The sequence below is a fragment of the Algoriphagus sp. TR-M9 genome, from assembly GCF_027594545.1.
Classification (GTDB): domain Bacteria; phylum Bacteroidota; class Bacteroidia; order Cytophagales; family Cyclobacteriaceae; genus Algoriphagus; species Algoriphagus halophytocola.
In genome coordinates this window covers 3823187-3880857 of record NZ_CP115160.1, presented here as the reverse complement: position 1 = coordinate 3880857, position 57671 = coordinate 3823187, and the positions used below count along the sequence as shown (strand labels likewise).

43 protein-coding genes (1 of these 43 cut by a window edge) are annotated in these 57671 nt (G+C 43.0%); 20 read left to right on the top strand and 23 right to left on the bottom strand.

Annotated elements, in window-relative coordinates; translation table 11 throughout:
• The 8 genes from PBT90_RS16375 to PBT90_RS16340 form a co-directional block, all read left to right on the top strand.
• Window positions 1–2071, top strand: partial view of an ATP-binding protein gene (locus PBT90_RS16375; RefSeq protein ID WP_270130064.1) — the final stretch only. The gene continues 3803 nt to the left of window position 1, outside the view; only the last 2071 of its 5874 coding nucleotides appear in the window; its start codon lies beyond the left edge, outside the window; it ends in the stop codon at window positions 2069–2071.
• 351 nt (window positions 2072–2422) lie between these two features.
• Entirely contained in the window at window positions 2423–2884 is a 462-nt protein-coding gene (locus PBT90_RS16370) for a JAB domain-containing protein (RefSeq protein WP_270130062.1), read from the top strand.
• 1406 nt (window positions 2885–4290) lie between these two features.
• Entirely contained in the window at window positions 4291–5196 is a 906-nt protein-coding gene (locus PBT90_RS16365) for an ArdC family protein (RefSeq protein WP_270130059.1), read from the top strand.
• A gap of 689 nt (window positions 5197–5885) precedes the next feature.
• The gene (locus PBT90_RS16360; protein WP_270130057.1) at window positions 5886–6173 is read left to right on the top strand and encodes a helix-turn-helix domain-containing protein; all 288 of its coding nucleotides are present in this window, start codon (window positions 5886–5888) and stop codon (window positions 6171–6173) included.
• Window positions 6160–10386: a DUF6079 family protein gene (locus PBT90_RS16355; RefSeq protein ID WP_270130055.1), complete on the top strand. Its 4227-nt coding sequence runs from the start codon at window positions 6160–6162 to the stop codon at window positions 10384–10386. Before PBT90_RS16360 ends, PBT90_RS16355 begins: the two co-directional genes overlap by 14 nt.
• Before the next feature lie 4 nt (window positions 10387–10390).
• A complete protein-coding gene (locus PBT90_RS16350) occupies window positions 10391–12829 on the top strand; it encodes a DNA methyltransferase (RefSeq protein ID WP_270130053.1) in 2439 nt (812 codons plus the stop codon).
• A gap of 5 nt (window positions 12830–12834) precedes the next feature.
• Window positions 12835–14274, top strand: coding sequence for a PglZ domain-containing protein (locus PBT90_RS16345; protein ID WP_270130051.1), 1440 nt, complete (start codon window positions 12835–12837; stop codon window positions 14272–14274).
• 53 nt (window positions 14275–14327) lie between these two features.
• Window positions 14328–14978 (top strand): hypothetical protein, encoded by a 651-nt coding sequence (locus PBT90_RS16340; protein WP_270130049.1) that lies wholly within the window; start codon window positions 14328–14330, stop codon window positions 14976–14978.
• 74 nt (window positions 14979–15052) lie between these two features.
• Here PBT90_RS16340 and PBT90_RS16335 read toward each other — a convergent pair whose 3' ends face one another.
• The 3 genes from PBT90_RS16335 to PBT90_RS16325 are packed head-to-tail and all read right to left on the bottom strand — an operon-like array spanning window position 15053 to window position 16877.
• A complete protein-coding gene (locus PBT90_RS16335; protein WP_270130047.1) occupies window positions 15053–15643 on the bottom strand; it encodes a hypothetical protein in 591 nt (196 codons plus the stop codon).
• 7 nt (window positions 15644–15650) lie between these two features.
• Window positions 15651–15980: an STAS-like domain-containing protein gene (locus PBT90_RS16330; RefSeq protein ID WP_270130045.1), complete on the bottom strand. Its 330-nt coding sequence runs from the start codon at window positions 15978–15980 to the stop codon at window positions 15651–15653.
• A 48-nt stretch (window positions 15981–16028) separates the two neighbouring features.
• Window positions 16029–16877 (bottom strand): hypothetical protein, encoded by an 849-nt coding sequence (locus PBT90_RS16325; RefSeq protein ID WP_270130043.1) that lies wholly within the window; start codon window positions 16875–16877, stop codon window positions 16029–16031.
• A gap of 707 nt (window positions 16878–17584) precedes the next feature.
• Here PBT90_RS16325 and PBT90_RS16320 point away from each other — a divergent pair.
• Together PBT90_RS16320 and PBT90_RS16315 are read left to right on the top strand one after the other, a co-directional pair.
• Entirely contained in the window at window positions 17585–18433 is an 849-nt protein-coding gene (locus tag PBT90_RS16320) for a glycoside hydrolase family 16 protein (RefSeq protein WP_264807587.1), read from the top strand.
• Between the two features lie 334 nt (window positions 18434–18767).
• Entirely contained in the window at window positions 18768–20042 is a 1275-nt protein-coding gene (locus PBT90_RS16315; RefSeq protein ID WP_264807586.1) for an alpha/beta hydrolase, read from the top strand.
• Window positions 20043–20098: 56 nt separating this feature from the next.
• On the opposite strand, the gene PBT90_RS16310 is transcribed toward PBT90_RS16315, so the two are convergent.
• Together PBT90_RS16310 and PBT90_RS16305 are read right to left on the bottom strand one after the other, a co-directional pair.
• A complete protein-coding gene (locus tag PBT90_RS16310; RefSeq protein ID WP_264807585.1) occupies window positions 20099–22444 on the bottom strand; it encodes a TonB-dependent receptor in 2346 nt (781 codons plus the stop codon).
• Window positions 22445–22530: 86 nt separating this feature from the next.
• The gene (locus PBT90_RS16305) at window positions 22531–23934 is read right to left on the bottom strand and encodes an alpha/beta hydrolase family protein (RefSeq protein WP_264807584.1); all 1404 of its coding nucleotides are present in this window, start codon (window positions 23932–23934) and stop codon (window positions 22531–22533) included.
• Window positions 23935–24642: 708 nt separating this feature from the next.
• Between PBT90_RS16305 and PBT90_RS16300 the strand changes: the two genes are divergently transcribed.
• On the top strand, window positions 24643–26247 hold the full coding sequence (locus PBT90_RS16300; protein ID WP_264807583.1) for a solute:sodium symporter family transporter: 1605 nt from the start codon (window positions 24643–24645) through the stop codon (window positions 26245–26247).
• A 4-nt stretch (window positions 26248–26251) separates the two neighbouring features.
• The gene (locus PBT90_RS16295) at window positions 26252–27070 is read left to right on the top strand and encodes an inositol oxygenase (RefSeq protein WP_264807582.1); all 819 of its coding nucleotides are present in this window, start codon (window positions 26252–26254) and stop codon (window positions 27068–27070) included.
• A 41-nt stretch (window positions 27071–27111) separates the two neighbouring features.
• On the opposite strand, the gene PBT90_RS16290 is transcribed toward PBT90_RS16295, so the two are convergent.
• Both PBT90_RS16290 and PBT90_RS16285 read right to left on the bottom strand, forming a co-directional pair.
• A complete protein-coding gene (locus PBT90_RS16290) occupies window positions 27112–27375 on the bottom strand; it encodes a hypothetical protein (protein WP_270130038.1) in 264 nt (87 codons plus the stop codon).
• A gap of 257 nt (window positions 27376–27632) precedes the next feature.
• Entirely contained in the window at window positions 27633–29579 is a 1947-nt protein-coding gene (locus tag PBT90_RS16285) for a tetratricopeptide repeat-containing sensor histidine kinase (protein ID WP_264807580.1), read from the bottom strand.
• Window positions 29580–29815: 236 nt separating this feature from the next.
• On the opposite strand from PBT90_RS16285, the gene PBT90_RS16280 reads away from it, so the two are divergent.
• A complete protein-coding gene (locus tag PBT90_RS16280) occupies window positions 29816–30958 on the top strand; it encodes an acyl-CoA dehydrogenase family protein (protein WP_264807579.1) in 1143 nt (380 codons plus the stop codon).
• 115 nt (window positions 30959–31073) lie between these two features.
• On the opposite strand, the gene PBT90_RS16275 is transcribed toward PBT90_RS16280, so the two are convergent.
• The 8 genes from PBT90_RS16275 to PBT90_RS16240 all read right to left on the bottom strand — a co-directional run bounded on the left by PBT90_RS16275 (window position 31074) and on the right by PBT90_RS16240 (window position 39937).
• Window positions 31074–31808, bottom strand: a complete 735-nt coding sequence (locus PBT90_RS16275; RefSeq protein WP_264807577.1) for an MIP/aquaporin family protein — start codon at window positions 31806–31808, stop codon at window positions 31074–31076.
• Window positions 31808–33307 carry a glycerol kinase GlpK gene (gene glpK / locus PBT90_RS16270; protein WP_264807576.1) on the bottom strand — a complete coding sequence of 500 codons (1500 nt, stop codon included), beginning with the start codon at window positions 33305–33307 and terminating at the stop codon, window positions 31808–31810. The genes PBT90_RS16275 and glpK overlap by 1 nt, the downstream gene beginning before the upstream one ends.
• A 6-nt stretch (window positions 33308–33313) precedes the next feature.
• Complete coding sequence (locus PBT90_RS16265) at window positions 33314–34879, bottom strand: glycerol-3-phosphate dehydrogenase/oxidase (protein WP_264807575.1); 1566 nt, start codon at window positions 34877–34879, stop codon at window positions 33314–33316.
• 88 nt (window positions 34880–34967) lie between these two features.
• Window positions 34968–35468 (bottom strand): SixA phosphatase family protein, encoded by a 501-nt coding sequence (locus PBT90_RS16260; protein ID WP_264807574.1) that lies wholly within the window; start codon window positions 35466–35468, stop codon window positions 34968–34970.
• Window positions 35469–35639: 171 nt separating this feature from the next.
• Entirely contained in the window at window positions 35640–36374 is a 735-nt protein-coding gene (locus PBT90_RS16255; RefSeq protein WP_264807573.1) for an RluA family pseudouridine synthase, read from the bottom strand.
• A 54-nt stretch (window positions 36375–36428) separates the two neighbouring features.
• Entirely contained in the window at window positions 36429–37319 is an 891-nt protein-coding gene (locus tag PBT90_RS16250) for an SRPBCC family protein (protein WP_270130032.1), read from the bottom strand.
• A 228-nt stretch (window positions 37320–37547) separates the two neighbouring features.
• Window positions 37548–39566, bottom strand: a complete 2019-nt coding sequence (locus tag PBT90_RS16245) for a M56 family metallopeptidase (protein ID WP_264807571.1) — start codon at window positions 39564–39566, stop codon at window positions 37548–37550.
• A complete protein-coding gene (locus PBT90_RS16240; protein ID WP_264807570.1) occupies window positions 39563–39937 on the bottom strand; it encodes a BlaI/MecI/CopY family transcriptional regulator in 375 nt (124 codons plus the stop codon). The genes PBT90_RS16245 and PBT90_RS16240 overlap by 4 nt, the downstream gene beginning before the upstream one ends.
• Before the next feature lie 315 nt (window positions 39938–40252).
• Between PBT90_RS16240 and PBT90_RS16235 the strand changes: the two genes are divergently transcribed.
• From PBT90_RS16235 to PBT90_RS16225, 3 genes are read left to right on the top strand one after another with little or no spacing between them, the layout of a single operon-like run.
• Entirely contained in the window at window positions 40253–41365 is a 1113-nt protein-coding gene (locus tag PBT90_RS16235; RefSeq protein WP_264807569.1) for an alkene reductase, read from the top strand.
• A 45-nt stretch (window positions 41366–41410) separates the two neighbouring features.
• A complete protein-coding gene (locus PBT90_RS16230) occupies window positions 41411–42181 on the top strand; it encodes an NRDE family protein (protein WP_264807567.1) in 771 nt (256 codons plus the stop codon).
• On the top strand, window positions 42181–43158 hold the full coding sequence (locus PBT90_RS16225; protein WP_264807566.1) for a YpdA family putative bacillithiol disulfide reductase: 978 nt from the start codon (window positions 42181–42183) through the stop codon (window positions 43156–43158). Before PBT90_RS16230 ends, PBT90_RS16225 begins: the two co-directional genes overlap by 1 nt.
• A gap of 11 nt (window positions 43159–43169) precedes the next feature.
• On the opposite strand, the gene PBT90_RS16220 is transcribed toward PBT90_RS16225, so the two are convergent.
• The gene (locus PBT90_RS16220; RefSeq protein WP_264807564.1) at window positions 43170–46136 is read right to left on the bottom strand and encodes a DNA polymerase III subunit alpha; all 2967 of its coding nucleotides are present in this window, start codon (window positions 46134–46136) and stop codon (window positions 43170–43172) included.
• A 1-nt stretch (window position 46137) separates the two neighbouring features.
• Window positions 46138–47286 carry a DNA polymerase IV gene (dinB, locus tag PBT90_RS16215; RefSeq protein WP_264807562.1) on the bottom strand — a complete coding sequence of 383 codons (1149 nt, stop codon included), beginning with the start codon at window positions 47284–47286 and terminating at the stop codon, window positions 46138–46140.
• 69 nt (window positions 47287–47355) lie between these two features.
• On the opposite strand from dinB, the gene PBT90_RS16210 reads away from it, so the two are divergent.
• On the top strand, window positions 47356–48156 hold the full coding sequence (locus PBT90_RS16210) for an XRE family transcriptional regulator (RefSeq protein WP_264807561.1): 801 nt from the start codon (window positions 47356–47358) through the stop codon (window positions 48154–48156).
• 35 nt (window positions 48157–48191) lie between these two features.
• Here the strand turns inward: PBT90_RS16210 and PBT90_RS16205 are convergent, their stop codons facing one another.
• From PBT90_RS16205 to PBT90_RS16190, 4 genes are all read right to left on the bottom strand, one after another.
• Window positions 48192–48755, bottom strand: coding sequence for a PIN domain-containing protein (locus tag PBT90_RS16205; RefSeq protein ID WP_264807560.1), 564 nt, complete (start codon window positions 48753–48755; stop codon window positions 48192–48194).
• Complete coding sequence (locus PBT90_RS16200; RefSeq protein WP_264807559.1) at window positions 48745–49191, bottom strand: helix-turn-helix domain-containing protein; 447 nt, start codon at window positions 49189–49191, stop codon at window positions 48745–48747. The genes PBT90_RS16205 and PBT90_RS16200 overlap by 11 nt, the downstream gene beginning before the upstream one ends.
• A gap of 131 nt (window positions 49192–49322) precedes the next feature.
• Complete coding sequence (locus tag PBT90_RS16195; protein ID WP_264807558.1) at window positions 49323–51050, bottom strand: M14 family metallopeptidase; 1728 nt, start codon at window positions 51048–51050, stop codon at window positions 49323–49325.
• Window positions 51051–51153: 103 nt separating this feature from the next.
• Complete coding sequence (locus tag PBT90_RS16190; RefSeq protein ID WP_264807557.1) at window positions 51154–52749, bottom strand: M14 family metallopeptidase; 1596 nt, start codon at window positions 52747–52749, stop codon at window positions 51154–51156.
• Between the two features lie 211 nt (window positions 52750–52960).
• On the opposite strand from PBT90_RS16190, the gene PBT90_RS16185 reads away from it, so the two are divergent.
• From PBT90_RS16185 to hemH, 3 genes are all read left to right on the top strand, one after another.
• Window positions 52961–53791, top strand: coding sequence for a universal stress protein (locus PBT90_RS16185; RefSeq protein ID WP_264807556.1), 831 nt, complete (start codon window positions 52961–52963; stop codon window positions 53789–53791).
• Window positions 53792–53797: 6 nt separating this feature from the next.
• Window positions 53798–55033, top strand: coding sequence for a cation:proton antiporter (locus tag PBT90_RS16180; RefSeq protein ID WP_264807555.1), 1236 nt, complete (start codon window positions 53798–53800; stop codon window positions 55031–55033).
• A 98-nt stretch (window positions 55034–55131) separates the two neighbouring features.
• Window positions 55132–56157, top strand: a complete 1026-nt coding sequence (gene hemH, locus PBT90_RS16175) for a ferrochelatase (protein ID WP_264807554.1) — start codon at window positions 55132–55134, stop codon at window positions 56155–56157.
• Between the two features lie 122 nt (window positions 56158–56279).
• On the opposite strand, the gene PBT90_RS16170 is transcribed toward hemH, so the two are convergent.
• Together PBT90_RS16170 and PBT90_RS16165 are read right to left on the bottom strand one after the other, a co-directional pair.
• Window positions 56280–57266, bottom strand: coding sequence for a D-alanine--D-alanine ligase (locus PBT90_RS16170; protein ID WP_264807553.1), 987 nt, complete (start codon window positions 57264–57266; stop codon window positions 56280–56282).
• Between the two features lie 150 nt (window positions 57267–57416).
• Window positions 57417–57656: a hypothetical protein gene (locus tag PBT90_RS16165; RefSeq protein WP_264811472.1), complete on the bottom strand. Its 240-nt coding sequence runs from the start codon at window positions 57654–57656 to the stop codon at window positions 57417–57419.
• Window positions 57657–57671: the final 15 nt, after the last annotated feature.

Genomic DNA, 57671 nt, shown 5'->3' with positions numbered 1-57671 from the left:
TCTTGAAAATCACCTGGAAACCTTTCAAAGTGGATCTTCCTTTAGGCAGTATGAAAAGTCAACCTTTATTTTAAAATGGACCAAAGTTTGGCTAAACAAAGTCCATTCAGACAGGGGACTACTTATAAAAGTTCTGAAAGAAATTATTGAACCGGACTTTTTGAAAGCAGAACATGAGTTACTTGATTTCCTTTATCCTTTTGCTTTAACCGTTGATCGCGAATTTGCCTTTAAATGTATCTGCTGGGCACAATCCAATAGCAGTTCCTGGTCCAGTGATTATCTTTCCCGACCTGAAGAAGCCAGAGCCAGATGGAAAAAGGTTTTTGCGGACTTTCCATTTCGACTAATGGAATTCTTTACTATTAGTGTCAATAATTCCGGGTTACGATATAGCAATACAGACCAAAAGAATTATAGTATTTCCGCGTCCAAAACGATTCAGTTTTTTATAGATACCTCTCAAATGCAAAAAGCTGAAGAGATTGCCGGTTATTTTATGGATGTCCTGCCCAGCCTCTTTCCCAATGTGAACCTTCCAGAACCGGAATTCTATAGGATGGATTTGCAAATAGAGTTATTTGATATACTCCTGCTCAGACTGGAGTGGCTAAGCCCTATAGTAAAGGAAAGGGCAGCAAAACAACTTATAAAAATCCTGTCTGAAGATGAATCAGGTGTTTTCCATCAAAAGTTTTTGGAATGGTTAAAGATGCAAACATTGGAATCTAAAGCCTGTGAGGGACTAATGATATTATTGATTTCCGTGCAAACAGAAAATAGTTATTCCAAGAACTACATTACAAGAGAAAACCTGGGAGATTTACTTTGTTTGCGGTGCATGGCAACGGATCTTATAACAGAATCCATTGGAAAAGTTCTTGGTATTACCTTTAAATTTTTTCAACCTTTGTACGCGAGAATGTCCTTTGGAAATGCAACAAGGACTAAGCATGAGTTTGAAAAGCTGGTAGGAACCAATTTGCCACTGGTTTATTTAAATTACATTGAAGAATTGCAGGAGAATAGTCCATATGAAATATGGTCTTGCTGGAATACACTTTTTAATGACTACTGCAATGAGTATGAATTAACATATACCAGAGAGGATGAAAGATACCAGAATGATTTCAATACCGTAATGATTGGGAGAGCAACGATATTTGCTGAAATTCTGCGCTCCAGTTTTTTTAGACTTTTGGACTATTTACAAAATCAGAACATAATTACCATACTCGACCAATTTAGATATACTGTTGATACTTTTACCATTGAGCCTTCAGTCTTGAATTTACATCCTGGCACTAAACCGGAATGGTGGCCACAACTGAAGGACTCCCCAAAACTTAAGCACGATGAAGTTCCCCCTGAATTACATATGGATATAAAAAAAGTGCTTTCTTCGGTTGAGAATAAACAACTTTTGTCTCTAAATACGGTACTGCCAAACACGGAAAATTTTTACCACAGTGATTATTTATATGGCTTGGAAGTATTGCCGTTCGCATTTTCCGGGAGGTGGGAGAGCCAAGTGGAAGCCTCAAAAATATACCATGAGCTATATGAAAACGCAGGGGTTTGGTATCCGGGAGTTAAGGATATGAGAGACTTTGGGGTATTTTCAAACGAACTGAAATTCCATAAACCTGTATGTAAAGTGATGATTAATGAAAGAGAAATAATTCCTCTGGTCGCTCCCTTAAGGTCAAATGGCAATATTTTCCAGTATTATCGTTCCTTTTTTAACTGTAGACTCCTGACACCAATTATTAAAAAGCAGCTGGATCTTAAATTGGACGGCAATCGTTTGAGTTACACTGAGAAAAATCATGACCTTGGGTATTATCAGGATTTTCTGGATGGCTTAAGAGATGCTTCCGATATGTCTGAATTATTGCCTTACAATACATTTTTAATATTGGATAAAAAATACCTTTTGGAGTTTTTAAAAGAAGAAAAACTAAGCCTTGGGTATGCAGTGAAAAAGACCTTGTATACTAAAAATAAGTACGGCCATTCACAGAAATTTGATAAAAGGGAGATGTATTCATTGGTAGAATCGAAATTGTAACGTGATTTAAAAATTCTAGCAAATATCTATTATTAAGTGATTTCCTATTTCTTTAAAGGCTAATTCCCCTCAATCTTTTCCTCATTTGAATCATACTTATGGTTAATCACTTCAATGTAGATTATTAGGCTGATTACTTGTTCTATCACTTAGGCAGGGAAATTCACTATTGTCAAGTTATTATTGATTATGGTGGAAATTTACCTTTTTCACTTCTGAAGCGGCCAATAGACTACCGCATAAACACCATCTGTCCACAACCTTTCATTTATTCAGTTTCCAATTGGCCTTGATCGCTCAAAAGCTGGGAGTAGCACCATAATTAATTTCTAACTCCTAACCGTTATAATTATGGAAACGATCAAAACATCCTCCCAAGTCTCAGAAATCGAGCTAGTTTACAAGCCAAAAATTGATGTCCAGAAAGCCCGAAAAGTGAGTAGCTCCAACTGCGCTTACCAGATTTTCAAGGAAGTTTGGGGAGAGGATAAAATCCAGTTTATCGAATCTTTTAAAATCATTTTGCTAAACAGAGGAAATAGAGTTCTGGGAGTTGTAGAAATCTCGACTGGTGGAACTTCCGGAACCGTAGTGGATCCAAAGTTGGTTTTTGCAGCTGCACTAAAGAGTAACTGCCAGTCTGTAATTCTTGGGCACAATCATCCGAGTGGAAATTTACTGCCAAGTGTCCAGGATGAACGATTGACCAAGCGCTTGGTTGAAGCAGGAAAGTTTTTGGATCTGCCTGTTCTGGACCATATCATCGTAACCAGTGAAGGGTATTTCTCTTTCGCTGATGAAGGGAAGCTTTAGGCTTCCTTTTTATTGCTCCGTAACTTAAAAAAAAAGAGTTGAGCAATTAAAAAAAATACCCGAGATGATGAATCTCGGGATTTAGAAATTGGAGTTGGAACTAAGATAAGCGATGTGTCCTTAGGGTTTGTTGGCAGAAGTGGGTGCAGCTCTTAATTTCCAAATACCGTCGCTACCACACACACTCCCAAAACTATTTTACTGATGTCATTCTTTGTTCTTCTCATAATTACTTTCGTTTTCATTTTTTCAAAATTTTTCTTTTTTCGTACTCTAAAAACTCTTTTTGCCACATTAAATACTGACGTGGCGACTAATGTAAGACTCTGCCACGTGAACGCGCCAGATAATTCAACTATTAGTGAATCAATGAATTCACCACCAACAAATGCCCCTAAACCAAAGATCTTTTGCCTCATTAAGAAGCTACATGGATATAAACGTAACAACGTCGATAGAGTTCAAAAAAACTTGTTTTATAAAAAAAAATCTACATTTCGACAGCCTTGAGATGAGCACCCTTTATTAGGGCAATCTGGATGATCTCGGTTTTCAGGCACAAGTTGGACACATTCTACCTTGGACGTTCTTTAGGCCTTTTTCCTCAGTGTAAACCACTCCATTCATTCCGCTCCACACGCACCATTTTTCAAATGACTGCTTGCTTTGCTCCAGTCTTGGATAGGTTTAAACTCCCCACGGTCACAGTCTCACTTCATTTCCCTATACCCATTCCCGACAGGTCTGGGAATGGGCCGGTCATTCAGCTCGACAGTGACCTGGATCCTTATCCTCACTTTCAGCAATTTTCATTTCGCTCCATCTTTCCGCTGCAGTCAAATAGCTTTCTTCTCCCCACGGCCACACATTCAATCCGCTTTACTTTCCCTGTTCCGTCAAGCCTGGAACAGTGGAAAGTCGCTCCTCGAATAAGTGGCCTCATGCTCCTTTAGGGGGGCAAGCCATTTTTCGCTTTTCTGCTCCTTTCGTCAGGGAGCGTTTTTCTTCCGATTGGGTTGTCTGATCCGTTCCGGTTTTTGACTGGTGTTATACCGTCCAACCAAGCAAAGGTGAAAATCTGGCTCTGGAATCGTCAAAAATCCGCTTCGCCCTTCCGCAAAATGACGGTCTCCTACGGACTACCTCCGACATTTTTCTTCAGGTTTTTGTCTTATCCAGGCTCAGCTTTTCCAAAAAAACGCTTGTCGGTCGGTACCTCAACACCAGTGGATAAAAAAAATGTCACTACTCAGCCAAATATCCCTACTCTCCCAGAAAAACCAGGCTCCTCTGACTCCAGGGAAAAGCTCTGGAGTTGTAGGGTCGATGTTCCTTACATCCTTGGATATGAAGGGAGATTCTTTGGTGCTAGCTGGCTCTTTTTCAACATTTAAAACACAATCAAAATGACAGCTTGGGAAAATTTCAACCAACTAGCGGAAACCGTAACCAATGAAATCATCGAGGGAATTCAAAATGAAAACCTCACTTGGGAGCAAGTGTGGAATCCGAAAAATGCTCCAAAAAACTATGCTACAAATCGGCCTTATTTGGGATTCAATACGCTTTGGTTGGCTTGGGTGACAATCTCTAAGGAATTTAAGCATCCCTACTTTCTGACTTTCAAACAAGCGAAGCAGCTAGGAGGAAATATCAAGAAAGGTCAAAAAGGGACTAAAGTCGTATTCTGGAAGATCTCCAAATTCGTCAAAGGCCAAACCAAAAATGAAGCTGGTGAAGACGAAGATCTCTATGGAAGAAAGTTCACTCCATTTATCTGGACAGTTTTCAACATCGACCAAATTGAAGGAATCGAATTTTCTATAAATGAAACACCCGAGAGGGTATTTACTCCCATTGAATCCTGTGAGCAGATTATTCCCGGATATGCTGATTGTCCCAAAATTGTTCATTCTAGCAATGAAGCTTTTTACAGCCCTTCCTTAGATTACATCAATATGCCAAACAAGGAATCATTCAAAGGGGACGAACAGTACTATTCCGTTCTTTTCCATGAAATGATGCATTCGACTGGCCATGGTAACCGTTTGGGTAGATTTTCGGAAAGACCTGCTTTGGTAGGCTATGGTTCTGTTGAATATTCAAAAGAAGAATTGATTGCAGAAATGGGAGCCAGTTTCTTAAATGCTTATACTGGAATCAAAGATGCCAACTTCAAAAATTCCCTGGCTTACCTAAAAGGATGGATGAAGCCGTTGCAAGATGATCCTAAAATGCTGATCTACGCAGCCCAAAAGGCACACCAAGCAGCTAATTACATTCTAGGAATTGAATCAGAAGGGGATGAGTAATCTTCCCTTTTTTTTGTCAAAAAGGATTTTTGTAGTTTAAACAGTGAATATTAAAAACCGTTTGATCTGAAATGATGGAAACCTTACTAATTGTTACTTTTTTTCTTGGACTCGGGTTCTTGCTTTCCCTGATCCAGGATGCACATTTGAAAAATCCCTTTCTTTCAAGAGCGGGTTTTCGGTTAGTTAGTTTTGCTTCATTCTGCTTTTTCCTACTCGGATCTTTTGCTTCGTTGAAGTTCCTTTTTGGATTTTAGAGCTTATCCAAAATTCCCCGAATTAGTCGCTCTTTGTCAATCTCTTTTTTTCTTTTCGATCGCAAGCTGACAATGTAAATAATCCATATTCCCCATGCCACAGCAAAAAGAGGAAATGGATTTTCTGCTCCCAATGCTCCGATCATGGCAAAAAAGCTAATAAAAACGGTTCCTAAAAATTTTATTACTGACCACATATTCAGTTGGTTTTGTGATTGATTAATATAGTTGTTTACGGCTAAAACACAATGCCGTTGTTGTATTTTAAGTCATAAAGATTCTTTCATATTTTTTTTTATTAAGTCGATTTACAATGTTTTATTCTTCCAGATAATCAAAATTTTCGATGCTTAAAGAATTTAAAAAAGTGGCTATCATTCTCAGTACTTTTCTATATTTGACCTTTTTAGGACAATAATTTGGTTTTTACTAATGCTTGGTGAAAAGCTCAGAGATTTAAGAGAAGAAAAGGGAATGCTTCAACGAGAAGTTGCCGCATCCCTTTCAATCGATACTGCCTATGTCAGTAAGATGGAAAAGAACGAAAAGCCTGTGAGTAAAACTCACCTTAAGCAATTAGCCATAATCTTTGGTGTCAATGAGAAATCTTTGATGCCTTTGTGGCTTGCCGAAAAGATTAAGAGATCAATAAAAGATGAAGGTTATTCGAAACAGGCATTAGAGCTTGTTCTCAACGAAATAAACTATGGACAAGACTAAACACATTGACACCTACCTATCTCTCGCAAACAGCCTACGATTCAAATTGTGGGCTGTTGTAGGTGACAACAGTGCGAAACGGGAAAAAATCATCAATTACTTAGACTCCATTGACTACACCAAGGTAGATGTGGGAGCAGAACTGCAACCAATCTTTGCAGAGCTTGAAGCCAAGGATGAACCCAGTCATGATGTTGGACAACACATCAAAGAATGGTTTTCCAACAAGCCTGACAAACTCATTCTGCTAAACGCCAGCATCCTTTACCATGATGCCTTTACCAAAATCTCTCCGGTAGGTGCATTCAAGTACAACTCACGGAACAAAAGCAGTGTGTTGTTTTTGGAAGATGAGAAGATAATCAGCAACCGAATCTCTTATGGTAAGGTAGGCAGCGATGAGTACTACGATAAAGATGTAAACGACATACTGATTACCAAGATTGAAGATGTTGAAGATAACTATGTAAGCATCGTTTCTGAACCAGAAGGTGAATACAAACCACAGGATAAACTTCCTGATGGAGCAATAGGAAAGCTATTCAACTACACCGAAATCAAGGATGTGGTTGATATTGATACCGACCTGAAGCATGATGACCTGCAAAAGGAGCTTATCTCCAGCTACATCATTTCAGAAGGACTTGAAACCCAAATCAAGGATTTCATTGACAACATCAAGAAACCCAATCACAAGGCTGTTAAAATCATTGGTAACTACGGTAGTGGTAAATCGCACTTGATTGCCTTCTTGGTGAGTATTATCAACAATCCTTCGCTTCGCTCACTCATTAAAAACAATGCTGTTCGCAAAGAAGCCGAAACCATTTCTCGCCAATTCTTTACGGTCCAGTTTGAGCTTCAACCCGTAAACGTTGACCTTGCATACTTCTTCTTTAGAGAACTTGAAAAGCAATTAAAGAGAGAGTACGACATTGAGATTCCAAAATATGAAGATGGCGTAACGCTTGACATCAAGGAGCACCTATCAAATATCATTCAACTGCTTAAAGAGAAAGACCCAACCAAGGGACTTTTGGTAGTTGTGGATGAAGTTTCTGACTTCTTACAAGCCAAGGAAGAATACAAGATCAAGAGAGACTTCCAGTTCTTGCGAGTAGTGGCACAAGTTTGCCAGGATGAAGATATTGTATTGGCCATTTCCATGCAGGAAGACATCTATTCCAGCCCAAGATTAGCCAACATCGCTGCTGATGAAGCTCGAATCAGTCAGCGTTTCCAAAATATCATCATTCGTAGAGAAGCCGTAAAGAAAGTTATCTCTCAAAGGATTGTACCAAAGAGTAAGGAACAGAAACTCAAAATTGAAACGGAACTAAAACCTTTCATCAAGAAGATAGAAACGGTGGCGAATAATCAGGAAGAGTACATTGACCTGTTCCCGTTCACACCTGATTTATTAGACCTTTTCCATGAGCTGCCATATTTCGAAAAAAGGGGTATTATCCAATTTGCGCAAAGTGAATTGAAGCATGTAGTTTCAAAACCTTTCCCCTACTTCTTCACCTTCGACCGCATCTATGACATCCTAGCCAACAACCCGAATAACCGAAACCTTGAAGGAGTCCATGACTTGGTAAAGGTGGTGAACATCGTAAAGGAGAAGATTGTAGCCAACTTGGAACGCAAACTACATGATGATGCCTTCAAAATCATCAAAGGGCTTGCAGTTTACTCTCTTTGGAGTAAAGGTGAAAACGGTGCTACTGCCAAAGAATTAGCACAGAAGCTAATGATTATTCATCCTAACGACACCTTTGAAGCGCACGTTCGAGTAGCTCAAATTGTGAAGAAGGTGCGTGAAGCCACTGATGGCTTTTACTTGAAAGTGGTAAAGGATGACCAAACAGGAAACGATTACTTCAAGTTTGACCCTGCCATTGATGGACAAGACCCGGAAGAGCGTATTGACAATGAAATCAATGCCGTTGGAGGTAATGAAGACAAGCAAGAAGATGTGGTCTTTGATCAACTCAAAGAGATATTAGGCCTTATCAACTACAATAACTTGCCAAACATCTTTGAAGATGAAACCACATGGCAATCGGTTAAGTCATTCCGTAAAGGCTTCATCATATTCAACCGTAAGGGTGAAGAAGTGGAAGAAGTAGATTCGGCTGATTATGTAATTGTGTTCCAATCTCCTTTCAGCAAAAAGAAGATACCAACCTACGCACCCAACCAACTGAACATTGAAATACAGTTTGGAAGCCAGGAGAATATTGAACGCATCAAGCGGATTGTGGCTATTCGCTCTTTAATGAGTAAGAATATCCTAACCAGTGTAATGTCACGAAAGCTGACCGATAGCATCAATGGATACCGAGATCCTAAAGGCATTACCGTATCGGGCGTAAAATACCAACTCACCAAACAGATACAGAATTACGCTACCACCAGTATCAATGGTGATGTAATCAGCATCAGATCAACGCTTGGAAAAGAGTACAATAACCTTTCGGAAGTTATCTCTGAACTCAAGAAGAAGGTATTTGATGAATGCTTCAACAAAGAATATCCTGAGCACCCTAAGTATGCTGAAATTCTATCATCAGGCAACATTACACATTCACTTTCTCTGATAGCCGATGAAACCACCAATGGTAATTTCAGAAGCATTTCGCAAAGGGCTAAGAACTTCCTTTCAGCACTCAATTTAATAAACGCCAATGGCGACCCAGAGCTAAACGGAAACAAAGTGGTAAGCCAAATTCAGTCCATCATCAATGCCAAAAAGGGTAAGGTGGTAGATATTGAAAAAGAGATTGTGCAGCAGTTTACAGGCAAGCCTTATGGATTAGAACCAAAAGTGGTTCATTTCTTCTTGGTGGTGCTCACTGCCCTAGGCAAGATTACCTTAAAAGGTCGTGGTGGTGATGAGTTGGACATCTCCAACATCAAAGAGAAGTTTAGAAGTCTCAACATGTTTGAGAACATCATATATGCCACCAAGAAAGACGACCTATCTTATGACTTTGCCCAAAACCTACTCAATGCGCTTGGACTAAATGGCAACATGATGCTTCAAGAGAAGCACCGCAACGATGCGTTTGCTGAGTACAAGAAAAAGGTTGCTGAGATTGCTAAGGATATTAAGGAAATCGATTTGCTCATTCAGCGATTGGAAGCCAAAAGCACCAGTTATCTGAATGTGGATAGCGTAAAAGCCAAGTTTGATGAAATAAAAGCGATTGATTGGGCAGGATTGGAAATAAACAACCACGCTAAATTCAATACCATCAACAGCTATGCAAGCAAGTTGGGCGATATTTCTAGCCTACTTGGTGAAATGCACAACCTGAAAGATGCTTTGCATGAGTATTTTGAAAGCACCCACAAAGGCATTGAATACATGGAGCAATCCCTTGCCATTATTGAGAACAACAAATCATACTTAGAAGAAAAAGGGCTGCATGAGAAGCTCGAAACCTTGCATGAAGATACCAAAGCCATCGTTAAGGATTTCAAGAAGTTCAATAATCTGAGTGAGCGATTCCCGATAAAAGGCAAGATCAGCAGCTTTAAGGACCAGTATGTGAAAGACTTCTACTATCCTGCCTTGCGCAATACCATTGGCGATAAAGTAGATTGGAAACCTTTACTCACTTTCACATCCGACCCTAATTTCAAGCGAGCACAGATTTTGGCAAGTGCCCAGTGCAACGTACCGCAGAAGCTAGATGGCAAGGTGCAGAAATGGACAGGCTTAACTTCTCTCAGAGCCAAAGATGTAGATGTAGAGAGTTTATACGACATTCCATTTGATGTAAACTCCAACTTCCTCAAGCAAGAACGAGACTATTCATCCATTAAAGATGAAGCTGCAGGTGTTACCGCTGCGCTGAACACTATTGCCGGTGAATATGAAATGACAATTGTGCAGGAAGTCATCAAAAAGAAAGAGCAGCTTGATTTGGTGAAAATCCAACCGGAACACAAAAAAGCCATTGAGCAAATTATAGCCAAAGAAGAACTACCGGCAGACATCAACAGTGGTTTGATTGCTTCCATCAACAAACTCTTTGTAGATATTGAAGTGGTAAGCCTTAAACAGCAAGACTTGGTAAACCGAGTATTCAAGAAAAACGAATTAGTAACCCTAAGCCAAATGCAGCAAGCCTTCTTTAACCTTTACCAGGAATTGGAAAAGGACCATAAAGGCAAAGAAGTGCGCTTTAAAATTGAAGAGTAAGACTATGGATTATAAAGACGAACTTAGAAAGAGACTCCCCGAGCTAAAGAATATAGAAGGCTTTCCAATTGGTAGCGATGATGATATTATAAAACTTGCCCAAGCACCTTACTTTACTGCAGGTCCAAATCCATTTTTAGCTGAATTTATTTTGGAAAATGGAAAAGTATATGATCCTTCGAGTGATCGATATTTTAAGACAGCTTATAACGGTGATGTAGAAGAAGGTAAACGTCATCCTATTTACATGACGCACTCCTACCACACAAAGGTGCCTCATAAGGCAATTATGAAATACATTAAGCATTTTACAGAGCCAAATGACTTTGTTTTAGATGCATATTCAGGAAGTGGAATGACGGGAGTTGCAGCTCGACTTCTCAATAGAAACTCAATTCTCATTGATCTATCCCCTGCTGCTACATTTATTTCATACAACAACAACTATAGTCTCTTTGATTCGAATTATCTAATTGAATTACATAATATTTTAAAAGATGTAAAGAAGGAATGTAGAAAACTCTTCACCCTTCCCAACGGAGATTACATCAACTATGTAATATGGTCAGAAGTATATCAATGCCCAATTTGTAATTCCAAACTAACATTTTGGGATTCATTTGTTGATAAGGAAACTGAGAAAGTCAAGGATCTTGGTGAATGTACATCTTGTGGTGCTAAAGAAATCAGTAAAAGGTCCTTAGTTAAATCATTTAATCAAAGCGGTCAACCTGAAATGGTACCTGTTGAAGCCTCAATTTTAAAAGGAAAAACCAAATCAAGAAGGGCACTTACAGGAAGTGAAATAAATTTTCTATTAGAACAGGAAGAAACAATATCTATTCCTTATTGGTATCCAATAAATGAAATACCAGACGGATATAACTTAAGCCAACCTAAAAAATCAAATGGATTAACTAGGACTTCTGACTTCTATTTTAAGTCCACTCTTTATTGTTTATCGAAGTTTTGGGATTTAGCCTTAAAATCTTCAAACCAAAGTTTTGGCATGTTTTTCTGTACTTCAATTTTAGGGATGCGTTGTACAAAACGGATGCCCTATAGACCCAAAGGTTTGAGTGCAGGAGCAATAAACAATCTTTCAATCCCATCTTTGATTCAATCATACAACCCCATGGAAGTTGCTGAAAGAAAATTTAGTAAAAACTTTTCCAAAGCAATAATTAGGGAAAAATCAAATTCGGATACGTGTATATCAACGCAATCTGCAACTGATTTAAGTAATATTCCTTCTAATTCGATTGACTACATATTTACAGACCCTCCTTTCGGTTCGAACATTATGTATTCAGATATGAATTTTATTTGGGAGTCGTGGCTAAAAGTTTTGACCGGTATAGAGAAAGAAACTATAATTAACAAGAATCAATCAAAGGGTGATGAAGAATATTTAGACCTCCTTAGCAGCACTTTTAAAGAATATTTCAGAGTATTAAAGCCCAAAAGATGGATTACAGTAGAGTTTAATAATAGTAAATCTAAAATATGGAATACGATTAGAGATGCTATTAATAAGGCAGGATTTATAATATCTCAAGTTTCGGTTTTAGATAAAAAACTAGGTTCATTCAAGCAAGTATCATCAGACGCCAGTGTAGACAAAGACTTAATAATTTTTGCTTTCAAACCTGAAGAGAGCTTCAATAATAAAATCGTTCAATCTTCAAGTGGTCAAAATTTAGAACATGCGTTTATTGAACAGTATCTCAACCAACTAAGAATTGATTCATTTGTGGAAAGAACTGCCAAGTCACTCTATGCCAAATTAGTTGGTTTTTTTATCCAGCATGGTTTCGATCTGAATGTTGATGCTAAAGACTTTTACAACTCTCTTAGCTCAAGTTTTATTGAAGAAGATGGATTGTGGTTTACCTCTAGTCAACTTAATTCTTACATAGAATATAAGAAAGAAATGAAGTTAAAAGGGATGTCCGAAATCGTTCAAGGTCTAAATTCTTTATTTGTAATAGATGAAAGCTCCGCAATTGTTTGGCTCTTCAATTTGTTGTCAGAGCCTAAAAAGTTTTCAGATATATCAATCACCTACAATCAAATAGTTGATTTTCAAGGTGACCAAGTGCCTGAGCTTCGTGATTTATTAGAAGAAAACTTTGTGTTTGAAGGTGGCTTGTACCGCAGACCTAAGTCAAAAGAAGAACACAATCAAATCACAGAGAAGCGTCAAAAGCACCTTTGGAAAGAGTTTGAGACCATACTTATTCAGGCACAAACCGAGAGTAAGAAAATCAAAGAAGTACGAAAAGAAGCCCTTACCTACGGTTTTGAGCGTTGCTACAAAGACAAGCGATTTAAGGATATTCTCACCATTGCATCCAAGCTGCATCCTTCCATTTTAGAAAACAATGGAGAGTTGGCAGATTTTGTTGAAGCAGCAGAAATTCAGGTAGACGGTTTAGCCTAAGTTCTATGTTGTGGCAAGATGCAATCCATACCGCTTTAAGCCTTGATAATGGTCAGCCAAAGGTAATATCAGACTATACGGGCGTGTTGCTGCATGATAGCTTTACAGGCTATCTGCAAACGCATGGCATCAGCTGTCAGCTTTGCCATACCGTAGCGGATATGTTGCCTTTGAGCAATAAATCTGAGCCACAAATCATACTTACCACCGTTGAGAATGTTCCTACATTCATCTGCAACGATAGAGAATGTAAATCCTTCCAATATAAAGACCTGCCCATCAATGGAGATGCTTACAAGGCTTTGAAACAATTCAGTACGGAGCAAGTCATTCAGCTATTGGAAGTAGTTTATCTTTCAAATAGACACAACCCAATCAACAAAAGCCATATTGATACGCTCTTGGCTAAAGCCAATCGCTTACAATCTGAGAAGCAGTTCAATGCTTTATTGGAGCAGCTCAATCAATTGGTTATAGAAGAGCCAAGCATCAATTCCTTAACTGAAGCTAGTACGGTATTAGGTCAGCTCAACTACCTAAGTTATGCCTATGGCACAGCCATAGAGCAAGAAATCTATGAGCAGGTTGACCAGTGGAGCAAACCCTTTTTTGCGCAAAATGGCATGGATCAGATATTTTTTGCTTCTACACCAAAACGCCCATTATCAGTTGATAAAATCATTCCCCATCTAAAAGCTAATAACCATGAGAAGGTTGCCCTTCTATGTTTAGACTGCATGGGCTTTACAGAATGGAACCTACTCAAAGCGCATTTGGAATTAGATGAAGCAGAATTGGATGAAAAAGCTGTTTTTGCCATGTTGCCTTCGGTAACCAGCATTTCACGCATGGCCATTTATGAAGGCAAGCGAGAAGTGTACAACCACAAAGCACCGGGCAGACCTGCAGAAGCCAAAGCCTTAGCCAATAACTTTGCAACACAGCACACCACCTATTTAACCGAAAGCGATACCATCACCGCAGACAAGCTACTTGGTTATGATGTGGTTTCCGTTCTCTACAACTTCTTTGATGAATTAGCACATGCAGTTCAGTTTCCACCAGGATTAGAAGACAAAACACCTTACCTGAATGCAGCCAAAGACTACTTGCAGAAAAGCAGTATCAAGCAAGACATTCAGTTACTCAAAGAAGAAGGCTATGCCGTTTACCTCTGCTCAGATCATGGCTCCATAGTCGCCAAAGGCAATGGCAAACGCATAGAAAAATACCTGATTGATGGCTTTGCCAAAAGAGCTGTCATCATTAAGGCAGACAATTCGGAATTGTTGGATATGGAACAAATCAACATTCCATTCGAGAACGATAAAAAAGTGGTTCTACCTGAAGGCAGAACCATGTTTACATACAAAGACAAAATTGAAGTGAACCACGGGGGCATCACCTTAGAAGAGATGATAGTCCCTTTTATAAAATTGAATTGATGTTGGGATACGACAGACCACTAAAACCAGAGTGGATATACAAATCGCTCCGCATGGTAGAACCGGGAAGAAAACCCGAAGAGTTCTATGATGCCTACAATGATATTGCTACTGAATTAACAGGAAAGGACGGGAGAAGAAAGACAAGAACAGTATTGTTCAGAACCTTCATTTACAGTTTTCAGGAAAGCAAATCCACCATTGAAGACAACATACTCATCCAATTGAGCAAGCAGCATGATTACGAATACATGAAGCCCATTTACATGGCCATGTTTATCATGCACTACGATATTTTGAAGTCCTTCACCAAAACCTATTTCCAAATCTTTGATGCATCCCAAGAAATCAGTTCTACTGCCCTCACCAAAAAGATGACAGAATCATTTGGTGATTCAGAGATTGTGAAGCGTTCCACAAGGGCGTTTCTCAAAACGCTATCGGACTTCCACATCATTGAACCAATTACCAAAACCAGTTACGAGCAACTAAACAAAGCCACAATATCAAAAGAACAGGTGGCAGACATTCTAAAGCTCTATGCGGTGGTAAACCATACCAAACAAGTAAATATTGGTGAGTTCGATAAGGCAATCCTTGCCTTCTACGATGCACCACTACTCTCGGATGTAGCTAATTCGTTTCATGCTAAAGACTGGGAATACATTAAGGGACACAACAGAGAACTGTTAATGATGTCTTAGGCTGTCAATCGTCCCTTTTTTAAATAGGATGAAAAATTGATTTAATAGTTTATTGTAACTGTAAAAAAAGCTATTTAGCTCCTTGAGTTTTTCAATAACCATTGATTCTCAGTAAATATTTCAATATCACTAAAATCAAAATCACCATCGTCAGTAATAATTGTCAGGGAATGATCCAACGACATTTCGTAATAAATATAATCGTTGAAATCAGAATTTGATGGGTAATTTTTAGACAAATACTCAAAATTGAAATCATACAATTTGTCTAGAAATACTAAATTAGGAATGTAGCTTTCTATATCAGATTTGACTCTTTCTAATGTATTGTAATATTGAGTTGTATTCCTGAAATTCTTTTTTAAACTAAGCTTTAAAATTTTATCCCTTTCTGAGGAGTCACTTTCCCTTGCTAAAAGTTCATTTTTGTAATCATCAAAAGAATTTCGTATCAAGGCATTAAGGACTTCTGAAAAAACTAAGGAATGAGTCCATATTTTATGGCCTCCTGCTAAAAGTTTATCAACAAAATTAATATAGACTGATTCTTTCTTGTTTGGAGAGAAAATTGCTCCAAGTGAAAATATCCAAACATTTGCATCTAAAAAGTATTGCTTTTTGGGGTCTAGCTTCTGATTAGAAAGCTGAGAAATATTTAAGGCCATTTTGAATTTATGCGTTTTCGAGAAAATCCCTCATTGCATCTTCTCTAGCTTCTCTTCTCCCTTTGTTTAAAGCAGTATCTTTAACCCAATCAATTTTACTTAAAATACCGGCATCTGCATTTTTTATTTGCATCTTTTCAACTGCCTCAGGTGAATTCATTAGAACTTTCCCAATTGAGGCATTTAAAAAAGCAGTTGTACTTGTAGAAATTCCGTCAAAATTCAATGTAAATTGGCCATTTTCGACCAGTTCTTCCATTATTGCACCAAAGACTTTCAATCCATCAGAGTGAAGGATTGCAATTTTCTTTCCTAGTATTTCAGCGAGATTAATCATGGGAGCGCAAAAGTATAAAAATTTTTATAATAATGAGCTTAATGTCATCTATTTACACGAGAATTCCAAATTAATTGTTGTGCCTGGAAATTTTTCCATTTCCCAATGTTTAAAAATTCCAGCGCCATTTGTCCAACAAACCCCATCAGTGAGAATTTGAAAAATGTGCCCATGTTCTTCACAATATAACTTTAACCTACTTAATCCTGAACCGCCAATAGCATCTATTTTGGTTGTATTTCCATCTTCGAGAGCCCAATTTATTGCATCCAATGGAGATTGAATACGGCTTCCTAAAAACTCTCCAATCGGTTCATAAAATCCAATTCCTAAATCAACAAGAGTAAACTTTAAAACCTTCTTTTTAGGGTAAAATTGGCCACATGCAAAAACAGGATCATTTGTCCTTGCATGTAATCCAATGTTTGAGAAAATCTCGCAAAAATGATCAATAATATCATCTCTAATTTGCGGCATTTTATGAAAGGCCTTATTAGAGAACAAAAAATTTTCTAAAAAATGGAAAAATTTTTCGTCTGAGTCTGGAGTGAACCTAGTTAATCTCACAGCGGAGCTATTTGAATTAATTTCTCCTAACTCTTCCCCTGTTAATTTTACGAATCCATTCCTAATAAAAATTTCGAACCTACCTTTAATTTCATTGTGGTCAATATAAAATGTGTGTCCCGCCTCTTTATTTAATAAATAGAATATTGCGTCGAGACTTGCACAAAGATTTGCATCAATAAATTCAATGTGCTTTAAATCAAGCAATAGGTTAGATGGTGGTAAAGCTTTAAAAGCATTGTATAAATTGATAAGAGCTCTGAAACTTGTAGGGCCGGAATGTAAATTTTGAAGAATTTGGAATTCTGTAAATTCAATTTGACCCTTCATGGAAATATGTTCATTGTATTAACTTTAAAAAAAAGAGTTTTGTCGTAGAGAGGGTATCGTTGAAAAAATTTAATGAAACTAGATTTATATTGCTTTGTGAGCATGTTTGGGAAAGAATTTGAATAGAGGGCAAGCCGAAATTACAAAATATTGTATTATTTTCCGAGAAGGACTTTTGAATTAAATTTGCCAATCGAATCAATTAAAAGAAATTAAAATTCGTACACCTCGTACGGCTCGTACCCCTCGTACCGTACGAATTGTACGAGGCTAAATTGAGATTCTAAACCATTCAAATTACTTCAATCTGGTGACAGCTCAAATACCTTCAAATTTGCAGGAAATTCAAAGGTTCGTTTTCTAGTTTTGACCCTAGCTAAAATAGGTTCGTTTTCTGATTTCACATCAAAAAGAAAAAAGATCATTCAAAAATTAGAAACATAAAAAGTGGCTATATGGCGTTTAAACACATGTTTTGAGAGGTTCGAAATGGTTCAATTCAAATAAATTTAAAAAAGTAAATGCAAAATGAACCTGTCCCCCTTTTTGTCCCCCCTTTTCTTATAAGTCACTGAAAATCAATTGAAGTTTGTAGCGCTGTTCCCGCTACATTGAAGGACACTAGAAATGGTGTCCTTTTTTTTGTGCCTTCTTTATTCCTTTATATTTGGCTCATGAAGTTTCATTTGTTTACCTGTCTTTTTTTCATGGTAAATCTGTTAGGGGGAGATTCTCAAAAGCAGCATAAATCGTTTCGCGAGGATTTTTCCAAAGCTAAATCCAAGTTTTTCAGCTATGGTTCTACTGGAACTACCGCCGATTTTAAATCCAACTTGGGCGTAGAATCACGCTCTGAAGCAGGTACTAAGGTTCTATCGTTCAAATTGGACCCCGAGGAACAAGCAGGCCCAGGAAAGGGACCTGAGATTATTTCAAAGAAGTTTACACACTTTGGCACTTACGCAGCTCGACTCAAAGTCCCAGATGTGCGGCAACAGCAACCTAATGTTGGAGCTGTAGCCGGATATTTTACTTATCACGAAAATGAGCAGGAAGGTCTGAGTGAAATTGATTTTGAGTGGCTCCTTGCAGATCCTAGGATCATCTATGTGGGCACCTGGACCGGACAGGCAGGCAGGCTGCAGCGAATTGGAAGAATTATTAACTTGGCTGAGGGTGAAATTCTAGAGACTATCTCTAAAGTCAATTATGATGGTGAGCCTACAGCGCTTACTGGCTTGCAAAATATGCCTGAAGTGGTTTCTGCTATTTCAGACTACGATGCTTCTTCCGGATTTTACACTTATGGGTTCGATTGGAATCCGGAGAGAATTCGCTGGTGGATGCTTCATCCAAGCACTGGCGATACCCTAGTACTATGGGATTATCAGGGTTCTCAGCTTGGGATTCCTCAGCATGCCTCCAAGTATAGAATGAACTTTTGGCATACCCAAGACTGGGCAGTTGAGGGAAATCCACATTCTCTGGAAAAACCTAAGTTTCGATACGAACTAGAGGTGGATTGGATGGAGTATCGTACGCTAGATAAACCGTAATAAGTAGCCTGCACTGGGTAGCCCTGCCTAGCAGAACTTACAGAATTGCCTTGGGATGCTATGGGTTTTGGGGATTTCCGATTATTGCCAGTTAAAAAAAACAATGCATTATAAAGTCTGGTTTAGCAGAGGATTTAGCGTGCTTGGGCTTTCTGTTTTACGATTAGGAGTGCTAAGGTGTCTCGTTCCTGGAAAGAGGGTGGATGGTCAGATTTGCTTTTCATGCAACATGATTTCAAAATGTGAAGTGTTAATTTTTATAAATATCTGAAAGTCAAGGTTTCAATTCTGCTGATTTGTGATTAAATTTTAGTTCAATAAAACTGTTTGTCCTATGAAAAAGTGCATCCCCTTCCTTGTTGTTGTTATTCTGAGCTATTCTTCCATCGCCTTGGCCCAATCAAGCTCTACTCAGCAGGTAGCTGTGGCAGGAATTCAAATCAAAACTAAAACTGCGGGACTATTAGAAAGGATGCCTCAGCAACCTGTAGTGATATTGGAAGCTGGAAGTGGGAAAACTTTGAGTACTTGGAATCAGGTTTTTGCTCAGATAGCAGCATTTTCTCCTGTACTCGCTTACGATAGGTCTGGTTTGGGTGAGTCCACTTCTTCTGGGGAGCAACCTAGTGTATCCAGTAGGGTGAAGGAATTGAAGTACCTATTGGAAGCCATGAATATTGCCCCTCCATATATTTTGGTGGGAAGTGATTTAGGAAATTTGTTCATCAGGGAGTATGCCAGTACCTATCAAGATGAAGTAGAAGGTATGGTTTATGTAGATCCATTAGTGGATACTGATAATTTGGAAGGGATCAGACAAGCGCTTCAGGATACTAATCTGGATCAGGAACTCCTGGCAGAGAAGTATTTGGATTTTCAAAAAATGTGGTCGATTGGTGGGCAAGAAGTCGCAAATCAAGAGCGTGAACTATTAATCCATTTGATTTCAGCAAATCAATTGGAATGGTCTTCCCAAAAGTTGCCTGAAGTTCCGTCCTCTGTGATTCTAGCCAGAAGAAGCACCGTTTTTCCAATGAAAGAGGGCATGCCTATAGATCCCGAGGAATTTGTTCAAAAGATGCTTGCTGATAAAGTGGAGTTTTTGAATAAATACACCCTAGATCATCCCGAATATACTTTAACCCTTACCTCTGGATCGGTGAATGCACTTCCTATACAGGAGCCAACTCTGATCGCCCAGTCTGTGCGTCAGGTGCTATATGCTGACCCCCATAGGAAACTGGTAAGAGCTGCCAAGGTAAAGGATGCTGAAGTATACGCAGCATACGTAGCTGCCATGCAAAATTACATGCCTGCATCCCTGCTTTCGGAGCGAGATCTCAACATGCTTGGGTATAGTTTGATGCGCTTTGATTTATACGAACAAGCTTTGGTACTATTTCAAAATAACCTGAACCAGCATCCCGAATCTGCCAATGGCTATGACTCTATGGGGGATGGATTGATGGCTTTGGGTAGGGTGAAGGAGGCTGTGCCACTGTATCAAAAAGCCGTAGAGATAGGCTCCCAAAAGCCACATAATGATTATGAACTATTCAAAAAGAATTTGGCCAAAGGCAAAGCTCTCCTAGCTGAAATGGAGCCTTAAAGCAGAGTCACCTTTGGCCGGGGAAAATTAAAGCATATTGAGCTTATAGCTAAAGATTAAAACTCTACTCGATAACTTAAAATAGGAATCAAAGGAGCCTGGTAAGATGTTTTGATTTCATTGCTCATAGGCTCAAAGTATTGACCATATACATTTTTTCTATTGCTGGCATTTTGAATATCCAGAGCCCAGATCCTGGTGGATTTGGGTTTGTTTTTTGTGAGACTCAACCGTAGATCTGCTCTGAAGTAATTTGGGTTTTTCATTTCATACGCTTGATTTTCCAGATATACCCCTTCGCCTTTGGCTATGGATGCATCCAAGTCAAATGGAGTATCTCTCAGTCCGCCGCTGTATATTACCCTCAGATTCACTCCGAATACCCGATTTTTTTTCCATTCGTATTCTTTTCCAGCAGTCAGGGTCATATTGAAATTACCGTTGTAAGCAGTATTTCTCCAAATCTCCTCATTGGTTTTATACAGAGAATTATACAGTGAGCCAGAGAGAAGAAAGTATAGGCCATTATGAGTGAACTGCTCCAGGGTCAGTTCTACTCCGTAGTTTTTTCCATATCCCTCGTTCACTAATGGATCCGTGGCAAAAGTCCACTGCTGATTGATAATGGAGTAGCTTTCGTCTGCTTCACTTCGGATAGGGATCTGGAAAAGGTGCTGGTAGTACGTTTCTACTTTCAATCTCAGGTGTGGACTGAGTGAGCGATCATAGCCTAGCACAAAATGATGTGACTTACTTAGATCAAGATTCTTGTTTGGAAGGGTGATCTCTCCGTTTTTGTCCTGCTCCGCAAAGTAGGTTCCGAGTGGTTGCACTTGGGAATGCAGGCCATAGCCAAGGCTTACCCGCTGTTTTTCATCCAAAGCGTATGAAGTACCGATCCGAGGTTCTACAGAGTTGGAATTATTCAATAGCAGTTGAATGTAGTGGAGACCAAGGTTAAAGGTGAGACGCTCATTTGCCCGGTAGTTTAGCTGGGAAAAAGCCTGGACACTTTGCGTGTTCCCCTTAGAGTTGATGTTGGTTTGCAGGGTTTGGGTTTCCTCAGCAAAGTCATCTTCCCGAAGATTGTAATAGAGCTGGTTGACATAGAATCCGCTCCGCAAAGCTGCTTTCGCAGATACTTTGGTGTTCAGTACAGCGCTCAAGGTGATCTTGGAGTTGCTGTAATTTTCATAAAACCTATCCTGGAAATTCAGATTATCATCAAGCCTGTTCTCCGTGGTCCCTATGGCATTTCCAGAAGCCAGGAGCGTGGTTTGGAGGAAGTTTTGTGCATTGACTATGTAGGAGTGCTTTGCGCCAATGGCTCCAGTATTGGAGAAAAATGTACCTCCATACCTATCGCCTTCGGACTCCCATGCCAGAGAATCCTTTTCGGCATTTCCATCTTGGTCACTCAGACCTCCAAAACCGAAAATGGTAATGGTACTTTTAGGTCCGGTAGGGAGAAAAACGTTGAAGGATAAATCCTGAAAATTGGTCACAAAATCACCTAAAGGCAATCCGATTTTAGAAAGTAAGGAAAGTGTAGAATACCGGTAATTGACCAGATATGACCCCTTGTAGCCTTGGGCGATGGGACCCTCCGCTGCTATATCCACTCCCAGAAAGCCTGCTTGCAAGGTGAATTCTTGGTTTTCGTTATTCCCTTTCCTTAGGTTCAGGTCGAATACACCCGAAAGCGCATTGCCATACTCTGCCGGAAAAGCACCCGTTAAAAAGTCGGAGTTGGACAAAAGCTGGGAACTCAAGATTGAAACTCCACCGCCTGAGGTACCTGGGTTTACAAAATGGTTGGGGTTTGGGATGTCAATTCCTTCCATTCTCCATAGCAATCCATTGGGGCTGTTGCCCCGGATAGAAATGTTGTTGTTCCCATCATCTGTGCCGGTGACTCCAGAAAACGAGGTGACCATTCTGCCGGGATCATTTACTGCAGCAGCAAACTTGCGGGTGTCTTCTACGGAGAAAGTTCTTCCGCTGACCTGTACCATTTCATTGATGGTGCGGTCTTTTTCATTGGCTGTTACCACCACTTCTTGGATTTGAGTAATATCCTCTTCTATGGGTATGCTGAGCACTACTTCCTTTCCGGAGTTTACCTTGATATTGGGCAAAATGATTTCTTTGAAACCAATAAAGCTGACCTTTAAAGTATAGGTGCCAACCGGTAAATCTTCTAATTTGAATTCACCCGAGGAATCAGAAGTGGTACCAATCAAAGGGTCGGATCCCAGAATCATCACCGTTGCCCCTGGCATGGGAGCGTTGGTGATTTGGTCGACTATGCTTCCGCGAATAGTTTGTGTGAGATCCTGAGCGGATAGAGATTGGATGGTAACTAGTAGTAGTGCAAAAAGTATTTTGGCAGTAGGCTTCATCTTAACTGAGTTTGTTTTCAGCTAAGACATGAAGGTTGAAGCTTACCCCTAGTGCAGTTCAAAAAAAACTATAAAACTGACTGCTTTTACTCTACTCTTTCTTTGATCCAGCTTAGCACCACTTCCATAGCCGCGGGAGCAAAAGTCTGATCAATACTGGCATATTCACTGGGAGCTCCGGTGTTAGCTTCTTGGAATAAATGATTTAGTCCAGCTAATTCTACTGTGGTGATATCTGGATTTCCGCCTTTTTCCAAAGCGGCTTTTATTGCTCCTAAGTTTTCTTTGGGCGGAACTTGAAGATCTTTTTCCCCATTGATAGCCAAGACGGGGCAAGTCACCTTTTCTAAGGAGATGCTGGGATCATATTTGATAAAAGATGACATCCAGGGGCTGGTCAATTGCTTTACCTGTGCTGTTACAAAATCTGCTTCAGTCATTCCATTGGGTACATTTTCCGGAGGAATATTCCTATATACCTGGGTCATGTAGGCTGCGATTTCCTGCTGTAGCTCTTTTTCGCTCAGGTCCTTGAGCATGATCTCAAAAGCTTGACGACTGATCATGTCATTTTCCTCCAGCTGGGCAGGGGTCATTCCTGCTGCTTTTCCGATCAATGCTTGCTGGAGTAAAAGCAATTGATCACCGCGGATACCTGTGCCTGCAAGCAATACGATAAAATCCACATCCTGCGGATTGGAATTTGCGACCATAGGAGCGATGATCCCGCCTTCACTATGGCCTATAAGTCCGATTTGGGCGGGGTTGATCTCTTTTCTGGTTTTCAGGTAATCAACCGCAGCCGCTACATCTGTGGCGAAATCTATACTGGTGGCTGCCGTAAAATTACCTTCAGAACTGGCCGTTCCCCTATCGTCAAATCGAAGTACGGCAATGCCGTTTCTAGTTAAGAAATCCGACAAAACTAAAAAGGGTTTATGCCCCATCAATTCTTCATTTCTATTCTGTGGACCGCTGCCTGAAATCAAAATTACTGCGGGGAAATTACCTCCTTCTTTAGGTAATGTGAGGGTGCCGGCTAGTTTGATTCCGGCTTCTTTATTTTCAAAAAACAAATCTTCCGAGTGATAGCCGTAAGGCTTCGTGGGCTCCTGAGGTCGCTTGACTTCTTCAGACTGCACTTCACTTCGACTCAAATTCATCGGGAAGGTCTGACCCGCTTGTTTGAATACCCCTATGATGATACTGTCCTCACCCAGTGTTCCTTCATATTGGATATTTGCGTTGGTAATCGAGATTTTTATGACATCGTTTTCAAAGCTGGTGGAAGTGACAGGAATCCCAAATGCAGCCTGGTCTGGACTGTCCATGGTCGATTTATAGCCTTCGTCGGTCTTTTCGATGTGAAAAACAAGACGCAGCTGGGTGCCTTGGACTCTCAGCGCTCCATTCCACTGCCCGGTGATGTCCTGTGCGAAAGATGAAAAAGTGAAAATGCAAAGGATAAGAACTAACAGAAAATTTTTCATGGGTAACAGGTTGGCTAAAACTTTAAGAATGGATAAATAAAAGTAAAAGAAACGGATTGCCAAAATGGGATCAAGAATACTAGATGGACAGTCAGAATAAAACCTTTGCTGCCAAAAGATTTTCTATTGGTGGCAAATTCGCCATAGTTAGAATCTGAACTTTAAATTGACATTCAAATGTCAAAACTCAACCATTTAACTATTAGTGGAATCAATGGAAATACCCTAACAATTGAAAGTTCTTCACAAAGCGGAAATCCGAGGGACAAAGTCTCGCCCCATCCAGGGCTTAGGAAAGTCTTTTTAATTCCTTTACCCCGCACTGCGTACAGGGTCATGAATTGTTAAGCTCCTTCGGAGCTAGACTTTGTAGTATTAGGGTTGGATTTAAGACCAATTGACTCTAATACTAAAAGATTTTAATTTAAAGTTACTAGAACTGAATTTCTAACCCCCTTGATATTAAAGAATACTATACCATGAGTTTTCCGAAAAGATCCGAAGGATTGAAACGATTCATAACCCTCGGCAAAGCCGGGGGCATAGACTCCCTCGCAACTTCTCTTAGAGTAAGATGAGATAGCTATTTGTCGCAGTGCCAAAACTGCTTTTATTTCCTTCTCCACCAGCGAGTCAAGTTGGCTCCTTCGACCTAATTCCCTATTTTCCCTGCAAACAATTTTGATAAACCCTCTCAACCCAAAATAATTGCTTACTCTTTTTAGTTTCCTAGCCTTTACCGGCTTCGTAGCGATCTATTCTACCTGGATGCTACGCAAGCAAAACCTTGCTACTCAAGACGGATATTTTCTTGGTGGTCGCAGTTTGACGGGCGTGGTCATCGCTGGCTCCATGTTGCTGACCAATATTTCCACAGAGCATCTGGTAGGAATGAATGGATCAGCCTATAGAAACGGCGCGATCATCATCGCTTGGGAAGTCACTTCGGCTATCGCACTGGTGATCGGAGCTCTGTATTTTATCCCAAAATACCTGCGGATGGGATTGACTACCATTCCTGAGTTTTTGGAGAAAAGGTTTGATAAAATGACTCAGGCGCTGATTTCACTTCTGCTTATCATATCATTCGTAGTCACCTTGCTGCCAATAGTTCTCTATACCGGAGCAATAAATATCGAGTCAATCTTCGGGATATCGGAAACGCTGGGCATCACGCAGGCGGAAGGAATCTGGCTCACTGTAGTCGTGGTAGGAGTAATCGGAGCAGTTTATGCGATTTTTGGAGGATTGAAAATGGTGGCTTACACAGATACGATTAACGGTTTTGGTTTACTGATTGCAGGTTTGCTGGTTCCTGTTTTTGCACTGTGGGACATTGGAGATGGGAATGTGATTGATGGCTTGGTGAAAGTCTTCAATAATGCACCAGAGAAATTTAATGTGATCAGTAAAGAACCTTCTGTTGGCCCGGGATCTCGGGACTCCATTTTGCCATTCGAAGTGCTTTTCACCGGATTGATCATCAATCAACTTTACTTCTGGACCATGCACCAATCCATCGTACAGCGGGCATTGGGAGCGGTTAGTTTGAAAGAAGCGCAAAAGGGACTGCTATTTACAGGTATTTTAAAAATTCTGATTCCACTGGTGATTGTGCTTCCGGGGATTATTGGTTTCTACTATTTCGGAGACACGCTTTTTGATGCTCAGGATAGCGTTTATCCAGAACTGGTAAAGCGTGTGCTTCCGCCTTGGATGACCGGATTCTTCGTGGCTGTGATTATGGGGGCAATCTTGAGCACATTCAACAGTGCCTTGAATAGCGCTGCGACTATTTTCAGTCTGGATATTTTCAAGGTTTATATTAAGAAATCAGCAAACGAAGGTCAGCTCGTGAGAATTGGAAAGTGGGTTTCAGCGATTTTGGCGATCGTCTCTATTCTAGTCGCTCCATTTGTGGCCAATGCTCCAGCTGGATTGTATCAGCTTTTACAGCAGTTGAATGGTATCTTCTTTATCCCGATGGCGACGGTGATTATTGCTGGATTCTTTTTCCCAAAAGTATCTGCCGCAGGGGCAAAAGCAGGACTGGTATTCGGATTGGCATTCTACATATTGATGGATTTGATTCTTCAAGTGAACATACATTTCGTTCATATTTGGGGAATTGAGTTTGTCCTCAATCTGATGGTGATGCATTTGGTGTCTGCACAATCCCCGGTAAAAACTCCATTTGTAATGGCCGATTCTGGTAAACTGAGCATAGTTCCTTGGAAATATGCGACTACGCTGGGTTGGATTTTGATTGCAATCACAGTAATTATTTATGTAATTTTAGGTACAATCGCTTAAGGCTATGGAAACTAAAGAAAAGGAATTCAGAAATTACAATCACGTCGATGTCAAAGCTGCTGTGAAGGAGCATTACCGCAAAATGCGCATGTACCAGACCTACGATTACGTGCAGCGCATGAAATCAAAATACCTGAAGTTTGACAAGCCGATGAATCTGTGGGATGCCATGGAAAAACTCAATGCCTTGATCGATGTCAGTGATCCTGATTTGGATTTGCCGAATGTACAGCACTTGATTCAGTCAGCTGAAGCCTTACGCGCAGATAACCGCCCTGACTGGATGCAGCTGGTCGGTTTGATTCATGATCTTGGTAAGGTGATGTATTTATTCGGATCGGACGAGGACGGCACGAGCCAAGACGAGCAGTGGGGTTTGGTCGGCGATGTGTTTGTGGTTGGGGCGAAACTGCCTGACACCTGTGTCTATCCTGAGTTCAATAAACTGAACCCAGATATGAAAGACCCACGCTACAACACCGAATTGGGGATTTACGAGAAAGGATGTGGTTTAGACAATCTACAGCTCGCTTGGGGGCATGATGAATATTTCTATCAAGTCTTGAAAAACCACTCCCAAAACACAATTCCTGAAGCCGGAATGGTGATGGTACGCTACCACTCTTTTTACCCTTGGCACAATGGGGGAAGTTATTCGCAGTTTGAAGCTCCGCAAGATGCGCAGTACAAGGAATGGATTTTGGACTTCAACCAATATGATTTGTACACCAAATCTCCTAAGATTTACGATTTAGAAGAAGTAAAAGAATACTACCTGCCAATAGCAGAAAAGTATCTGGGGAAGGGGCCGATTTATTGGTAGTGAATTTTTCTTTGCCTATCTGTCCTTAGTTGTATTGGAGTTTAGCGTGTTTTTTTCTTAGGATTTCCTTCGTCTGCTTTGATGGACTGAACCTGGAGTTTGATCAAGTCAAGCTGTTGCTGTGTTTTTTCTTTTATTTCTGTCAGTTTTCCAACTTGGGAGTTTAGGCCTTTGGAGCGTAGTATTTCAGTTTGGACTAGGCTTTCCATTTCTTTCAGGCGTTTAGTTTGGATTTTGTCTTGACGTATGTATTCCTTGAAAAGCAAGAAATGAAGCAGCGCAATACTGCCCAAAACTAAAGGCACTAAAATACCTAGTAAGTGATTTTCAAAAATGGAGAGGACCATTGCAGAATAAAAAGAAGGTCTTCAAAGCTATATAAAGCTATTCTCCGAAATAATACGGCAAATGGACTATTTCATCTGTTTATAATTTGATTTTTAAAGGACACAACCTGTCCCGTGACGAAGGAAACGGGATGGAATCTCGCATGGTTGATAATCATCCCTCTGTGTGTCGTTTTTCGACATGCTCGAGTTCATACCATTAGCCATTGGTCAGATTAGGCTAATCTATCCGGAATGGAAAGGATGACCTGGGTGCCTTGGCCTTTTGCTGATATTATTTGAAGGCTTCCTCCCAGTTCTTCGGCTCGTTTTCGCATGTTGAATAGACCATTTCCTGCAGTAGCCTCAGTTTCTAAAAAGCCCGAGCCATCATCATTTATGCTCAGATTGAAATCACCATTTCTTTGGGAAACAGTAACTAAAATCTGACTGGGATAGGCGTATTTCAGGGCGTTTTGGATTGCTTCCTGTACGATTCGGTAAATTTGGATGCCTTCCGATGAAACCATACTAAAGTTGGGGTCCAAACTTTTATCCAGCTCAAATTCAAAGTTGATTCCACGTGTGGAAATACCAGCTCTCTCAAGGTAATCAGAAATTCTGGCGGACAATTGCCCCATGGTGATTTGGCCGGAATTCATGGCCCAGATCGTGTCCCGGAGCTCGGTGATGGTTTGCTTGGTGAAATTGGCAATGGACTCATATCGATGCGTGAGCGTGTCTTTGATCGGGTCAAAATACTTGAGGTTTTCTATCGCAGAAATGATAAAAGTAAGCTGGGCGCCTATGTTGTCATGCAGATCGCGAGAGATTAACATGCGTTGTTCCTGTAGCTTATTCTGCGTTTCGATCTGTGCCAAAGCTACTTTCAATTCGCCTTCCTGAGTGAGTTGGCGATTCTTCAGTTTTTGCTGGCTGTAGAGCAGATAGCCCACCAAACCCAATACTACCGCCAATACCAGCGAACCGTACAATTGAAAGTTTTTGGTCCTCAGTTCAAGCTGTTGCCGGGCAATGGCCGCATCCTTTTGCTCCGATTGATACCTTGCTTCCAGGTCAGTAGTGAGTTGCTGGATTTCCTGCTCTGTCAATTTCTTGTTTAGATCCACGTAAGCCGAGGTGTAATACGCCGAGCTATCAGGCATTCCTAGAGCAGCATAGACAGGGGACATCAGCAAGTACATACTCGCTACATCATCCTCTGCATTTTGGGCTTTGAAATGGGTCAAGGCTAGCAGGTAATATGCCCTGGATTTGCGGTAGTCCTTTAAGTCATGATAAGATTTGGCCAGATTTGACTCGATCAGTGCATAGTCATAGTCCGCTCCAACTTTTTCAGCTAGCGTGAGGCCTTTTTCAGCAAAGGAAATAGCGAGATCGCTCTTGCCCTGAGCATTGTAGAGTGTTGCCAGGTTATTGTAGGTAGTTGAGGTATAATAGTCGTCTTCCTCATTTTGGAAAATCTCCAAAGCTTCAAGGTAAGTTTCTTCCGCCTTTTCAAAATTTTTCTGGTTTTTATGAATACTGGCAATATTGGTAAGGGTAGAGGCATATAGGTAGTCTTCCCCGTTTGCTTTGCGGTATTCAGCTACTTCTTTAAGGATCTCCAAAGCCTTTGGGTAATTCCTCATTTCCAGATAAATCACCCCAATGTTATTCCGTACAAAATCAGCATTTCGCTCGTTTCCGGTTCGCTCAAAAAAACTGAGTGCTTTCAGGTAGTTGACCATGGCGGAATCAGACTGAAAATCCCGCTGATACACAGAGCCCAGGTTGGTAATGGTACCGTATATTTTCGTAGAGTCCCCCGTTTTATAGCGGATGCGTAGCGCTTCTTGGTAGTTTTTTCGCGCGCCTAGAAGTTCACCTTTTTCCATGTAGGCATAGGCCAGGTCACTGTATGCCTGTGAAAGTATGTCTGGATCGTCGAGTGACATCGCTAGGCCTACATTTTCCTCCCCAAAGGAGATCGCTGTGTCCAGTGATACCGGTACATAATGCCAGGTGAGGTCAGAAAGGACCAAAGATCGTTCTTGGTCAGTAGGGGCATTTGAGAGCTCTAATTTCAAACTGTCCAATAACTGTCGGGTACTTTGGGCGATCAATTTTGTGGAAGCCAGTAAAAGTAGAAATACAGCAAATAATCGGGTAAGAAAACGCATAAACAATTGATTAGATGGAAAATAAGCTAAAAAAGATTTCAGGTGCAAGGCTCCATTTAAAGTGGCAGATTTTCCGATCTGTACATTATTTCATCTTTGGTTTCTGTAGCGTCCTATTTATTTGATTGCGAAAGGGTTGAAAAAGAAATTTCCTACGGTCAGCTAGGATTTGTTGAATCCAAACTATTTCTGAATCTTAGGGTTTTTATAATAGATATAAACCCAAATACATACACATGCTAGATTTCAATCAAAATGAAAATCAGCGGATGATCGCACAGATGATCCGTGATTTTGGTGCCAAGGAAATTACTCCATTTCGCAAGGACTGGGATGAGCGGCAATTTTTCCCTGTAGATTTATTCAAAAAACTAGGCGAACTCGGCCTGATGGGTGTTTTGATCCCTACAGAATATGGAGGCTCAGGTTTTGGATACTTGGAATATGTTACAGCGATTGTGGAGCTATCTAAGCTGGATCCGGCTGTAGGGCTGTCTATGGCTGCGCATAACTCCCTTTGCTCCGGGCACATCATGGCTTTTGGTTCAGAGGAGCAAAAGAAGAAATACCTGCCCAAACTGGCTAGCTGCGAGTGGTTGGGAGCTTGGGGGCTGACTGAACCAAACACCGGCTCAGATGCCGGAAATATGCGTACGGTAGCTAAAAAAGAAGGGGGCCACTGGGTCATCAATGGCGCCAAGAATTTCATCACTCATGGTGTTTCCGGTGATGTGGCTGTGGTAATCGCACGGACTGGTGAAATCGGGGATTCACATGGAATGACGGCATTTATTGTAGAGCGAGGCACTCCAGGATTTAAAGGAGGACGAAAAGAAGATAAACTAGGAATGCGTGCTTCCGAAACGGCAGAAATGATTTTCACGGACTGCAAGGTTTCTGAAAGCCAGGTGTTAGGAAAAGTAGGTGATGGTTTTATCCAATCAATGAAGGTGTTGGATGGAGGAAGAATCTCCATTGCAGCACTTGGTCAGGGCATTGCTGAGGGGGCTTTGGAAGCCGCCGTTCAGTACTCCAAGGAGCGTCATCAGTTCAATAAACCTATCAGTTCCTACCAGGGTATTTCATTCAAATTGGCTGATATGGCTACTCAAGTAGAAGCTTCAAGTCTATTGATTTTCAAAGCAGCAGACCTCAAAAACCGTGGGGAAAAGGTAACTATGGCCTCTGCCCAAGCTAAGTATTACTCTTCCGAAGTGGCAGTTTCCGTTTCCAATGAGGCTGTGCAGATTTTTGGGGGATATGGCTTTACCAAGGATTATCCGGTAGAGAAATTCTATCGTGACTCTAAACTTTGCACGATTGGTGAAGGAACATCCGAAATTCAAAAAATGGTTATCGCTCGGGAGTTATTGAAATAATTCCAGCTTTATCCGCATCAAAAAGCCTGAAATCTGCGAAAATTTCAGGCTTTTATATAATGTAATTTTGGCGATCGTAATCACCAAATATACACTTTTGGTCAAATCCAATCAATTAAGCCCCTGCCATCATATACAGTCCTGCCGCCAAGGCAGCACCTACGAAAGGTCCTATAATGGGAACCCAGCCGTAACTCCAGTCTGAACTTGCCTTGCCTTTAATCGGTAAAATCGTATGCATAATCCTCGGCCCAAAATCACGGGCAGGGTTGATCGCATATCCTGTGGTTCCGCCTAGACTTAATCCAATCACCCAAACCAAAAATGCCACTGGGATCGCTCCAAGCGACCCCATGCCGATTGGAGTTTCATTCACATCGCCTATTTCTACTCCTTCATTGTATAGAATGACCAGAATCAAAACAAAAGTCCCTACCACTTCTGAGAAAAAATTCAATGGAAGGTTTCGAATGGCAGGAGATGTGGCAAAGGGCGCTGCTTTTATCCCCGCATCTTCAGAGGCATCATAATGATCTTTGTAGATTAGCCAGGCTATCCCCACACCTATCATGGCTCCCAAAACCTGCGCAATAATATATCCTGGTGCCATTGCCCACTCAAATTGCCCGGTCAGGGCCAGACCTAGCGTAACTGCAGGATTTAGGTGCGCACCACTATATGGGCCTGCGACCACTACCCCTACATAAACTGCCAAAGCCCAGGCCGTACTGATCTCCATGATACCTCCGCCATGTCCTTTGGTTTTTGGCAAAAGCATGTTCGCTACCACGCCTGAACCCAATAACATGAGCAAGCCAGTTCCTATTAATTCTGCTAGAAATACATTCATTATTCTACCCAGTTTTTAGAGCGTTCTACTGCTTTGTGCCAAAAATGAATCAGCCGGTCTCTTTCAGGATCCCCCATGTGTGGGACAAAACTGCGGTCGGCTTTCCAAAGGGATTTGATTTCTTCCTGATCTTTCCAAAACCCAACAGCTAGCCCGGCTAGAAATGCAGCGCCTATTGCCGTGGTCTCTATGATCTGGGGACGCTTGATTTCACAGCTCAACAGGTCGGCCTGGAATTGCATCAAGAATGAATTGGCCGTGGCTCCTCCATCCACTCTAAGCTCACGGGTGGGCTTACCACTGTCTTTTTCCATGGCCTTCAGTACATCATACACTTGGTATGCGATGGCCTCAAGTGCCGCACGGGCCATGTGGGCTTTGGTGGTGCCTCGTGTGATTCCAAAAAATGCTCCTCTGGCATCCTGATCCCAATGTGGAGCTCCCAGACCCGAGAGAGCCGGCACAAAGTAAACCCCATCATTACCTTCTATGCTGTCTGCCATACGCTCACTCTCTCGGGCATGCTTGAATATTCCCATGCCGTCCCGTAACCATTGAATGGCAGCACCTCCAATAAACACTGATCCTTCCAAAGCGTAATTGATTTCATCTCCGATTTTCCAGGCTATGGTGGTGAGCAGTTGGTTTTCGGAGCGGACGGCTTCTTTTCCGGTATTCATGACTAGAAAACATCCCGTGCCATAAGTGGTTTTTGCCATGCCTGGCTGGGTACAGAGCTGGCCGAAAAGTGCCGCCTGTTGGTCGCCAGCAATTCCGGCAATGGGGATTTTCTCACTCAGTACATCTCCTGCTGTCTCACAGTAGATTTCACTGCAGGATTTTACTTCTGGTAGCAGCGATGAGGGAATATCAAATAGATCCAAGAGTTCTTGATCCCACTCCTGAGTATGGATATTGAAGAGCATGGTTCTGCTGGCATTGGTGATGTCGGTTATGTGGGTTTTGCCCGATGTCAAATTCCAGATCAGCCAGGAATCCACCGTACCAAAAGCCAATTCTCCTGCCTCAGCTTTGGACCTTGCCCCATCCACATGGTCTAGTATCCACTTGATTTTGGTCGCAGAAAAGTACGCATCTATGATGAGTCCGGTTTTACTGACTATCCTTTCTGCCTCTCCTCTTTCTTTGAGCGCATTGCAAAATCCGGCAGTACGTCGGTCTTGCCAGACGATGGCATTGTAGATGGGTTCACCGGATTCTCTATCCCAAATGATGGTGGTTTCCCGTTGGTTGGTGATGCCAATGGCGGCTACCTGCTTGGCTTTGATGTTTTTATTGACCAGTGATTCTATCATCATGGCCGATTGTGATGACCAGATTTCTTTTGGGTCATGCTCCACCCAGCCTGCTTGTGGAAAATGCTGTTTAAAGTCTTTTTGGGCTATGGAGACGATTTTGCCCTGTTGGTCAAAAATGATTGCTCTTGAACTCGTAGTTCCTTGGTCCAAAGCCATCAAATAAGGTTTATTTTGGGTCATTAGGCTTTATTTTTTGATCAAATATTTTTTTGCAGTCTTTTCAAAGTCTGAGAGTTCAGCAGCTACCCAATCCTGATCTTTTCCTAATTCTTTGGCCATCAAGTCGGCAACCTTAGGCGCAGCATCTATGGCAGCCTGAGCATCTAGTACCAATAGCCGGATTCTCCTCGATAGCACATCTTCGACTTTCACAGCCATCTCTTCACGTACGGCCCAGATTACTTCTGCCTGAATGTTGGGGAAATCAGGGTGCAGGAGTTCTTCCCAAGTCTTGTTTTCCTTGGTCAGATCCTGAATGGGCTTGGCATCAAAGCCATAGATTCCCCAGTGGCCTTCCGGGACTCGAGTGGTAGCTCCATGGATTTTCATATCCAGTGAATTACTCTCAGGGATTTTTTCTCCGGTGACCCGGGTGAAATATTCTACCGTGTCTTCCCCCATTTTACGAAAAGTAGTCCATTTTCCTCCTGTAATCGTCACTAAGCCACTTTCCGAAAGAATCACCTTGTGGGATCGGGAGATTTCCTTGGTTTTGGTGCTCCCTTCCTTTGGGCGGGCCAAAGGCCTCAGGCCGGCAAATACTGATCTGATGTCTGCTCGGGTTGGCTTTCTGGCCAGGTACCCTGCTGCAGTTTCCAGTACAAAGTCGATTTCTTTTTGTAAAGCCTCAGGCTCCAGTTTGGGTTTGTCCCGAAGCGTATCAGTAGTGCCTACGACAAGTTTACTGTGCCAAGGAACTGCAAAAAGCACACGGCCATCCTTGGTCTTAGGGATCATCAGTGCGTCCTTACCACCTAGAAACTCTTGGTCCAGGACGATATGAATTCCTTGGCTGGGCTGTATGGTTTTCGGGGCAGAAGGATTGTCCATTTTCAAGATTTTGTCAGCGAAAACCCCGGTGGCGTTGACCACCATTTTAGCATTGACGTTATATTTATTGTTAGTTAACCTATCCGATACACGAAGTCCGGTTATTTTCCCGGATTCATTTTTGGTCAGACTAGTTACACTTACATAATTCAGGACACAGGTCCCCATTTCATCGGCTGATTGGGCGAGATTAATAGCGAGCCGGGCATCGTCAAATTGCCCGTCGTGGTACACCACACCTCCATATAATCCCTTTGGTTTTAAGCCAGGAAGCCTTTTGAGCGTCTCTTCTTTGGATATAAATTCTGATTTGCCAAGGCTTAGTCTGCCAGACATCCAATCGTAAACTTTCAACCCCAAGCTGTACATCAGCCGGTCTTTGGCAGTGAATATGGGGATGATGAACGGCTGGTCGTGTGCCAGATGCGGGGCGTTTTTCAGCAGCTTCCCCCGTTCTTTCAATGCTTCGAAGACCAAGCCTACGTCGCCTTGGGCGAGGTAACGGACACCCCCATGGACCAACTTGGTACTGCGGCTGGAGGTGCCTTTGGCAAAGTCTGCTTTTTCGAATAAAATAACGGAAAGCCCACGGGAAATGGCATCCAAGGCTACACCTAGCCCTGAAGATCCGCCACCGATAACGGCGATGTCCCAAGTTTTGGATTTGTCTTTAAGTTGAAGGAGGTTTTCTGGGCGGTTCATACGGATTAAAAATAGTGATTTTAAGGTAGGGAAAAATTGGGGAAAGTATGTTCTCACAGGCCTATAGAATCTCTATTTCACCTCATAATCAATAGTCCTTATATGTTTTTCTCTCAACTGAAGAAGTACCGTCCTTCGCTAAAGTCACCACATAGATGAAATTGTATTCTGTATCTCCTAGGTCTTCGTATTGTTCGCCGTCCTCTACAAAATAATTTGCCACTTGCCCGACGGTGTTACTATGACCAACGACCAAGATATTTCCTTCTAGACTTCTAAGTTGTATTACTAGCTCATCGTGCTTCTGTGGGTCATAGGAGTTGATGGAAATGCCCGCTTGGTCAGCAGTAGGCTTTGCTGTCATGCGGGTCCGCTGATAATCAGTGCTGAAAATGTGCTGGATATTTTGACCGGCAAGGATCTGGGCAAGTTTTCTCGCCCTGGCAGACCCTGCAGTGGAAAGTTCAGGATCATTTCCGTCCAATTGCTTTTCAGCATGACGGACGATGTAAATCGTTTTGGGTTTAGGGGAGGTACTGCATGCGGAGAGCATGAAAGCTGTAAAAAGGAAGAATAGGAATGTTTTCATCTGTTTGAAATTGTTTTTCAGCGGTCATAACCTGTCCCGTGACGAAGGAAACGGGATGGAATCTCGCATACATTATAATCAGTACGGTGTGTGACGATCTTCGGCCTGCTCGATTTCATAATGGAAAATAAAAAAACCTTGGAGATTTCTATCATTCCAAGGTTTCAGAAGTTACCCGCTGAAGGTATTGTCGAGATGCTGGTCTTTGGTTTTGAGTGTTTCAAATTCCAAAAACTGCTCCCAGAATTCTTCTTCTGGCACTGCAGCTCTCAAGTATAGTTTTTCCTTTTTGACCGGATGCACAAAGATCAAATGGAAAGCGTGCAAATTGATACTGGCGTCAGGATTTGGCTTGGCAAAGCCGTACTTCACATCTCCACGGATGGGACAGCCCATGGAGGCCAGTTGTACCCGGATCTGGTGAGGCCGGCCGGAAATCGGGCGGACTTCCAAGAGCCAATGGTCATTCATAAATCCCATGGTTTTGTAATTGAGCTCTGCTTTTTGCGAACCCGGCACCTCTCGGTCATGGGCGGTCACTACATTTTTCTGCTCGTCTTTGACCAGCCAGTGGGTCAGTTTTCCCATTTCTTCTCTGGGTTTTCTTTTCACCAGTGCCCAGTACACCTTGTGAATATCGCGCTTACGGAATACCTCCATCATGCGCTCAAGGCCTTTGGAGGTTCTTGCAAAGGCTACCAATCCACTGACCGGTCTGTCTAGTCTGTGGATAGGGTGGAGAAATACCGCTCCAGGTTTGTTGTATTTTTTGGCAATGTAATCCTTACAGTAATCTGTCAGGGTTTTGTCACCGGTTTTGTCCCCTTGTACGAGGATTCCCGAGGCTTTATTTACGACTAAAAGGTGGTTGTCTTCGTAGACTACGGTAAATGGCTTCTTTTTCATGATTGCTGCAAAGGTAAGGATTTCACTTCAGAGAGGAGTCATCATAGGGCTAGGCTATTTTTCGCCTTTTCTTTCGCAGATTTCTTTGAGTTTTTGAAGGGCAATGGGCCAGGTTTTTGAGAAATATTCATCGTATTCCATGGTGGAGTCTGTCTCAATCAGAAGAAGCGTTCCTGCTTCGATTTCCTTGAAGGTATATTTTTCATGGGCACCTTTCCACATCTCCACATCTTTGCCTTCGAGTATTTCCACTCCATCATTTAAAATGCCTACGTGTTCTATTTCAAGGTGCTTGGCCGGCAGGTGTTTGATTACCTTACTGATCATTCCGTTTTGATTTCCTTCTTCACCTTGTGATACAAAATGCAGCGTACTGCCTTCGTCCCAGTTGCCGATGTAAGTGGAGCCCGGAGAGAATTCATCTGTCCATTCCTCATATGAGGGCCTTTCGAGCATCAGCCGGTAAACCTCCTCTGGGGTATTGTCGATTTCAATCTGGAAATTCAAGCGCACCAGCTTCGCCTCAGATTGGGTATAGGTTTTGAAACTGTCCAGAATTGCCTGCCATCCATTTTTCTGGGTTTCTGCAGGATGGTCTGGGTCCGGATCAAAAACCTCCGTAATCTCAACTCCATCCGGAACCTCTCTGAAAGTAACCTGAACCTCCCTTCCATCACTCAGGATGTAGTCAAGATGGGAATGCCGCTCTACCTCTTGATACTTGCCTTCAAAATCAAAGCCCGCGCTGCCGTCTTTGGCTTCCATTCTGGTGATGAAACTGCCGCCTGGACGCAGGTCATTTTTTGCACTTGGACTATGCCAATCAGGTGAGGCGCTATTCCAATGGATGATGTGTTTAGGGTTCGTGAAGTATTCCCAGACCATTTCCATAGGTTCATGTACGGTGGCCTTTACAGTGATTTTGGTTTTTTGGGCAGTTGTCATGATCGTGTTATTTATTTCAAAAATCAGCAAAACAAGGGCTGGAATCTGCTATTTCATCGAATGGTTTTCCAAGGATGGAGTACTGGATTCCCTTTCCTTTCGAATGCTTCAAACTCACAAAATATAGCGATTTCTGGTCTGGAAAGTTTTGTTTTGAAATAGAATCACCAAAAAAAAGACCTGACCAATGGCCAAGTCTTTTTTGAAGCATCAACACACAATTAATGATTAGTTATCATCATTTTCATTTTTAAGTTCCTCTTCCAGCTTTCGCTTGAATTCTTCCATTTTGGCGGCATTCTCTTTTTGCCAGATTTCCATTTTGCGTTGGAATTCTTCGATTTTAGGCTGGTTTTCTTTTTCCCAAGCTTTCATTTTGGCCTCAAATTCCTTCATTTTTGGTTCTTGGGCTTTTTGCCATTCTTCCATTTTCTTCTGAAATGCCTCCATTTTGGGTTGCATTTCTTTTTCCCACTGTTCCATTTTAGCACGGAATTCACCTTCGTTGGCTTTCCATTTGGCGATGGCTTCCTGGTTTTCCTCCTGCCACTTGGCGGCCTTTTCCTCTGCTATCTTGGCCCATTCTTTGGCCTTCTTTTCCATTTCTTTTTCCCACTGCTTTCTTTGCTCAGGAGTCATGTTTTTGACCGTGTCTGAGTTGAAAAACATTTCTTCATCACCGTAGATAAATTCCATAGGAGGCATAGGGGCGATGGGTGGCATAGGAGCCATGGGAGCCATGGAAAATTCTGGCATTTCTGCCATAAATTCTTCTGGAAATGCCGGTGGAGTAGGTGGTTCTGGGACATCTGACAACTCTAAAACTGGCATCCCTTCCCAGTCCATATCAGCGGTAGATTTGTGGACAAAGTTGTTGGAGCCTTTGACTATAATGGTATCTCCTTCACTGATGATGGTATCTGCTACGATTTTAAGTTTGTAGGATTTAGGGTCTTTGAGTTCTATGACCTCATTGTCCTTGGTCACCCAAATGTGCTTGCCGGTGGTGACTTCGGTGGAATCCTTGATGATCAATGCCAGGTTTTTCTCCACAATGGTGTCTGCCTCTATGTGGATGTCATGATCGGCATTCATGTGGACATTTGAGTTCACATTGACATGGGGGTTCAGGTGGACGTTTTGTCCCGAGTTGGAATTTATTTTTACTTCAGAGCTGACTGGCTCTGCCAGCTCTACTTTCACGGGGACATCTTGCTGTGCACTGGCCATCAGGCCTGCACTTAATAATAGTGTAAGTAACATAGGGATAGAAATAATAGGGTTTTGCGGATAAGTCTGGGCAGGTTGACCCAGGATCCTTTTGATTCGTTGAAGGGTGGGATTATGTCGTTTCCGCGCTGCAGCCAGCGCTAGCTCCGGCGGATTTTGCTTGGCAAAGTTCAAGACTTCAGACAGGCTATAGGCCAGCTCCTTAGGAGCAATGCCAACCTGCACGGCCAAGTCATCTGCGGCATTTTCACGCAATTCTTTAATCGTCTGATTCATCCACCAGTAGCATGGATGGTAGAAAAAGAGCACTTCCAAAGCCGACTGGAAAATATTGATCAGGTAATCGTTGCGTTTGACGTGTGCCAATTCATGGGCGATGATGGCTTCCAGCTGGGATGGGGAAAGCTGGACTAAGAGTCCTATCGGAATGAGTATAATGGGCTTGAGGTAGCCGAAAGTAATGGGAGACACCCCATGTGAAGTCAGTCTGAGCGCTACATTTTTAGAGATGTTCATTTTCCCCATGAGCCGATATAGCTTTTTCTCCAGTTCAAAATCCTGGGGAGTTTGGGAGGTTTTTCTCAAGGTGCTGATTTCGGACAGACTGTTGAATAGGCGGAACATAAACAGTATTGCTCCTACAAACCAGAAATTGACCAAAACTGGTAATTGTAATTCGATCCAGTTGATCAGTACTTGAATCCACCCTTCCATGCCCAGATCAGAGCCGGCTTTCACTTGCTGGAAGCTCATTCCTTCCAGTGCAAGTCTCTCAAAAACTGGTGTAGGGGTGAAGTTGGAGATTTCATAGGTGAAAGTCGCCAAAGCAGCCAATACAGCAAGCGCCAAACTCCCTAATGCGAGGTGGTATTTAAATGCCGGGCTTTTTTTGTGAAAAGCTTTCAGCAAAAGCCACAGGGTCCCGGCTATTATCACCAGCTGCCACAGGGTATGCACCAATGTCCATCCAGTGGCATAGAGCAAACTATCCGGTATCCAGTCGTTTAAAAGGTTCATCTTTCTTTGGTTTCTAGTTGGTCTAAAAATGCGCGTATTTCATCTAACTCTTCTTTCGAAGGGTTTTCCTGCCCCAGGGCCTGCATGACGAGCTTCTGGGCCGATCCTCCAAATGCAGTCGTTACCAAGTTTTTCAGTAGTGACTTTTGAGTTTCTTTTTGATTGGTAGCCGGGCTATAGATATGCGTCCGCTGAGACTCGTTTCGGGTCAGCATTCCTTTGGTATGCATGATCTGCATGGTCTTCAGGGTAGTGGTGTAGCCCGTGTCTTTGGTTTCTGCCAGCTTTTCGTGGATTTGCCGGACACTTGCTTGTTTCATTTCCCACAATAGGGAAAGTATTTCTAATTCTGATTCGGTAGGCTTACTCATGGGAGTTTATACGATAACTTTCGTACCAAAGATATACGAAGAGAATCGTAAGTTCAAAATATCTACGAAAAAAATCGTATTAAAAACTGTTAAAAAATAGATATTCAGAGGATTAGGATGGGAGAGGTCAGGGGTGATCCTGAAATGAAGGCTGTTTGATGTGAGAGGAAAAACGTAGGTGGATCGTCACCTGGTGATTTTTGGTAAGGTTTTGATTCTAAATCAATGCTAAGAGAGCTGTAAATAAATTGAACTTTAATGCCTTTACATTAGTTGTATAGACATTGAATTTTTGAAAACTAAACCAACACCACCATGAATAATCAACAAGCATTACTGCAACCCATCACCCTGACCGATGGGTTAAAGCTGAAAAACAGAGTCTGGATGGCTCCTATGACCAGAAGCAGAGCAGACAACCCGGAAAAAAAACCATTTGAAATTCATCAAAAGTATTACGCTCAGCGAGCTTCTGCAGGACTGATCATCACCGAGGGTTCCCAGATATCCACTAAGGCAGTAGGCTACATCAACACCCCCGGTATTCATACTGAAGCACAGGTGGAGGGCTGGAAAGGCGTGACCGAGGCGGTTCACCGTGAAGGCGGGCATATTTTTATCCAGCTTTGGCATGTAGGTAGAATTTCCCATCCTGATTTTCACCAGGGAGATTTGCCTTTGGCACCCTCTGCCATTAATCCAAACTCGAAATCCTTTACTCCAGAGGGATTTAAGGAGACTGTGACCCCTAAGGGGATGAGTATGGAAGAAATCAAGCAAACCATAGAAGATTTCAAAAATGCCGGGAAAAATGCCATGAAGGCTGGTTTTGACGGAGTGGAGATCCACAGTTCCAATGGGTATTTATTGCACCAGTTTTTCAATGCCACCAGTAATATCCGGGAAGATGAATATGGGGGATCAATTGAAAACCGTGCGAGAATCCTCTTTGAAATCCTAGATGCGCTTAAAGAAGTGATGCCGGAGCAGAAAATCGGACTTAGGCTAAATCCATCTTTGGATGGAGTATTCGGGATGACTGCTGACGAACAGACTATTCCTACGTTTGAATACATTGTAAAAAAACTTAATGACTACGATTTAGCGTATTTGCACCTTTCCGAGCCTTTCACAGACGTGTCAGAGAAGCCTTATTTGGTCACTGAAATTGCAAAGCATTTCCGGCCTTTGTATAAAGGCACCCTAGTGATCAATGCAGGCTTTGATCAGGAAAAAGGGAATCAAGTCATAGAAAGCGGAGATGCAGATGCAGTGGCCTATGGTACACTTTACATTTCCAATCCTGACCTGGTGGAGCGGTTTGCAGAAAATGCTGAGCTGGCTTCTCCGGACAAGGATACCTTCTATACGCCCGGAGAAAAAGGGTACACCGATTATCCTGAACTGAAGGAATCGAAAGTTGAATAATCACCCTAGGGCCGGAATTTCCGGCCTTTTCTTTATTTTTATGCCATGTGTCTTGTAGCTTTTTCCTGGAAAACCCACCCAGATTACCCTTTAGTCATCAGTGCAAATCGAGATGAGTTTTTCTCACGGCAGTCTCAGCCGCTTCATTTGTGGGAGAGCGGATTTTATGGGGGAAAGGATTTGCTGAGCGGTGGCACATGGATGGGCTATCACCCCAATGGACGCTGGTCTTTACTGACCAATTACAGGGATTTCAACAAACCGATAAACGCGAAAATCAGCAGAGGTAAACTGGTGCAGTCTTGGCTGGAAGGCCATATTTCCCCAGCAGAATATCTTAGCTCCATTCAAGAAAACCAAGAGCAGTACGATGGTTTTAATTTGCTGGTTAGTGATGGGGAGAGGCTTTTCTACCTCAGTAATTATGCCCCAGACATACTTGAGGTTCCCCCTGGAATTTACGGCTTGAGCAATGGTTTGCTCAATGAGCCTTGGCCGAAATCAGAACTGGCAAAATCCCAACTTGAGGAAGTCATGAAAGCGGAGCCCGGAACTTCTGATTTGCTCCATATCTTGAAATCTACCCAAACCTACCCTGAAGAGGAACTTCCCGATACTGGCGTGCCTATAGAAATGGAGAAAGCCCTTTCGGCACAATTAATCCGGATGGGTGGGAATTATGGAACGGTTTCGGCCTCTGCCGTGGTTCAACATACATCCGGACTCGTTCAGATGAAGCAACGCAGCTTTCAGTGGAAGGCCGAGCTTTATGCTGATGTAGAGGTCCAGTTTCAACTCGACAAACCTAAGACCTAATGGCAGAAAAAATATTTGATATGCTGATCATCGGCGGTGGACCCATTGGTTTGGCCTGCGGTGTGGAGGCAAAAAAAGCAGGCCTAGACTACCTGATCGTAGAAAAGGGCGCACTGACTAATTCCATTTACAATTATCCTATCAATATGACTTTTTTCTCCACCTCTGACCGGCTGGAGATGGCAGATATCCCTTTTATGTCCATTGGCAATAAGCCGACAAGGACAGAGGCCTTGGAATATTACCGAAGGGTATTTTCACATTTTCAGCTAAATGTGAAGCTCTATGAAGCAGTAGAAAAACTGGATAAGAGAGGTGAACTCTTTCAGGTCAAAACTTCAAAAGATGAATACCTTACCAAAAATATAGTTTTGGCTACAGGCTTTTATGATTTGCCAAACCTGATGAATATACCTGGAGAAAATCTGCCCAAAGTACATCACTATTACAAAGAGCCTTGGCCTTTTATCAATCAGAAGATAGTAGTAGTGGGTGGGGCAAACTCTGCAGTGGATGCGGCGCTGGAATGCTGGAGAAAGGGTGCAGAAGTCAGTATGGTGCTGCTGGATGAAGGAGTGGATCAGGCGGTAAAATACTGGGTACGCCCGGATATAGTTAACCGAATCAAGGAAGGATCTATCAGGGCTTTTACCAAGTCAAAGCTAAAGGAGATCAGAGAGCAGGAAGTGGTCATAGCCACGCCGGAAGGAGATGTAACTATAGAGAACGATTTTGTGCTCGCGATGACAGGTTACAAGCCTAATTTCACCCTGCTCAACCAACTTGGAGTAGAGCTGAGCCCAGATGAGAAATGCCAGCCGGTGTACAATGAGATTACCCAGGAATCCAATGTGCAAGGAGTATATCTTGCAGGAGTGGTCTGTGGAGGGATGAATACCCGTGAATTTTTCATTGAAAACAGCATCGTACATGCAGAATCCATTGTGAGGGATATAGTAAATAAAAGCCATAAATGAATAAGGGTGGTCTAAGGAACTTTGGCGGGGACGGTTTTCCGGTTTAGCTCTTCCTTCTTTCCCTTCAGCCCCACTTTCCACATGGCCTGTACGTCCACGGCAAAGGTGCCAAAGTCTTCGACTACCTTGCCACGCATTTTATAAAACCCTTTTCCCTGAAAAGGAAAACGCTTGAGGGAAGGAGGGAAGTGCACCGTGTCCAGCCAGTCGCCTTTGGGATCCAGAAAAGTCCCGAAAGCCATGTGTTCCCGATGGATGGTTCGCACATCTTTGGTGACTACGAGCTGTCCGAGGACTTCTACATTTTTTCCCAGCAACTCAGGGAGCTGGGCTGCCAGCACGGTTCCCTTGCCGTCATGTGCACAAAGCCGAAACATATCAGTAAGCGCAAAACCTAGCACATTGATCTCGTCCAGTGCATCTTCCAGCGGATAATCCGGGAAATCGGGAAGGGTGAAATCCATGGGAGGTTCCTTGAAAAGCGCCGGAGAATCAGGAATGGCTGTCATATGCTTTTGGGCAAAATTGGCTTTCCAAAGGAGTTTCTTTTTGCCCAAACCTGTAAATCCAAAAGCTCCCACGCTGATCAGAATATTCAGTTGCTCAGGCCCGGCATGCGTGCGTTCGATAAAATCTTCCAAACTCAGGTAATCTCCATTGACCAGCCTTTCCTGCAGGATCAGATCACAAAGCTTTTTCTCTAGCTGCTGTACATGGATCAGGCCGACAAACACCTCTTCTCCTCGGATATTGGTGAGGTACTCACTGCGATTGACGCAAGGGGGATTAACTTTTGCTCCGGTGCGCTTGAGTTCGTGAAAATAAAACTCGGTGGCGTAGAATCCCCCGAAATTATTGATCACCGCCACCATGAATTCCATGGGGAAATAGGTCTTCAGGTACAGACTCTGATAGCTTTCCACGGCGAAAGAAGCCGAGTGTGCCTTTGAAAAGGAATAGCCGCCGAAAGATTCCATTTGCCGCCAAATTTCCGCCGAGGCAGTATCATCGTGGCCAAGTTCTTTACAGTTTGCAAAGTATTTTTCCCGGATCTCATTGAAGCGATTGTGTGATCTGTACTTGCCGGACATGGCTCGGCGCAGAATATCCGCCTCGCCCATATCCAAGCCCGCAAAGTGATGGGCGACTTTGATCACATCTTCCTGATACACCATCACCCCGAAGGTCTCTTCCAGCAATTCCTTCATTTTGGGGTGGAGGTAGATGATTTTGTTGGGGTCATGAAAGCGCTCGATGTACTGCTTCATCATGCCGGACTGAGACACCCCCGGTCGTATGATGGAGCTCGCGGCTACCAGCGTGAGGTAATCGTCACATTTCAGTTTGGTGAGGAGCTGACGCATGGCCGGACTTTCGATGTAAAAGCAACCGATGGTATCTGCTTTTCGGATTTGCTCGGCGACTTTCGGGTCGCTCATAAACTGCTCGACCCGATGAATATCGATGTCGATTCCCCGGTTTTGCTTCACGAGTCGGATCGCCTCCTTGATATGTCCCAATCCGCGCTGACTGAGAATGTCGAGTTTGAATAAGCCGATTTTCTCTGCCAAAAACATATCGATCTGCGCTGTGCAAAAGCCCTTTGGAGGAAGTTCATTCACGGTGTATTGATAGATGGGCTTCTCGGAAATCAGCATTCCACCCGGGTGAATGGAAAGATGATTGGGGAAATTCTCCAGCAGTTGGCCGTATTTCAGAATGGTACGCTGGATTTTGTCCTCATTCATCGGCTGATCCTTACCTCGGACGAGCTGGTCGATTTCTTCTTTTGGCAGGCCAAAAACCTTCCCGAGTTCACGGATTACGGCTCTTCGCTGAAAGGTGCTGTACATTCCCAACAGAGAAACATGATCCTTGCCGTAACGCTTGAAAATGTAATCGATGACTTCATCCCGATCTTTCCAGGAGAAATCGATGTCAAAATCCGGAGGGGAAGTTCGGTGTGGATTGAGAAATCGCTCGAAATACAAGTCGAGTTTGATGGGATCCACGTCGGTGATCTTGAGACAGTAAGCCACAATGGAATTGGCACCACTGCCTCGGCCCACGTAGTAAAAACCACGGTTTTGAGCGTAGCGAATCACGTCCCAGACGATCAGGAAATAGGCGTTGAAATTCAGGTCATTGATGATTTTCAGCTCTTTGATCACCCGTGCTTTGGCGACGGGATTAGTACCATAGCGGTACTGGAAGCCTTCCATAGCCAGCTTTTCCAGCAAAATCCTGTCGTCTTCCCCACTGGCGCTGTAGTGCTTTTTATTTTTGTCGGTATGGAGTTCCGTCTTTATTTCACAGGAATCGATGAGCTGCAGCGTGTTGCTGATCATGCCGGGGAAATTCCGAAAAGTACTCATTAGTACTGCTTCTGAGACGAACATTTCTTCCGGTGAGGCAAAGTCCTTTTCTCCCAACTTACTGATCAGGGTATTCTTGCCGATGGCGCGCAGCAGACGGTGAATGTTGAAAGCCGTTTTGTCCTGAAAAGTCACCGGATGCCGAATGATGTATTTCTTGGGAAAGGCTTCCACTTCCTGCTTTTTGATGCGGTTTAGTTCGCTCGCCAAGACACCGATAAATTCATGTTTTTTTAGGTTTTGCGCAGCAAAACTCCCCAAAGGATAAATAATCAACACCTCCGAAAAGCAATCCGGACGCTCAGGGAAAGCCTGCTCAGCTTGCAAATGCTGAGAGAGAAAGCGATTGGTTTCGAGTAAGCCAGTATCGTTTTTTGCCAAAAGCAAATAGCAAAACTTGTCCTCATTTCGGATCTCAGTTCCGACGATAGGTTTGATGCTTTTTGTCCTACAAAAATCCACGAAATCCCAGAGATCCGCCGTGCTGTTGATATTGGTAAGGCCAAGGGAAGATAGGCCGTGCTCGGCGGCAGTATCCACGAGCTTCTCGGTGCTGAAGGTGCCGTAGCGGTAGCTAAACCAGGTTTTACAATTGATGAACATCTTAGGCGCGGGTTAGGGTGATGGCTCGGGTCAGGCTTTTTTCGCCGTAGCGGTTTTTGATCCAGTCGATGGCTTGGTACAGGTTTACGCCCTCTTCGGTGTCCTGGAAAAGGTCGATTTGCTGGCAACCTTGCACAAGGTGACTGACCTTCACGCCGACCAGACGCACGAGCATTCTCCGGTCATAGAGCTTCGCAAAGAGTTCCTTGGCCCGCTGCAAGAGCACCTCATCCGAACTGGTATAAGAGATCATACACTGCCTGCTGACGGTGTCAAAATTGGAATAGCGGAGCTTCACCGTGATGCAGCCACAAAGCTTCTGCTTTTGGCGCAGTTCAAAACCGACCTTCTCCGTCATCCGAACGAGTTGGCTGTTCAGAAAAGCCATGTCGATGGTGTCCGTTTCGAAGGTGTTTTCTGTGCCGATACTTTTCTGCTCGGTGTAAGGGATGACTGGCGACTCGTCAATTCCGTTGGCTTTGCGTGAAAGATCGATTCCCCATTTTCCCAGGAGATTTTGCATCATTCGGGGTGGGATTTCGCTGAGTAATCGGATGTTTTCTACGCCCATCCGCTCCAATAATGTGGAGGTTTTTTCGCCTATTCCAGGCATTCTCCGGATGGGAAGTGGTGCGAGGTAAGGTTTTTCTGTGCCAAAAGGAATCGTGGTCTGCCCATTGGGTTTGGCATCATGGGTGGCGACTTTGGATACCAGCTTGTTCACTGCCAAAGCGCAGGAAATGGGTAAACCTGATTCCTTGACGATTTTTTCACGTAGTTCTTTGGTGAATTTTTCGCAGCCAAAAAAGCGATCCATTCCTGTCATGTCGATGTAAAACTCATCGATGGAAGCTTTCTCCATCAGCGGAACCTGCTCCTGGATCACTTCGGTGACCAAGCGCGAACTTTTGCTATAACTGTCAAAATCCCCTTTGACGTAAAAGGCCGAAGGGCAAAGTCGCCGCGCCAGCTTCATAGGCATGGCGGAATGCACGCCAAATTTCCGGGCCTCGTAACTGCAGGAAGCTACGACTCCACGGTCGGAACTGCCGCCGATGATGACCGGTTTCCCTTTTAGCGCTTCGTTTTTCAACCGCTCCACAGACACAAAAAACGTGTCCAGATCCAAATGCACGATATGCCTTTCCATTTCTCAGATTACTTGCTATATTTGATAGTATTAGTATCAATTTATTGTCATTAATTGTATCAAAATAATATGGGAAGTCAAAGTTTTTTTTGGAGCAGTAATCTGAAATTTCTCAGAAAGCGACGCAAATTGAGTCAGGACATGCTGGCCGATAATCTTGGCATGACTCGCGCCAAACTGAATGCGCATGAAAACGGGCATAGCAAGTCTCCGGCTATCGAGGATTTGCTGCTGTGTGCGGATTATTTCCGGATGAGTGTGGATACGCTGCTACGGGTGGATCTATCCAAACTGAGTGAGCTGAAAATCCGTGATCTGGAAGCTGGAAATGATGTGTTTCTGAGCGGTTCGAAAGTTCGGATTCTCGCCACCACCGTCAGCTCAAGCAATGAGGACAACATAGAACTTGTGCCGATCAAGGCGAAAGCGGGTTACTTGGGAGGTTTTGGAGATCCGGAGTATTTGAGTACCCTGCCTGTCTTCAATCTGCCAAATCTGTCCAAGGACAAAAAATACCGCATGTTCCAAACTGAGGGCGATAGCATGTTGCCGATTGCGGATGGAGCTTATGTGATCGGCTCGTACTTGTCTGAGTGGAGATTGGCCAAAGAAACTCCTTGCGTGGTGGTGACGGCAAGCGAGGGTATCAGTTTTAAGATGCTGAGTTTTCAGGCTGAGGAGAGAAGCTTTTTGCTACGCTCGCTAAATCCAATTTACACACCTTACAAAGTTCCGGCTGAAGAAATCCGGGAGATCTGGAAGTTTGAATATTATATGAGTGATGAGTTTCCGCAGGAGCCGTTGACGCTGCAGCAGGTGGGGATTGGGATTTCGGAGATTAACCGGAAGCTGGATGCGATGGGTAAATAGCCGAGAAGGTGATTTGTGATGAGTATTTCGACTAGTTATAAAAGTGAGTGCAAGTAGTTAGCAGAGTCATGTAATCCGCAATTGCGTAATCTGTCGAGGACTTCAAATTCGTTTAAATCGGGGTTTTGTCTATTCATGACTAGTGTTCTGAAGGCTTTTAGAGCGAGGTCTTGATTTAAGTCAATAGTGTCAGTTATAAAGTCATCGGCATTTTTCACACTTAAGCCAAATGTTGCTAAATACTCAGGTGGGAAATCTTTTAGGTTATTGGTTACTATAATGTTTGCATTGGCTTTGATAGCAGCAGCAAGAACATGCTTGTCTTTTTCATCGGGAAGATTTATAGAGCTGATGATTGGTTCATAGTTTTCTACCAAGGCATCGGGAAATGCCTGGTGAGCTTTGGACACTCTTTTAAAGGCTTCTGTGCGCTTGACTCCTTTTCGAATCATCACCTCCAACCATTCATCGAAAATATGTTTACTCCATTTTGGGGTGAATAGATCATAAAAAGCAAACCAAAAAAGCAGATCACGAATGTCTATGGGGTAAATGACATTGGTATCTAAGACGCATATGAATCTGACGCTATGAATCATATAGTCCAGATTCTTCGTCAGACTGAATGATCTCGATCAGTAATCTTCGCTGCTCAGCTTTTAATTTCTTTTTATACTCAATCACATCTTCGTATTTGATTCTTCGGTGTTTGCCGATTTTGATGAAATTTATTTCTCCTTGCTCTAATAGTTTTACTAAATGTGGGCGAGAGCAGCCTAAGAGTTCAGCGGCAGCTTGGGTGGTTATTTCGGTGGCCGTTGGGACTATGGAGACAGGTTTTCCCTGACTGGTTTCCTTTAAAATCTCGGCAAGAAGTTTTAAAGCATTCAGCGGGATTTTTATTCTCTCTTGGGTTTCTTCAATTTCAATTTCAGGGTAATCAGAGTGAATGTTTTTTAACATTGATGCGAGCGTGTCATATGACTTCATGGCTGCTTTCTGGTCTTCTTTGGTAGGTCTTATCAAATCTTCCATCGTAATTAAATTATTCTGTATAAAATTAAACGAAATAAACGATATAAGTTTTGTTTATTTCGTTTGTTTTTGGTTTAGACCTAAAAAAGCCCCGAGTTTCCTCAGGGCTTTTGGTATTAATTGGATGGGGTTTATTTCTGCCAACTGGCTTTTCCGCCTTTGGCAGAATCCACGCTAATGGTATAATTGGAACCTGAGGATACGATCCACTTCACTTTTACTCCGGTCATACCGGGGATATTGTCCAGGGCGATTTTTTCAGGGGTATGTTTTTGCTCCGCAAATTTCCCGAAGTCCTCGTCCTCCACCACAAAACCTGCCACGACTTTAGCTCCGGAAATAGAGACATAGTCTGGGCGCTCGATTTTATGCTTTAGATCCTGACTGGCGTGAGTGGGTATCAGGCGCTCATTGAAAATAGTCGCCGTGATGGCTTTTAGACCACCGCCAAGGTTTTCTTCTTTCACATCCATGACGGATAGTTTTGGTGTGTGATAAGCGTGATAGATCGTGAAGGCTGCGTTTCGGTGTGCATCCTGCTCCAGCAAAAATCCAGGGTGGGCTCTTCCGAAGTTCTTCTTGAAACCACCGATCTCTACGGTGCCAAACTGTGGGTGTTCAAACTCATGCCAGTCCACAAAAGCATCTCCCATAGTCAGGAATTCGTCCACTTCGAACAATTCGTCTTGTCCACCAGACTGCTTGTGAAAATAGAGATAAGGCACCATCAGTTCGTTGGAGAAAGTGAATATTCCCCTCACTCCATAAAACCAGTCCAGCTCCCCTCCAAATACAGAATACAGGTCCTTGTAAACGGTCAGGTACCGGTAACCCGGGATCATTTCCTGGCCTTTGAGTCCTAGGGCATCGTAGATTCGGATATCGTTTCGGTTGTAAGTACTCACATCCTCTTCAGCTCCAGGTCCTCGAAGTATCATTCCGCCAGAATTGTGGAAACTTTGAGCCCCGGCGATATTCGGGTGTTTCATCACAAACTCCATGACTGAGCGGTTTTCTGGAAGGGTAAAAGGATACTTCAGCGCACCTCGCTGTATGTAATCTGGCTGCCAGTTCCATCCCCAATCCCGGTTGGGGTCATAGTAGCCTACGCCATCATCATTTACTCTGCCGTCACCGTCACCATCTGTGCCTTCTTGGCCGAGCATTTCGTATTCACCTACTTTATCTGCACCTACCATGATTAGTTTGCGTGGGTCCTGAGGGTCTTTGATGTAGCGGCCTGTAGGTGATTTGCGGATCATCATGGTGATGCTGCCATCCCCGTCCAGGTCATCCATGCCATCTTCGCCTGCTTGGCCATCGCCGTCATTGTCTAGCATCATCATGCCTGATCTCGGGGAGTGTGCCGTATTGGGCTGAAGGAAATAGTCGTTTCTGGCGTCAGGATTGATGGTGGGAGTGATATAAAAGACCTTGTCCTTCAGTAATTCCTGGATGAACTCATTGTCTGCATGCATTTCGGTGAGATACCATGCGCTGTAAAGGGAGAATTCCCCGCCTTGGATTTCATTGGAGTGAATATTTCCATCGATCCACATGCCGGGCTTGTCGGTATCTTTTCCGGTGGAAAAATCCGTGATGGTCAGTGTCATGATGTCACGCCCTTCGTATGACTTACCGATGGATTCTATTTTGGCAATATCCGGATGGGCTTCGGCGATTTTTTTCATATTATCCACTAGGCCCTCGTAGGTGTAGTACCGGTTGAATGCGATTTCTACTTTCGGGTCGTGTGGGGTACCGACGGCGCGGAAAAACTTTTCCTGTGCCGCTGCTTTATAACTTCCTAGGCTGAATGCACTGACAGCCAAGGCGAGGATTAGTTTTATTGTCTTCATCTTTTTCATGTGTTTACCATTGATTCTTTTCTGCCACATGGAATCTCGCATATTTTAAGTCTCCAATTGGTACGTAGTTCTTTGTCAGGTTCGATTTCATGGGTTAAAGTTTTACAGTAGTGGAAGTGAAGCCGGTATGGGTTGCCCCGGCTTTGACTGTTATATTTCCTGAGCCATTGATGATCCAGCTAAAGCTGGCTTTTTCGTAGGCGCCCAGGGAATCCATGAGTTCTATTTTATTTCCAGAGATGATTTGATCTGCATCTGCTCCCATATCAATTCTGATTTTGCGCAGCCATCTGGACCTTTCGCCCATTTCAGAATGTGTAGGAAGTGCCGAATTGTTGAATAAATCCAAACTGACCCGGGTGAGTCCATTGCCGAGTGGCTCCGTTTTAAGGTTGTGGATTTCCAGCTTTGGCTGCATGGCGGCTAGTTTTAAAATAAAGTCTGTGTGCTGTGCAGCGATTTCCTCTACTTTCTCATACGGAGGATTACTCCTCACAAAGGGCTTGATGCCGCCCACTTCTACTTTTTTGCCGGGGAAATCTGGATGCTGGATTTCTGTCCAAGGGACAAAAACATCTGTCCTGCCCAGGGAATCTGCCCAGGCTAGGAAGTTGGCCTCAGCGTTGGTTTTGTCCTTGCTGAACTCCGGGGTCCAATAGCCGGGCGTGCTGAAACTCAGTCTGGCAAAATGAAAGTATGCCCACTGGAAAAAGTCTCCATCTGTGCCCTGATTGTCCTGCTGGAAAGCTTCCTGGGTCACGGTCTCTTTGTACAGATCAGACACCATGGCATTGATAGCCTGATCTTTCTCCAAAATAGAGGTGACTACTCTTTTGTTGGCATTGCCAGCGTTATACTTCAAAGGAGCCGAGAGGTTGTTTGCCGGAGAGAAAGTCACGAATGCGAAAATATTCCACTGCTCGAAAAGGTAGTCCAGAAGGGCTCTGGATTCTAGCTGGGTCACGGGCATGTCTCCCGCCAATGGTTCGAAAACCGGGAATTTATAAGTTAATGATTTGTTGAAAGCGATTCCTTCTTCTAGGTCTTCCGCAAATTTCCCGTCTTGGTCATCGTCTTTGGACTCAGGGTAGAGGCTGTACATTCCGGCCTCGCCTTTTGCCCGGTCAGCTTTTACCAATACGCGATCGTCTTCATCAGAAAGGATGTACTCGCCCATGGGGTCCGTCACTCGCATCATAGAGATGAATCCATCAGCGTTTAGGTCTGTGTAGCCATTTTCACTGATGTAGCCATCACGGTCATGATCTACTTGGGTCGCATTCCCTCTTCTCTCATATTTCAGCCCGGCACTATACTGCTCATAGGCATCGGGTGACATATTTGGAAAAATGTAAAAAGTGGTAGTTTCCAGTGCATCTGCATGCGATGCAAGTAGTTTTTCGGCGAATTGAACAGCCAGTTCTACACTTAGCAGATGATAACCTTCCACTCCGCCTACTACGGCGATCGCCGGTTTTTGGTCGAGCTCACCAGTACCTATTTTCAGAGCCCAGATGTCTTTTCCGCCGGCTGTTTTGGTCAGTGATGTAAGGGAAGCAGCGCTATTGCTAGCCACGCTTTGCAGCCGCTGATTGAGTTCGCTCAGAGTGGGGTAGTCCGACTGCGCATAAGCTGCACTGCTCACTCCCATTGCTCCGATCAGCATCCAGCTGAGTAATGTTTTTTTCATAAATCGTTGGGGTTATGTTCTGATTTTCTCGCTCATTGGAAGGAGCAAGACTTACTAATTTCATCAAAAAATATGGATATAATCGGCTATCCTATATTCCCATAGGGATTTTATCCCTTAAGTGGGCAGAGAGTGTGATAAATGGGCAGGCAAATTTGATGTTGGACAGCTGGTGAAAATTCGCTTATTTAAGGGACTTAGATTTTTGAAGATGTACCAAAAAATAGCCTTAGCCATCGCATTCTCTCCTAGGATGGAAGCGTTGATTTCCGAAACCAAAAGACTGGTTCAGCTTTTCGATTCGGAGCTTATCCTTATTCATATCGGCAAAAAAACCGATGAGCTGGAAGCCAAGCTGGATGAAATTATCCGGAAAACTGAATTGGATAGTTTTAAAACGAAATTGATCTGGAAAGAGGGGAAGCCGGTGAAAATGATCATGCAGGCCTGCAAAGAGGAAAACGTAGACCTGCTCATTGCTGGGGCTTTGAAGCGGGAAGGACTCCTGACCTATTATATGGGTTCTGTGGGGCGCAAAATCATCCGTAAGGCACCTTGTTCTGTCCTGACTTTGATTGAACCTAAACTGGATTCTACCGTCTTTGAAAAGATCGTAATCAATGGCACACAGCTGGAGATTACTCCGCATGTGATAGCCATGGGGATAGATTTTTCCAAAATAATAAATGCAGAGCAAGTCCATATTCTGAATGAAATCAAGATGTATGGCTTGCAGATGGGAACTGCCAGCGAGGACTCTGAAGAAGAGGCTTCGCAGACCCGTCGTGAACTGGTGCAACATGAAATGAAGTACGTGGAGGATATTTTAGAGAAAATAGAGTTGGGAAATGTACGCCCAAATATCAAAGTGACAGGAGGTAGATGGGCTGTGGAACTTGCCAGATTCTGTGAAAAAATAGATGCAGATTTGCTCGTGGTGGGAGATGATCATAAGCTGAATTTCTTTGACCGCATTTTTCCCCACGATCTAGAAGACTTGTTGAGCACCTTGCCTTGTAATTTATTAATCGTTAAAAATTAAGCCTCCATGGAAACTTTAAACCACAAGGAGGTCATTAATTTGCTCCTCCAGCTCGCATCTATTCTGATTTTGGCAAGAGTCTTTGCCGAAGTAGCCAGAAAATTCAAGCAACCTGCCGTGGTGGGTGAAATATTTGCCGGGATTATACTTGGTCCTACTATACTTGGGAATTTCTTTCCAGGCGCGCACGAATACCTCTTTGGTGCGCATGAGATGACCAATATAGCCTTTGATGGCTTTGTGCAGATCTCCGTCGTCCTGCTGCTGTTCATAGCCGGTCTGGAGGTGGAGCTGCATATTGTTTGGAGTCAGGGCAAAAAGGCCCTCTATATCGCTGTGGCCTCCATGGTGCTGCCGATTATTGCCGGATTTGTGGTGGCCTATGCCTTTCCGGAGTTTTTGGGCGTGAATATCAATGATCGTATAGTGGCCTCTACTTTCTTTGGGTTGGCGATTTCCATTACCGGGCTGGCCATTGTGGCGCGGATTTTAATGGATCTCAATCTCTTCAAAACCTCCTCAGGCTTGCTTATTATAGCTGCGGCTATGATCGTGGATGTGCTGGGTTGGCTCATTTTCTCGGTGATTCTTTCGCTTTCAGAATCCGGTACTGAGGGCTTGGGAGTATGGCCTACTATAGGTTTGACCTTGCTGTTTACGCTGGTGATGCTCACCATAGGAAAAGGGTTGATTAATAAAGTTTTACCCTGGATCAATAAGAAACTGGCCTGGCCGGGAGGCTTACTTAGCTTGTCTTTGGCTTTGTGTTTTTTGGCCGCTTCTTTTACCGAGTTCATTGGGATACATGCTATTTTCGGAGCCTTTATCATCGGTGTTGCCTTGGGAGATTCGGAGTATTTGACCGAAAAAGCCAAGGAGATCTTACATCAGTTTATCAATAATATTTTCGCTCCTATTTTCTTTGTGTCCATAGGGTTGAAAGTCAATTTTATCACTGGATTTGATCCTGGGATAGTAGGTGTAGTGATTATCGTTGGTTTATTGACGAAATATTATGGGGCATACTTTGGGGGCAGAATAGGCGGAGTCTCCCGTAAGGAATCTGTCGTAGCAGGTATTGGGATGAGTACCCGAGGGAGTATGGATATTGTGCTGGGACTCATTGCGTTAGAAAATGGACTGGTGACCGAGCCTTTGTTTATCGGCCTGGTGATCCTGGCTATTATCGCGAGTATGTCCGCCGGGCCGTTGATAGGCTGGGCCAGGAATCTCAAGATTTAAGCTGTTTTTCAATGGGACATCGAGAAGTTCGATTGGCGAAATCTAACAATCGGATGTAATTTTGGGTTCTTGTTCGGATATAACGCAATCAAAGTATAATGACCAATACCGGAAAAACTGGCGTTTTGCTAGTGAACCTGGGCACTCCAGATAGCACCGCTACAGGCGATGTGAGAAAATACCTTCGTGAATTCCTGATGGACGGACGTGTGATCGATATTCCCTATATCTCTCGCTGGTTGCTGATCAATTTAATTATAGCACCCTTTAGAGCTCCGAAATCAGCGCATGAGTACCGCAAACTCTGGACAGATCGGGGTTCCCCGCTTCTATTTCATACTGAAGATCTACGGGATAAATTGATCCAAAAGCTGGATTCTAAAAAGTACAAGGTAGCCATAGCCATGCGTTACCAAAGCCCGTCTATAGAATCCGGCCTGGAGGAATTGCGCAAAGCACATGTGAGTAAAATCATCGTATTGCCGCTATTCCCTCAATACGCCTCTGCATCCACTGGCTCTGTACAGGAGAAGGTGATGGAGATTGCCAGGGGCTGGCAGATTATCCCTGACTTTTCCTTTATCAGTAATTTCATAGAGCATCCGCTTTTCCTGGAAGCTTGGGCTGAGCGGGGGCAGGCTATGCTGAAGGATAAGGAGTACGACAAAATACTGTTTTCCTATCATGGCTTGCCAGAGCGCCAGATTCTGAAAGGTTCTGTGGACGGATATTGTCAGCTGGGAGCTTGCTGCAATAAATATGGTGCAAAAAACCACTATTGCTACCGGGCACAGTGTTTTCAGACTACCCGATCGATCTGTGAAAAACTTGGGATTCCTGAAGATAAAGCGGTGAACTGTTTCCAGTCCAGACTGGGGAAAGACCCATGGGTGAAGCCTTATACCGATGATGTAATAGATGAATTGGCCGGGAAAGGAGTCAAGAAAGTTTTGGCTTTCTCCCCTGCATTTGTGGCGGATTGCCTGGAAACTACCGTGGAGGTAGCAGGAGAATACCGGGATAAATTTCTCGAAGCGGGAGGGGAAGAATGGGACTTGGTGCCAAGCTTAAATTCTGAAGATACCTGGGTGGAATGTGTGAAGGAAATGGTGTTGGAGAGCTAAGAGCCAAGAATTAAGAAGCAAGAATCAAGAACCAAGAGTCAAGAATCAAGAACCATCTGACAAAATAAAAGAGCCAAGCGTATGAGATATGCTTGGCTCTTATTTTTGGTTTTGCTGTCAGTTTAGGTGAACATTTCTTCGATCAGCTGGGTGTAAAAGTCTCTGACCTCCATACCAACGGCGCGAACTTGCTGGGAAATCAAACTCGTTTCAGTTTGTCCGGGTACGGTATTGATTTCTATAAAGTAGAATTTCCCGGTTTCATTTTGCAGAAAATAATCGATGCGCACTGCTCCCTTGCAATTTAGCTTTTCGTAGATTTTCGGAATTATCCGGTTCACTCGTTCTATTTCCTCCTCATTCATTCTGCCAGGCGTGATTTCATTGGTGACTCCAGCGACGTATTTCGCTTCATAGTCGAAGAACTCTTTGCTGCTGACGATTTCGGTGGCTGGCAAAACAGTGGTTTCTCCATTTCCCTTGAAGCAGCCTATGGAAAACTCCCGCCCGGAGACAAACTCTTCCACCAAAACCTGGGTGTCTTCGACAAAAGCTTTTTCCAGTGCTTCGGGTAGTTCGTTCCAGCTTTTGACCTTTGACATTCCTATAGAGCTTCCGCCGTTGTTAGGCTTGATGAAAAGTGGGAGAGTCAGTTCAGTATTTACTTTATCCAGAGATTTAGGGGAATTTTCAAAAAGCTGAATTGATTTAGCAATGTAAAGCTCCTCTATATCATCCACAATGGCTTTGGTGTAGCCCTTGTTCATGGTGATGGCTGAGGTGAGTTGATCGCAAGTGGTGTAAGGAATGCCTATCATATCAAAATAACCGGCGAGTTTGCCATCCTCTCCGGGGGAGCCATGCAGAATGTTGAATATCCCGTCAAAGGTGATTTTTTCATCTCCGATCTGAATGCTAAAATCGTTTAGATCAACCGGGATTTTTTCTCCTGAGTCTGTCAGATAATGCCAATCCCCAGGGTAAATCAAGATTTTATAAACCTCGTAAAGTTCTCGGTCAATGGTTTGCTCCACTACAGCGGCACTCTTGAGGGAGATGACAGATTCACCGGTATAGCCACCAGTTACCAGGGCGATTTTTCTCTTCATAGTTGTAGGACTTAACAATGCGAATTACTTTATTTTTCGGGTATTTCCCGCAGATTTGCGCTGATAAATCCCGCAGATGATCGCAGATTGGGTTTTGTAGTTGAAATGAGGTTTTTACTCCAAAAGAATCCCCGTAGATCCGCGCGAGAATCACGCCAACTTAATTTGATCCAGATAGAACTTCATCCGGGTATGATTACGTGGCAAAAAATCAATCTTGTCGATTTTGTCCTGTTTGTGATTATAGAAAACTTCTACGTACTCATTGTCCAGCAGATATAAATTCACCTTATGCTTGTAATAGCGTATGCCCACTACGAAGGTGCCTTCAGTGTAGAGGGTTGCTATTTTTTTGTGGAAAGGAAGGTTGGCGAATTCTTCTTTGCTCATCATCTGCGTTTAGTC

Excerpts from the sequence above, each read along its gene's own strand:
- PBT90_RS16195 (WP_264807558.1), bottom strand. The coding sequence starts at position 51,050 with ATGAAGACAATAAAACTAATCCTCGCCTTGGCTGTCAGTGCATTCAGC.
- PBT90_RS16315 (WP_264807586.1), top strand. The coding sequence starts at position 18,768 with ATGAAAAAGTGCATCCCCTTCCTTGTTGTTGTTATTCTGAGCTATTCT.
- PBT90_RS16250 (WP_270130032.1), bottom strand. The coding sequence starts at position 37,319 with ATGACAACTGCCCAAAAAACCAAAATCACTGTAAAGGCCACCGTACAT.
- dinB (WP_264807562.1), bottom strand. The coding sequence starts at position 47,286 with ATGGAAAGGCATATCGTGCATTTGGATCTGGACACGTTTTTTGTGTCT.
- glpK (WP_264807576.1), bottom strand. The coding sequence starts at position 33,307 with ATGACCCAAAATAAACCTTATTTGATGGCTTTGGACCAAGGAACTACG.
- PBT90_RS16170 (WP_264807553.1), bottom strand. The coding sequence starts at position 57,266 with ATGAAGAGAAAAATCGCCCTGGTAACTGGTGGCTATACCGGTGAATCT.
- PBT90_RS16240 (WP_264807570.1), bottom strand. The coding sequence starts at position 39,937 with ATGAGTAAGCCTACCGAATCAGAATTAGAAATACTTTCCCTATTGTGG.
- PBT90_RS16330 (WP_270130045.1), bottom strand. The coding sequence starts at position 15,980 with ATGATTAATCTCGCTGAAATACTAGGAAAGAAAATTGCAATCCTTCAC.
- PBT90_RS16310 (WP_264807585.1), bottom strand. The coding sequence starts at position 22,444 with ATGAAGCCTACTGCCAAAATACTTTTTGCACTACTACTAGTTACCATC.
- PBT90_RS16280 (WP_264807579.1), top strand. The coding sequence starts at position 29,816 with ATGCTAGATTTCAATCAAAATGAAAATCAGCGGATGATCGCACAGATG.
- PBT90_RS16305 (WP_264807584.1), bottom strand. The coding sequence starts at position 23,934 with ATGAAAAATTTTCTGTTAGTTCTTATCCTTTGCATTTTCACTTTTTCA.
- PBT90_RS16225 (WP_264807566.1), top strand. The coding sequence starts at position 42,181 with ATGGCAGAAAAAATATTTGATATGCTGATCATCGGCGGTGGACCCATT.
- PBT90_RS16335 (WP_270130047.1), bottom strand. The coding sequence starts at position 15,643 with ATGGCCTTAAATATTTCTCAGCTTTCTAATCAGAAGCTAGACCCCAAA.
- PBT90_RS16265 (WP_264807575.1), bottom strand. The coding sequence starts at position 34,879 with ATGAACCGCCCAGAAAACCTCCTTCAACTTAAAGACAAATCCAAAACT.
- PBT90_RS16190 (WP_264807557.1), bottom strand. The coding sequence starts at position 52,749 with ATGAAAAAAACATTACTCAGCTGGATGCTGATCGGAGCAATGGGAGTG.
- PBT90_RS16370 (WP_270130062.1), top strand. The coding sequence starts at position 2,423 with ATGGAAACGATCAAAACATCCTCCCAAGTCTCAGAAATCGAGCTAGTT.
- PBT90_RS16325 (WP_270130043.1), bottom strand. The coding sequence starts at position 16,877 with ATGAAGGGTCAAATTGAATTTACAGAATTCCAAATTCTTCAAAATTTA.
- PBT90_RS16320 (WP_264807587.1), top strand. The coding sequence starts at position 17,585 with ATGGTAAATCTGTTAGGGGGAGATTCTCAAAAGCAGCATAAATCGTTT.
- PBT90_RS16260 (WP_264807574.1), bottom strand. The coding sequence starts at position 35,468 with ATGAAAACATTCCTATTCTTCCTTTTTACAGCTTTCATGCTCTCCGCA.
- PBT90_RS16295 (WP_264807582.1), top strand. The coding sequence starts at position 26,252 with ATGGAAACTAAAGAAAAGGAATTCAGAAATTACAATCACGTCGATGTC.
- PBT90_RS16255 (WP_264807573.1), bottom strand. The coding sequence starts at position 36,374 with ATGAAAAAGAAGCCATTTACCGTAGTCTACGAAGACAACCACCTTTTA.
- PBT90_RS16180 (WP_264807555.1), top strand. The coding sequence starts at position 53,798 with ATGGAAACTTTAAACCACAAGGAGGTCATTAATTTGCTCCTCCAGCTC.
- PBT90_RS16185 (WP_264807556.1), top strand. The coding sequence starts at position 52,961 with ATGTACCAAAAAATAGCCTTAGCCATCGCATTCTCTCCTAGGATGGAA.
- PBT90_RS16355 (WP_270130055.1), top strand. The coding sequence starts at position 6,160 with ATGGACAAGACTAAACACATTGACACCTACCTATCTCTCGCAAACAGC.
- PBT90_RS16165 (WP_264811472.1), bottom strand. The coding sequence starts at position 57,656 with ATGAGCAAAGAAGAATTCGCCAACCTTCCTTTCCACAAAAAAATAGCA.
- PBT90_RS16350 (WP_270130053.1), top strand. The coding sequence starts at position 10,391 with ATGGATTATAAAGACGAACTTAGAAAGAGACTCCCCGAGCTAAAGAAT.
- hemH (WP_264807554.1), top strand. The coding sequence starts at position 55,132 with ATGACCAATACCGGAAAAACTGGCGTTTTGCTAGTGAACCTGGGCACT.
- PBT90_RS16235 (WP_264807569.1), top strand. The coding sequence starts at position 40,253 with ATGAATAATCAACAAGCATTACTGCAACCCATCACCCTGACCGATGGG.
- PBT90_RS16220 (WP_264807564.1), bottom strand. The coding sequence starts at position 46,136 with ATGTTCATCAATTGTAAAACCTGGTTTAGCTACCGCTACGGCACCTTC.
- PBT90_RS16365 (WP_270130059.1), top strand. The coding sequence starts at position 4,291 with ATGACAGCTTGGGAAAATTTCAACCAACTAGCGGAAACCGTAACCAAT.
- PBT90_RS16275 (WP_264807577.1), bottom strand. The coding sequence starts at position 31,808 with ATGAATGTATTTCTAGCAGAATTAATAGGAACTGGCTTGCTCATGTTA.
- PBT90_RS16230 (WP_264807567.1), top strand. The coding sequence starts at position 41,411 with ATGTGTCTTGTAGCTTTTTCCTGGAAAACCCACCCAGATTACCCTTTA.
- PBT90_RS16360 (WP_270130057.1), top strand. The coding sequence starts at position 5,886 with ATGCTTGGTGAAAAGCTCAGAGATTTAAGAGAAGAAAAGGGAATGCTT.
- PBT90_RS16200 (WP_264807559.1), bottom strand. The coding sequence starts at position 49,191 with ATGGAAGATTTGATAAGACCTACCAAAGAAGACCAGAAAGCAGCCATG.
- PBT90_RS16345 (WP_270130051.1), top strand. The coding sequence starts at position 12,835 with ATGTTGTGGCAAGATGCAATCCATACCGCTTTAAGCCTTGATAATGGT.
- PBT90_RS16245 (WP_264807571.1), bottom strand. The coding sequence starts at position 39,566 with ATGAACCTTTTAAACGACTGGATACCGGATAGTTTGCTCTATGCCACT.
- PBT90_RS16340 (WP_270130049.1), top strand. The coding sequence starts at position 14,328 with ATGGTAGAACCGGGAAGAAAACCCGAAGAGTTCTATGATGCCTACAAT.
- PBT90_RS16285 (WP_264807580.1), bottom strand. The coding sequence starts at position 29,579 with ATGCGTTTTCTTACCCGATTATTTGCTGTATTTCTACTTTTACTGGCT.
- PBT90_RS16210 (WP_264807561.1), top strand. The coding sequence starts at position 47,356 with ATGGGAAGTCAAAGTTTTTTTTGGAGCAGTAATCTGAAATTTCTCAGA.
- PBT90_RS16205 (WP_264807560.1), bottom strand. The coding sequence starts at position 48,755 with ATGATTCATAGCGTCAGATTCATATGCGTCTTAGATACCAATGTCATT.